The organism is Lactiplantibacillus sp. YT640, from assembly GCF_049745435.1.
GTDB classification, from domain to species: Bacteria; Bacillota; Bacilli; order Lactobacillales; family Lactobacillaceae; genus Lactiplantibacillus; species Lactiplantibacillus plantarum.
Genome location: NZ_JBMNVY010000004.1, coordinates 57,672 through 115,342, shown reverse-complemented (window position 1 = coordinate 115,342; position 57,671 = coordinate 57,672). Strand labels below are relative to the sequence as shown.

Sequence of the window (57,671 nt, the reverse complement as noted above, 5' to 3'; positions counted from 1 at the left end):
TTGTCAAGGACTTGCGTGTATTTACCAAACTCACTTTGTGACACGTAGGAAATATTATTTAATGAAGCGACCACGTTGATCGACATATCAGTCGCAACTAAAATTAACGCGACGATTTGATAAATGAGACGTCGTTCCTTAGGCAACGTTAAGAAAATCAATGTAATTGCTGCCAAGCCAATTGTAATTAAGAGATTAGCTTGGGTGACGTAGGTGACTTTCTTAATGTTCAAGTAAATGGTTGTAAACAAACCGACCAGCAATGCGAGCATCGTTAGCGCTTGCCACAGTTTGATCGTTATTTTGTCTGTCAGTGCTTGGGCACCAATCCAGACGACCCAGAAACAAAAGACAAAGGAGAAGCGGTAAGGGTACCAAACTGGAAATTGGCCCGCATGCCACAATAAATCAAGTGGTTCGTAACAAAATGATAAGATAAGCGTCGCGGTTACAATCAAGGCGCTCAACTTCACGGACCATTTGAACTGGCGCCGTAAGAAGAAGAGCACAAAGGCGAGAACTGCTAACCATGCCACGTAAAAGTTCGGTTGACCGGATGGCATCTGATCGAAGTTGAAAGTACCGGTGACGAACTTAGCTAACATCTTCCAGGGCGCGTATTCAAGTTTCCAATGAACCTTGGTCACATTATATTGAGCCTTACTTTGAATGAGCGCCCAGAAAGTTGGTAATAGCAACCATGCGGAGAATGCGACACCTAGCAGACCACCCCAAGCAAATTTGAGGGCGTGAGTTGCTAAGGTCTTCACGTTTTGCCAATACTTAGTTGCACCATACAACCAGTATAAACAACTGAATAAAATGACCATGTAGCCCATATAATAGTTGTCAATTAGCATGACGGCCAGCCAGCCAGCGAAGTAACGGACTTTACCAGTTGTAAACAAGCGTTCCAGTCCCAAAATGACCAATGGTAAAATGGCGACCGTGTCTAACCAGATCATGTTGAGCTGATTGGCGACCATCCAGCCCATCAGTGCATATGCGGTACTAAAAGTTGGCACCAACCAACCCTTTTGCGTCTGCGTTTTAGTTAGTAGCCAGGCGAAGGATAGCCCTGCGAAACCATACTTTAGTACAGTGACGATAAAAATGCCGGTAGTGATTGATTGACCAGGGAATAGTAAGTAGATTAAATTAAAGGGACTCATTAAGTAATAAGCCCAGACCCCAACCATCTCGCCACCAATCGTTTTGGAGAAGGAATAGAAGAAAGCACTCGGATCGTGCAGTAGGGTATGCCGGAAATAGGAAAACAAGTCAACGTATTGTTGGCCTAAATCGACCGTTAACAGACTGCTTGATCCAAAGGGAGCCATGTGCCGATAAATAAAATAACCGGTCATGATCAGTAAAGGTAACCAAAAGCTGATCCATAATGGCCATGTGCGCTTGTCAAAAAAACGACGGAGTTTCAAAAATTGCCACCTCAATCTCTAATAATTCACAGCCAAACAGAAAAATAATCAAAAAAACATTAAAATCCGTAATAACGGCTGAAATTTTTATGTCTATCGTTTAGAATAACATAAGTATGGTATTTATCTAGGATTGCTAGTATCATCTGGTAAATTTTTGCGAAATGTTTACCAAATTAAGAATGGGAGCGCCTGAGAATTGAAATTGTTTAAGAAAATTACGATAAATCGTGATCCCAACAAGTCGCATATTCCATTTCGGCTGAACTTCTTGTTTTTCATCGTCTTCTTGTTATTTGCTGCGTTGATTGCGCAGTTAGCTTACTTACAAGTTGACTACGGACAGAAGTTCCGAAGTACAGTGAATTCAGCCAATAATACGACGGCAACGGGAAACGTTCAACGGGGATCGATTTATGATTCAACCGGTCGGGTCTTAGTGGGAAACAAATCCCACCAAGCGATTCAATACACGAAGGGGCTGTCAGTTGCGTCGACTAAGATGTACGAAGTGGCGAATAAGTTAGGTGAGTACTTAACCATTCCAACGGATACATTAACGGATCGGAACTTGGCTGATTATTACTTAGCGGGGGCGGCTAATTTAAAGTCGGTTGCTAAGAAGGTTAAAACGTCTAGCGACGATGATGTTTTGTACGCACGGGAAGTCGCCTATGCGGAAAAACATATCATTAATAATTTAACGTCTACGCAAAAGAATGCGGCGGCGATTTATTATAAGATGAGTTCGGCGTACTCGCTGTCAACGGTCAATATCAAATCGACTGGTGTGACGAGTACGGAGCTTGCTGAAATCGGTGAGCACCAATCCGAAATGCCAGGAGTTAAGGTCGGAACGAGTTGGACTCGGAGTTATCCTAATGGGACTGACTTGAGTAGTGTGCTCGGGACAGTTACGACCGAAAAGCAAGGGTTACCGAGTGATAGCATTAAAACCTTGCTGGCAGAAGGCTATTCTCGTGATGATTCGGTTGGTCAAAGCCAATTGGAAAAGCAGTACGAAAATGTCCTTCGTGGAACCAAGTCACAGACTGAGGTCAAGACGCAGGATGGGGTCATTCAAAAGGAGATTAAGAAGTACGGTGGCCAGAAGGGTGACAACGTTCAGCTGACGATTAATTCGAAGTTCCAGAAAAAGGTTCAAAGTATCATTATGTCTGAAGCCAAAACGGTGGGGAGTAGTAATGCCTACTCGCCAGGAGCCTATGCTGTTGTAATGAACCCTAGCACTGGTGCCATTTATGCGTTAGCAGGTGCCAGCCGGAATCTATCCACTGGTAAAGTGACTGAAAATGCGTTGGGAACCATCAACCAATCCTTCGTTATGGGGTCGGTCGTTAAGGGTGCCACGGTCATGGGTGCCTTGCAAGATGGTGTGATTACACCCACGAATAGTACTTTGACCGATACGCCAATCAAGTTAGCCGGAACGGCCACCAAGTCGTCATGGTTTAACAAGAATGGTGGAACTAGTCTGAGTCTTAACGCTTCGACTGCCATGGAAGTTTCTTCTAACTCCTATATGATGCAATTAGCCATGAAGGAAGGTAACTTCAGCTATGCGTCTGGGAAAGCCTTGACGATGTCTAATTCGGTCTTCTCTAAACTTCGTGGTTATTTTAACGAGTTTGGCTTAGGTGTTAAGACCGGGATCGACTTGCCGGGTGAAGCCTCAGGTTACCAAGGTTCTTCGGCACAGAAGGATATTGGTAAAGCGTTAGACTTGTCCTACGGGAACTACGATGCTTACACGACTATTCAGCTGGCGCAATACATTGCGACAATGGCAAATGGTGGGCAACGCATTGCACCACACATCGTTTCCGCTATTACTGGGACTAAATCTAACGGGTCCCAAGGGGCTGTTAAGACTAATGTTAAGCCACGTGTCCTGAATACCATTGACGTCCCATCCTCATACTTTGATGTCGTACACCAAGGGTATTGGGATGTGGTCCATGGGAGTATGACGCAGCGGACGGGGAGTGCACTAGCTAGTTTATCACCAGCGGTTGCAGCTAAGTCTGGGACTGCCGAGACATTCCACGGAACGACATCTACTGAAACCTTAAGTTTGGTGACTTATGCGCCTTATAAGAACCCTAAAGTAGTGATAGCGGTTGCCTTTCCAGGAATTACTGCTACTAGTGGTGATTATAATATGGTCGTTGCTAAGCAAATTTATGCAGCGTTCTGGAAGTATTATAACAAGTAAAAAATCAGCTTTTTTCGTACCAGTATCTTAATTGATACTGGTATTTTTCAATCATTAATGGTATAGTAGTTCAAGTTAAGGGTTCCGGCCCTGTAATATGCGAATGAGTTTGGAGGGTCAACAACATGCGGGTACACATTACACTTGAATGTACAGAATGCCATGAACGCAACTACTTATCTTCAAAGAACCGCCGGAACAATCCGGACCGGGTTGAATTTAAGAAGTATTGTCCACGGGAACACAAAGTGACATTACATCGTGAAACAAAATAACAACGGGGACTCCTGTTGTTTTTTCTGTAACATTGTCATCAGACAATGGGTTTCTCATTTGTTGGCAACTGCCAAATTGATTTTTCAATTTGACATGTTAATGAATGAGATTTTTTTATACCAATTTTATTTTCGGGGGTGCCGTACGTGGAGAAAAAAGCATTTCGTAAGCAACAGCTTGGGCGATTAAGCCAAATGACGCCGGCTGACCGGCAACGGCAAAACCAGGCGTTACAGACCCAATTATTTGCAAGCCCAACATGGCAAACTGCCCAGGTCATTGCCATGACAATTAGTAGTGACATCGAAGTAGCGACGCGCCCACTTATTGAACAAGCTTGGGCGGAGGGCAAAATGGTGGTTATTCCAAAAACGCTGCCGCATCGTCAAATGGCTTTTTATCCTTACCAAGCGACTGATCGACTTGAGCGAACGACTTTTGGAATTCCAGAGCCCGTCACGGGTGAACCAGTCGCCAAGCAACAGATCGATCTGATCTTAGTTCCTGGTCTTGGGTACAGCCGTGACCGGCACGCCCGGATTGGATTTGGTGGTGGCTACTACGATCGTTACCTCGCTGATTATCCGGGTAAGAAGTTGACACTGGCTTATGACGAGATGGCTTTTGAACACGCTGAATGGCCGGTTGATCAATATGACGTCTTGTTAGACGAACTCTTGGTAGCAGGGGATGAACAACATGATGAGAATTAAACGCTGGTGGCAAACTGAACCGGCTATCACGCAGGTGCTACTTGGAATTACTGTGGCAGTCTTCTTAGTCGAGTGGCTGATGGGCGACGGCGCCATGCTGATTTTTAATTCACTAGGTGCTAAGAACAATCAAGCAATTGCGGCCGGCCAGTGGTGGCGATTGGTGACGCCGATGTTTTTACATATGGGACTTACCCATATTGCACTGAATGGTGTCGTTATTTATTTTATGGGCATGCAAATTGAAGCAATGTATGGTCATTGGCGGATGCTGGCAATTTATATTTTGGGTGGCATTAGTGGTAATATTATGAGTTTCGCGTTATCCAATAATCAGTCAGTAGGGGCCAGTACGGCGTGTTTCGCACTCTTTGGTGCCTTTTTGACGATTGGGGAATCGTTCTGGGAAAATCCAGTGATTCGCCAGCTCACGAACCAATTTTTACTACTAACCGTTTTGAATTTAGTATTCGATATGTTCTCGAATGGCATTGATATCTGGGGACATGTCGGGGGTCTAGTTGGTGGCTTTTTGTTAGGCTATCTGCTGGGTGTACCACGAATTGGCAAGATTGCGCCGCTGAAACGAATTGTGGCAACGGTTATTCTAGTCATTGGCTGGTTAGCTTTACTAAAAATGGGTTTTACAAATGCTAATTTAACTGTATAATTAATCGAGGATATGCACATGAAAACACTTTACGACGTCCAACAATTACTTAAAAAATTTGGCGTGTACGTGTACGTAGGCAAGCGAATTTGGGACATTGAGTTAATGGCCATTGAGATCGATCATCTCTATCAAGCTGGTGTCATTGACCCGAAGATGTATGCCCGCGTCAAGCTCGTATTGAGCCATGAGCACCGGATAGAAGCAGAACGCGCCCGTGAAGACGCGGCGCATGACTAATGGAGGGATTTAGCAACATGGAGCGTAAGTTAATCGGAGTCGACCTTGGTGGGACGACAACTAAGTTTGCCATTTTAACAGAAAATGGTGATATTCAACAAAAGTGGAGTATTGAAACCACGATTTTAGATGAAGGGGCCCACATTGTGCCTAACATCATCGATTCCATCAACCACCACATTGAGTTATATAAGATGGACCGTTCTCAATTTATCGGAATTGGAATGGGGACTCCCGGGACCGTTGATTTGGATAATGGTACGGTTATCGGTGCCTACAACTTAAACTGGAAGACCTTACAACCAGTTAAGGCTCAAATCGAAAAGGGAACTGGCATCAAATTTACGCTGGATAACGACGCTAACGTTGCTGCACTTGGCGAACGTTGGAAGGGCGCTGGCGAAAACGGTAGTGACGTTGTCTTTGTAACGCTTGGAACTGGTGTTGGTGGTGGGATCATCGCCGATGGCCGTTTACTCCATGGTATTGCCGGTGGTGCCGGTGAAATTGGTCACGTAACGGTTGAACCAAACGGCTACATGTGTACTTGTGGTAAGAAAGGTTGTTTGGAACAATACGCTTCTGCAACTGGTGTCGTTCACGTTGCTCGCGATATGGCAGAAGAATTCTCTGGTGCTTCTAAGTTGAAACAATTATTAGACAACGGTGAAGAAATTAGTTCAAAGATCACTTTCGATTTAGCTAAAGAAGGCGATGTCTTGGCTAAACGCGTTGTTGATCGGGTTTCTTATTACTTAGGCTTGGCATTAGCTAATGTCGGGAACACGATGAACCCATCTTCAATCATTATCGGTGGTGGGGTTTCAGCTGCTGGTGATTTCTTATTAGATCAAGTCATCAGTTACTTTAACCAATTCACATTCCCAACGATTCGCGACACGACTGCTTTGAAGTTAGCGGTCTTAGGTAACGACGCTGGTGTTATCGGAGCAGGTTCATTGGCCCAACGGTTTATTTAAGTTAAAATCAATCGTCAAGAAGCTTGGAAGTAATGTCCGAGCTTCTTTTTTATACTAAGCTCCAAAAACTGTGCTGATTAGGTTGTGGTTAAAAACTGAGCGCCAATTGCCGATGCTGATTTGGGCTCATGTCCTCAGACTATGCGCGATTTTAGTTTCATGTCGGTATGTTGTTGTAACGGCGTATGAACTGTTACGCGATTTGGCACAAGGGATACGAATCGACTAGCGTGAATTGAATTAGATGACAGAATTGATTGGAGAAGCAGGATGGTAAAGTTATTATTGTCTTCACGGGCGTTTAGCACTGTGGCCGTAACGGACGCCTTTTTCACTTTAGTGGCGCCGGTGGCTAAGAACAGTGCGAGAATTGTGATTATTGTCAATTCGGTCAGCACGGGTAAAAATCACCCCCAAATGGTGGCACTACAACAAACGGTTCAGCAGCTTGGATATGCGCACGTGCAGCTCCTAGATGTATTGACGGATGATTTGGCCGCATTGAATACGGCAACGGTCATTATTTTGAATGGTGGCTACGAGTTTTTACTGTTGAAGAATCTGCGTGAAACGCACGTGCTGGAACGACTGAGGACTCTCGCGCTGGCGGGCAAGCCAATCTACGGTATTAGCGCCGGGGCTATCTTGTTAGGCCCGGATTTAGACCTGTACGCCTATTTATACCCGGAGGACAACACCGAGCAACTGGCAAGCACAACAGCCATCAATGCGACGACGATCCGTATTTATCCGCATTATGATGTTCATTGTGAAGTAAAGCCGCAATTGCCGCAGTTGATCACTGACTGGGAACATAAGACGGGCGTTACGGTCAAACGGTTGACTAACAATCAGGGATTACTGGTGCATGGTAGTCAGATTCAGATGATCGATTCAGATTCATAAATGTGATACCGCGATGCTTGGTTTTGAATTAACAGCGTGGTTAAATGCGGGTCTCAGGCCCCCGACCGTTTTAATGGATTTCTTTAAACCGTGGGTGAGTACGGCCATAAAGCAATCAGTGGGACTTCAGGATTAGTCAGCAGTTTAATCGCGGCTTTTCCTGCTTACCCCTAGTAAAAGTAAGCGGTTTTGTGTAAAATAGATAAGTAGAAATTAGGAGGGATAACGTGGTTTTAGGTGCATTGAGCGGCATGGCGTATGTTAACATCGTGTTAGTTATCATAATCGCGGCCTACTTTATTTATGAGTTGTATAGTTACATTCGACGGCGTCAGGTGTCCACGATGTTGGACGAAGAAGCGTTTCAGGCGGGAATGCGTAAAGCACAAGTGATTGATTTGCGTGAAAAGAAAGAGTTTGACGCTGGTCATATTCTGGGGGCTCGGAATATTCCGTTCAACAGTTTGAAAGTTCGGATGAACGAACTTCGCAAGGATATGCCAATCTACGTTTACGATCAAACCCATACGTTAAGTACACGGGCCGTCGTCACATTAGCTAAGAATGGTTATTCACAGCTATACATTTTAAAACCCGGTTACGCACGTTGGGAAGGTAAGACGAAAAAAGCGAAGTATTAAAAAATGGCGGCTAGAACAACAACTTGTTCGGCCACCATTTTTTATTTAATTAACCGTTGTGAGCTGAGCGACTCTTGCGCATCGCCTTTTTCCGGTTTTCTTCGAATTTGTTTTCTTGGTCTTCGATTGGATCAACAACTTGCTTCTTAAATGATAAGACGGAGCCAATTACGGCACCAGCAGTTGCGACGACCCCAAACAAGAAGCCACGGGTAAATGATTTCATTAGTAAAACCTCCTAGCAATTGTTAGTTTTATTATGCTTGTTTTATGCGGAGATAGCAATCAATTCAATCTGATTTTTAAAAAAGTGGGGTGAAACGCAATGCTTACTCAAATTATTGCTCATCGTGGTAGCAAGGGGACCAGGCCGGAAAATACGTTACCAGCGTTTATTGCGGCTATCGAGGATGGTGCGGATGGCATTGAGACTGACGTACACTTGTCGCGAGACGGGCAACTGATTATTATGCATGATGAGCTCGTCGACCGCACGACTAACGGAACGGGTCGGATTGTGGATCACACGTTGGCCGAGTTAAAGCAATTGGACGCTGGTGTTAAGTATGCATCAGCCTATGCGGGAACGCGTATTCCGACTTTAGATGAAGTGGTTCAATTATTGATTCAATACAACTTTACTGGTATTTTTAATCTGGAAATCAAAACTAATAAGATTCATTATGAGGGGATCGAAGACTTGGTAGCGGATTATTTTAACCATCATCAAGTTCCGTTTACGCTAATTTATTCGAGCTTCTACGGAAAGTCGATCGAACGGTTGCATATTTTACAGCCCGAGGTCGAATCGGATAGCCTGTTCAAGACTAAGGTTCAAACTGCGAAGCGGCTTCATGCGCAACACATTGTTCTCGGTTATCATCCGGATATTCGTTGGGTGCGAGTTCACTGGCTCTTATTGCCAAAAGTGCAGTTGCGGCCATGGACGGTCAACACGGAACGCGATATGCGGTTCTGTTATCGTCATCGGTTTGCGGGACTGATTACCGACTACCCTGGATTAGCACGAAGAATTCGTAAGCAGGTACAAGGAGGTTAAACGAGTGACAACAGTAACTAAACATAAAGTATTACTAATCGCGGGACCAACAGCAGTCGGTAAGACGGCATTATCGCTAGCGCTGGCTAAACAGCTGAATGGTGAAATCATTTCAGGAGACTCAATGCAGGTCTATCGTCACTTGGATATTGGTACGGCTAAAATAATGCCGGAAGAGCAGGCGGGCATTCCCCACCATCTAATCGATATCAAAAATATTGATCAGCGTTTTACAGTCGCTGAATTTGTCAGTCGGACGACGGCGTTGATCATTGATATTAGTGCTCGGGGTAAACTGCCTATTATTGTGGGTGGAACTGGCTTTTACTTGCAGTCCTTGTTGGCGGGCTATCAGTTTGGACCAGCGGATAATGAACCTGATATGGTGTATCGTCAAGCTTGGTTTGATCGTGCCGCTGTCGAAGGTTCGGATGTGGCGTGGATGGCGTTGAAACAGCGTGATCCGCAGGCAGCCACCGCAATTGCGCCCGCTAACTTGGTACGGGTCGTACGGGCGTTGGAGTACGTGCATACAACTGGTCAGCTTTTTTCTGAGCAGGCGGATACGCACGGTGACACACTGGATGCTTATACCTTATGTCTGACCGCGGAGCGAGCGCTGCTGTATACTCGGATCAATCAACGTGTCGATCAAATGGTAGCGGCCGGATTGGAACAAGAGGCGCGGTGGCTATTTGACCAAGGTGGCGCCATGTTACCGGCTGGTAAGGGGATCGGGTATCACGAATGGTTCCCTTACTTTAATGGGGAGCAGACGCGTGACGAATCAATTGCTAAGATCAAACAGGACTCACGTCGTTATGCGAAGCGTCAGTTGACTTGGTTCCGTAACAAGATGTCGGTCGACTGGATCAATCTATTGGAACACCCTGAATTACGGGTCTCGATTGACCAACGGCTAGCTAGTTGGTTAAGCTAAATTATAAATTGGTATACCTATGATAAAACGTGTGATATTTTCTAACATGAATGATTGACATTCGATGATAACATTGCTAATATTAAGTCTGTATTAAAGAGGAGGGTCGTTATGAAGGAAAAGGAACTCCGTCGCTCGTTGGCCGTCTTGCCAATTGGTACGGTTATGAAGCTGACCAATTTGTCTGCGCGACAAATTCGCTACTATGAAGAGCAAGAATTGATTACGCCGGAACGAAATGCCGGTAATCGGCGAATGTTTTCGTTGAATGATGTTGATCGTTTGCTTGAAATCAAGGATTACTTAGCAGATGGCATCAATATGGCTGGAATCAAAGAAATATATGCGCTCCAAAAACAGCGAGCTGAGCAGAAGCAAGCTGACTTGGCTAAGCCGCTAACTGATCGCGATGTGCGCCGAATCCTTCATGATGAATTCCTGAATCTCGGAGGCTTGCAGTCCGACAAGGGCCCCAATTATCCGGCACACTAAGATGTTTGCATTCGTTAGTCAATCAATTTAAGGAGCGATTTTCATGGCAAAACAGTCCTACTCAAAAGACGATATCCGCCGCATCGTCAAAGAAGAAAACGTTAATTTTTTACGGTTAATGTTTACTGATCTATTCGGCACAATTAAGAACGTTGAAGTTCCAGTTTCACAACTCGACAAACTCTTGGATAACAAGTTGATGTTTGACGGTTCATCCATCGATGGGTTTGTTCGGATCGAAGAAAGTGACATGTACCTGTATCCTGACTTATCAACTTGGTTGATCATGCCTTGGAACACGGAACATGGTAAAATTGCACGGATTATCTGTGAAGTTTACACGTCTGACCGTAAGCCGTTCGAAGGGGATCCACGGAACAACTTAATTCGTGTCTTGAACGATATGCGCGAAGCAGGTTATACGTCATTTAACTGTGGGACTGAGCCTGAATTCTTCTTATTCAAGATGAATGAAAAGGGTGAACCAACGACCGAATTGAATGATAAGGGAAGTTACTTCGACTTATCACCAATGGACTTGGGTGAAAATTGCCGCCGGGACATTGCACTTGAACTTGAACGACTTGGTTTTAACGTTGAAGCCAGCCATCATGAAGTTGCACCTGGTCAACATGAAATTGACTTTAAGTACGCGGATGCTTTATCTGCAGCCGATCATATCCAAACGTTCAAATTGGTCGTTAAGACCATCGCACGGAAATACAATTTGTGGGCAACCTTTATGCCTAAGCCGTTAAACGGTGTCAATGGTTCTGGGATGCATGTGAACATGTCCTTGTTCCATGATCAAGGCAATGCCTTTTATGATGCTAATGATAAGAATGGCTTAGAGTTATCATCAGACGCTTATCACTTCTTAGGTGGTTTGATGAAGCATGCCCGGTCATACACTGCTGTCACTAACCCGACAGTCAACTCATACAAACGCTTGGTTCCTGGATATGAAGCGCCCGTTTACGTGGCCTGGTCAGCATCTAACCGGTCACCAATGATTCGGATTCCAAGTGCACGGGGCTTGTCAACGCGCCTTGAATTACGGAGTGTGGACGCTTCAACTAACCCATATTTGGCCTTTGCAGCGGTTCTTGAAGCTGGCTTGGACGGAATCAAGAACGGTATTGAACCACCAAAGAGTGTTGATCGTAATATCTATGTTATGGATGAAGATGAACGGGCTGCAGCTGGTATCGCTGACTTACCATCAACGTTACACAATGCGCTGAAAGAGTTCCAGACAGATCCGACGATGAAGAAGGCGTTAGGGCCACATATTTATCAGAGTTTCTTGGAAGCTAAACGGCTTGAATGGGCTTCATACCGTCAACAAGTTAGTGAATGGGAACGTGATCAGTACATGGAATTGTACTAAACCATTAATTGAGATAAAAATACGACGGTTAGGGCACCTTAAATGGCGAACTAGCCGTTTTTGTTATAAAATTGGTAAATTAGTGGTGTTAACCTTTATTAATGCACTAATTTTCGGTAACATTAGGAACAGCAATGCAATTCAGCAAGTTTTCAATTATTATTGATTGCAAGGAGATTATTATGGAAAAACAAAATCAGCCTGATCTTGAAAAACAAGATCAACCTACGCGCGCGCTTACGAAGCGACTTCAACAAAAGTTAGACTATGTAACTACGGTGCGCCAAGCAATTACGGCTGGTGACGACCGGTTGATCTACGAATTGATCGATGGTGACCACTATCACCAAGCCTTACTTAACGAGGAACCGGATCCAACCCGTAACGCCCAAGTGGATTTAATTACGGATGTCTATCCGGCAATCAGTCACTACTTGAGTACCAAGTTAATTGATTATTTGGCTCATGAGTACCCATTCTTTTATTATGAAGAAACCCAACTCGGCGAATTTCAGATTTACTTTGGTAACTGGTGGGATCGGCGCCGGTTTGGTAAATTGAACGTTTTGAAAGTCGCCTTTGAATTTAGTTCGGAAGAATACAATAAATTACAAAAGACGTTTGAACTGGCTCCCGCGCACAAACGTTTCAATACAGATCGTATTCAGCAGATCTCAGCTGGTAGCGATCAGCTACAGAAACTGATTGACGCGCAATCAGACCGTGATGCGCAAAAAGAAGAATTGCGGCAGCAACTAAAGGAAAATGGGCAACGTAACTCACTATTTGATTCTGGTCGGATCAAAGAAGAACGGCAGCAAATTATTGACCAGTTAACTAAGTTGGCCGATGAAGACGAACAAGCTAATAATGCCCATGCAACCATGAAGGATAACGAAGCTAAGATTTTAACGCTTTCTAAGGAAGATACGATTTTAGCTTATGAGAAACAAGCGATTGAAAACGCCTTTAAGAGTTTTGAGAATTTTAATGAGCGTAACCGTAGTCTTTATGTTGACTACTTGACCACGCTGATTGGGAAGGCGCAGGTAGCGGCTGATGGCGAATAATACGGACAAGCAGATGGACACGGCAACACTGAGCACTCACGGTAAGCTGAGTACGTTCAATGAGGGCTTAAAAAAAGGACTCGCTAATGGTGAAAAATTTACGGCCTTGATGGACCAACTGATTGATACAACTGACGGGGAGACACTGTTAGCAGCGGCACAACAGCTAGCAGACTTTAAACTGGATACGGCTTACGTGACGTTTCCCCATCAATATCAGAATGCCGATTATTATTTGATCTTCATGAGTCGGTTATTGGGCATGCATGGTGATGAACAAGCGGTGCTGAATTCTCAACGGCATACTGAAGCGCTGTATCACGTTTACGGGGCGCTAACGGATGATTACACCTTCTTGTATCAAGTGGTGAACAACGGCAACGGTGGTGCATATTATCGTGAACAAACAACTGGCGAAAACTTGTTTTATATTCATTTAGAACGGCGCTTGTTACGGTTTAATAGTTCGGCGTTTACGAATTTATTTATTAATAAATTATTGTTGAAGGGGACTGGGGTTGACCAAATTAATACGGTTCTCGCAACGCTAATTAAATTTGGACATTGCTTACAAGATGATTTTGGCTTTAACGTCGACTTTAATATTTTGGACGTTGCTAACGCGGCTAAATATGAACTTCGGTCGGCTAATTTAGATCGGGCAATCGTTGACAAATTGTTTGTCAGTGCGGCTAAGAATGAGCACATGTTGCGTAATTCACAGCAAGGACATGGTGCCCAAATTGAACTGCGGGCTGGTTTGACAGTTGATATCTTTGATGCAGCTGAAGCTGGCGGTAGTCAACAATGGGTCCTGACTGTTCATGATCCTGATCAAGCAGTTTCGTGGTTTGACGTGTTGTTACACTTTGGGTTCATGCGTGATTGGTACTTAGAAAATATCGATTCGCTAGAAATAAAAGCGGATCCATTAGTATTTGCTTAAGTAACGGGGGTATTAGATGTTAGAACTAACAACGTTATTACAACAGTCGATTCGTTTAGACCGCGATATTACGGCCCGTCAACAGATTCATTGGCGGCCACAAGAACGGTTGCAAAATGCGATGGTCTCACTGGACGTCGAATTGGCAGAAATGGCTAATACGTCGGAATGGTTCAAAGTTTGGAAGATTCATCGTGGCAAAGCGGATCCTGATAAGACACACCGCGCAACGCTGCTGAACGAATACGTAGATGCGATGGACTTCTTCTTCCTTGTCTCAGCGATTCAACAGTGGACGCATTTGATTCCAGTAACGCCTGAGCAATTGACTACGATTGCGTCTAAGCCGGCGACTGATTTGAATAAACAGTACTTGGCGATCAAGCACCTCCTCTATGATGCTTACTTTAACCATCGTCAGGAGAGCTACCAGCACGCTTGGCACGTTTTCTTGAAGATTGGGCTAGTTGATTTTGGTTTTACTCAGGACGAGATACAGACGGCGTTTACGGCCAAAAATCATGTCAATGAGCAACGACAAGCAAATAACTATTAAAAAAATAACCTAATTGCGCGATTTGATCACGTAACTAGGTTATTTTTAAGCCTCTGTCATTAATTGCGCGTCGTTATCGGCGTCTTGTGCAACTAAGTCATTAACTTGGTCGATCAATGTTTGTCGTTGATCAAGATCATCGTCGCATTCAAAGAAGGCCCCGAGTTCCTCAGCTAAAGTATCTTTGCCCGCATCCATATACCGAAAGTCATTGCTGGTGATCGTATAGTGCTGGTGATCTGGCATCCGGACGATGACACAACCAGTGGCTGACTTTCCCTTGGTGGCTTTGTCCGTAAACTCGACCGCGAGTACGTAGGGCCCGTCAGTTGAACGATCTTTGATGGCATGCGCGATATTTCCGGCAATTGCTTCAAGTTTCAATATGTTTCACCTCAAAACATATTATACGCACTATTAGGATGGGATGCGAGAATTGATTTAGTCCATCAGCTGCTCGGCCAGCCGCTTCTGTTCAGCGTAGAAAGCGTTAAAGGCGTGGTGGGCGTTGATGACTAGGTGGTAATGGTGCTGTGCGACTAATAAGTTATGATGAAATTCAAAGGTGTCACGCCCTTGCTGAATAAACGTTAAGTAATCGTTCAGATAAATGTTACTGGTTAAGCCATGGCGTAAAAGCATTGTTGATTCCCCCAGACAGTATTAGATACGTTGATTGTACTACACCAAGGTTGTGGTGGATTGGACGGTGTCTTGATTGTAAATTGGTATTATAAACGACGACTGTTACAATTTTGATATTTTCAGTTTGTCTTCCACCAAATTAATTGGATAGAATGCAATTTTTAGGTAATAGGGTGATATTGTCCAATGCGGCAAATGCTCTTTCACTCATACAAGCTGTGAACCTAATACTTTTGTTTTTTTATGTGGATGCTCAGTTTAGGTAGTTGTTGACCTTTTTAATATCTATGCCGTCAATTGGCTGATTTAATAAGCACGAATACGATTTGGCTGCCGAAATTTATTAGAAACCAAAAATAGAGAAGTTTGCTAAACGTTGGTTTAACAAGCTTCTCTATTTTAAAATGGCAGGTCCGAATCGATGGTATGTCACGAGTGAGACTTGAACTCACAACCCTCCGCTTAGAAGGCGGATGCTCTATCCAGTTGAGCTACCGTGNTTGCTAAACGTTGGTTTAACAAGCTTCTCTATTTTAAAATGGCAGGTCCGAATCGATGGTATGTCACGAGTGAGACTTGAACTCACAACCCTCCGCTTAGAAGGCGGATGCTCTATCCAGTTGAGCTACCGTGACAACAACAAGATTAATTATAGTTAAGAAACTGGAGAGTGTCAATTTTTATTTAATTTTTCACCGATGTGCAGCAGTTAAAAAAAGGCGTGAGTAAGCAGAATGATGTAAAAATGTAATATTTGTAATGAAAAATCACTAAATTACAGTAAGCACATTTTGCTGAGATAATTGGTCATTATGGTGAAAGTCAAAAATGAAGTTAGCCTGGTGAACGAGGAAATTGTTTTCATGAATACCAATTAATGCTTGAAGAACGACACAATATAAACGCTGTAATAGCGGTAACTAAGTCCGGTCATCATTAATTTAATTTTTGCAAGACGGGGTTGTTAAATGGCGACGGCGAAGAACCAATATCTCCTAAAATACTTAAGAAAAGATAAAGAAATTAACAAAACTGACTAAAATAGTTTATTTCGCTTGAAATGTTACTGTAACAAAATGATAATAATCATGTAACAAGGAAGGAGAATTCTTATGGGTTCAGTATTTGCAATCGTCGGGATCATCGCCATCGCTGGTGGCATTCAATATTATTCAAACTTTGTTGCCAAAGAAAATGCAAGCAGTAAGCATTTCACTGCTTCCCGTAATGACCGTTAGTCAACGGGAGTTCTTATCTTGCACATTGGCATTATACAATCAAGTAATTAAAAAAGAACTGCTCATTCAAGATGAGCAGTTCTTTTTTAATTACTTGATTTTTGGTGTTTTTTCGATGATGTCAGTCTTGCCGGCAGCCCAACGTTGGATAGCAGCAACTTCTTTTTCGCGACGAATGCGCTTTTGCTTCCCAGCAACTGGCCGACGTGATGCCCATGTGTTATATGGTTTTGCAACAACAGTCATAAGAGTATGTCCCTCCTTTGATTAGTCCAATAACGACTATATTAAACAAGAATAGTGTACATTGCAACCGAATTAACAGGAAAAGCCAGACTTTTCCCAAAAATTGCATTATTAGTATAACGGTTATTTCGGTCGGTTGTCAAGATAAAATCCTTTACAGCGTTTCTAAAGATCAATTTAGCTTTGAATTGATGCTAAGGCATGTAAGGACTAACCAGCTAGTATGATAGTGGCAGGTAGGTGAGCCCCATATCAATCATGTGTCAGTCGAATGAATGGGCCAGATAGATCACTGAGAACCATCTTAGACGTAATCTAACTATTTGTCCGGCTGATTATCATCTGTTAGACGCTCTTAGTAATTAATGTTATATTAATTATGAAATGAAAGTAGGGAGCAGATATGAGTCATGAAGTTGATCCGCGTGTCGATAAAACTCGGCGGCGCTTGCGACAAGCATTAATTACACTATTACAGACAGAAACAGTCGATAACATTTCCGTGCAAAAACTGACTAGTACGGCAGCAGTTACCCGCGGAACATTTTATCTCCACTATAAAGACAAGCCAGCATTTGTTGATCAGGCCCTAGATGACTTGGTAAGTGAATTGTTTGAAACGGCCATCGTGACGGTTTCAGTGGGTGATATTATGACCAATCCGGCTGACCCGTTACAGCGGGTGCATGTTTTTTCCTTATCAAAGGCACTCGGTTACATCAGTCAGCACGCGGAAGCCTTTGAGACGCTATTGTTAGATCAGCGCCAGTTAGCGGTCAATCAACGGATCAATCAGCAGATGACGACGTGGATGACGAAATTTCACCGTGATTTTCAGGATCAATTTGCTGATTTGGAAGTACCGGTCAGCATTCAAATCGCGTATTACGTTTCTGCGACAGTCGGCCTGATTACTGATTGGTTAGCTAATGATATGATCTACACGCCACATTACTTAACCAAGTGTATTAAAAAAATGCACCATTTGATGACGGTAGGGAGCATTAGTTTCACGGACTTTTTTGTGAAGTGAAATCAATCCTTGACTATTATGAAAAAATTTGATAATATTTTCCTGTTGTATTTGTGGACTTCTACAGCTACAACCGCACGGATTGAGTCTTAAGTTCAGCAATGGCACTTACATTCGGCGAGTCTAAGTGATTTATAATTTAAGGAGGTGCACAAACGTGTACGCAATTATTGTAACTGGTGGTAAACAATATAAAGTTGAAGCAGGCCAAGCAATTTACGTTGAAAAACTTGACGCTGCTGCTGGCGACAAGGTTACTTTTGATCAAGTAGTCTTTGTTGGTGGTGACACAACTAAGGTTGGAACGCCGACTGTTGATGGTGCGACGGTTGAAGGTACTGTTGAAAAGCAAGGCCGTGACCGTAAAGTGGTTACTTTCAAGTACAAGGCCAAGAAGGGCCAACATACTAAGAAGGGTCATCGCCAACCATACACTAAGGTAACGATCGACACAATTAATGCATAATTAAGAAAGTAGGCATTCTTTATGATTCAGGCAACCATTTCTCGTAATGCGACCGGTCAAGTGACCGCTTTTAAGTTGACGGGACATGCTGATTCAGGTGCTTATGGACAAGACATCGTTTGTGCAGCGGTTTCGGTGTTAGCAATTAGTACAATCAATGGGATTGAACAAGTTGCCCGCTTGCAACCCGTAGTACAAAGTGATGAAACCAATGGTGGGCTATTAATTGCAGATTTCACTAAGCTGGACTTGGCGAACACACAATTACAAACCTTACTTGAAAGTTTCACACTTGGTTTGAACGATGTGGCCACGAATTACGGAGATTACATCCGAGTTCGTGAACAAACACGATAACCACATTCGGAGGTGGACTTTACTATGTTAATGAACTTGCAATTCTTCTCTCACCATAAAGGTGGCGGTTCAACTGCCAACGGTCGGGATTCAGCTGGTCGGCGTTTAGGCGCTAAGCGGGCTGACGGCCAAACTGTTAAGAATGGTAACATTCTTTATCGTCAACGCGGAACCCATATTTACCCAGGTGTAAACGTTGGCCGTGGTGGCGACGATACATTATTTGCAATGGCTGACGGTGTCGTTCGTTTTGAACGCAAAGGTCGCGACAAGCGCCAAGTATCTGTTTACCCAGCAAAATAATTTTTGAAGAGCCTCTGCAGGGAGGCTCTTTTTTTGTGAAGCAATCTAGGGATACCTGCGACTATTATTGGTTCACGGGCCGCTTAGCCGTAAACGTAATTGATTGACGAATGGCCTTCAATAAATCATTACCTTCAGTTTTTGGAAAGTTTGGTATAATGAAGCGTGAGGTAATGATGGGAGTGACGAAATAATGAGTCGAGTTGAACGGTTACAAAATAAGTTTGATCAGTTAAAAATTGATGCGTTTTTAGTTTCAGATGGAGCTAATCTTCAATATTTAACAGGAATGGCTGATATGGCCGGCGATGGTTATCTGCTAGTACTGGCACAGGAAGCCTATCTGATTACGGATGCCCGTTATCAGACAGCTTTTGCCGGTCACTATGATGACCAGCACCTAGTCATTACACGTGATTATCTGGGGGCCGTTTGTGATATTATTGCCAAAACCGGTACTGGGGTCATGGGCTTCGAGGCCGAGATTCCATATACAGCCTACAGTTACTTAGATGAGAACTTGGTCAGTGATTTGGTTGCGTTACCAGACGTGGTCGATGAGTTGCGCATCACCAAGAGTGTTGATGAGATTGACCGGCTACGAGCGAGTGCACGTTTGGCGGATGCTGGTTTCGAATACGTAACGAGTATCGTGCGACCAGGCATGCGTGAAATCGACGTTAGCAACCTGTTAGACGCGTTTATGCGGACGCACGGTGCAAGTGGGCCGTCGTTCACGACAATCGTACTTGGTGGTGCACGAGCGGCTTTGCCACATGGGACGGCTTCTAAAGCACTCTTGACGGCCGGGCAACTTGTTACTCTTGATTTTGGTTACTTTTTGGACGGGTACACGTCAGATATGACACGGACGTTTGCTTTAGGTACTCCGGATGATAAGTTGGTTACGGCCTACCAGGCGGTGCAGGCCGCTCAACAGGCTGTGATCGATCAGGTCCAAGCAGGAGCAGCCACTGCTCAACTGGATGCAGTTGGCCGCGATTTGCTGACAAAAGCGGGCTATGGTGACGCCTTCAATCATGGTATGGGTCACGGCATTGGTCTTGCCATTCATGAAGGCCCGTTGATCTCAAAAAACACGACTGGCACCTTAGTTGCAAACAGTGTGATTACTGTTGAACCCGGGGTATATTTCCCAGATTTAGGCGGAATGCGGATCGAAGATGATGTCTTAGTGACTGCTGAGGGCCATGAACGACTGACGACTGCAACTCGTGATTTACTGATTTTATAGTTAAGACAGTTGCCACAGCGGCTCGGTCTTGTTATAGTTATAAAGATATATTTGAGGAGGATTTTTAAAAATGATTTCAACTGCAGATTTTAAAAATGGTTTGACGATTGAAGTAGACAATGCAATTTGGCGCATCGTGGAATTCCAGCACGTTAAGCCTGGTAAGGGTGGCGCGTTTGTTCGTTCAAAGCTTAAGAACTTACGGACAGGAGCCGTTCAAGACAAGACTTTCCGTGCCGGTGCGCGGATGGAACAAGCGCCAATTGAAAAGAGTACGATGCAATACCTTTATGCCGATGGTGACAGCTATGTCTTCATGAATACGGAAACTTATGAACAAATTGAAATTCCTGGCGACCACATTCAAGACGAATTGAAGTTCTTGAAGGAAAACATGGAAGTTCAAGTAACGCTTTATAAGGGTGAAGTGTTGGGAATCGATTTGCCAAACACGGTTACTTTGGAAGTTGCTGAAACTGAACCAGGGATTAAGGGTGATACCGCTTCCGGTGGCTCCAAGCCAGCTACGTTGGAAACTGGTGCAATTATTCAGGTACCATTCTTCGTTAAGGCCGGTGACAAGCTGATCGTTAACACCGTTGACTCCACGTACGTTTCACGGGCTTAATTTTTAGAAAAACTAATACCGGCAAACATGGAATTGGAGGAATGTCAAAATGGCTGACAGTAGCAATATTACGTTACAAAGCAAAGAACCCAGCTTAGGACAAATTCAAATTGCACCAGAAGTGCTTGAAATAATCGTTGGTATCGCGGTAAGTCAAATTGATGGCGTTAACCGGATGCAAGGGACGATTTCTTCCAGTGTAAATGAGTTGTTCGGTCGCAAGAAGAATCTTGGTAAGGGTGTCAAGTTAACAATCGTCGATGATCAGATTAGTGTTGATGTGTTCGCATACTTGGACTATGGTGTTTCGGTACCAAAAGTCGCTTTAGCGATTCAAGATAAGGTCAAGCAACAAATCTTATTTATGACCGACCTCGCCTTAAGTGAAGTCAATGTCCACATCACTGGTATCGTGACTGAGAAGACTGAAAGTGCCATTGATCCAAACAACTTGTTTGGTGATGAAGATACCCAGACCGATGAAAATGAAGATGGTGAAGAATCGTGAGTTTAACGCGTCATGAAATCCGGGAAAAAGCATTTCAAGCTTTATTCGCGTTGAATGCTAACCCAGACGCTGATGAAAATCAGTTGTTCCAACAGTTACTCAACCCTGAAGAAGCGGATGCAGTTGAAATTCCCGCATATTTAAGTACGTTAGTAACTGGTGTTCGTGAACATCAAGTTGAATTAGACGCTCAAATTCAGCCTTATTTAAGTCAGAAGTGGTCGTTGGACCGACTGGCTAAGACCGATTTGATTATCTTACGCATCGCGTTCTTTGAATTGCAATTTGTTGACGACGTTCCAACTAAGGTCGCGGTTAATGAAGCAATTGAATTGACAAAGGCGTTCAGTGATGACCGCTCTCGGAAATTCGTTAGCGGGGTGCTTGGTAAAGTGGTTAAAAACCAAGCCAATTAGTCTAAAACCGAACAATCTTATGTTCTACCGTAAAAGTCTGGCGATTTGCCAGACTTTTTTTAATAACTTATTAGTAAACCGGTCATAAATCATTGTGGTGAATATGCTAAAATAAGACCAGACAGAGAAAGAGGAGTGTGGCACTTGTGACGAAGATTATTGATGGTAAGGCAGTAGCTAAGAAAGTTAACGCGCAGACGGCAACGGCAGTAGCGGAATTGGCTGCTCAGGGAATTCAACCAGGGATTGCTGTAATTATTGTTGGGGACGATGCAGCCAGTCAAATCTATGTTCGAAATAAGAATCGTAAAGCCACTAAGTTGGGGATGCACTCCGTGGTGCGGCAGTTGCCAGCGACTACTAGTCAGGACGAACTGTTAGCCATTATTGCGGCATACAATGCGGATGACAGCATTCATGGCATCTTGGTGCAGTCGCCACTACCAGCCCAAATTAATGAACCATTGATCACGATGGCCATTGATCCTAAAAAGGACGTCGATGGTTTTCACCCGACGAACGTTGGTAAGTTGATCACCAATTTTCCAGGTAATTATCCTGTAGCAAATACGCCTCGCGGTATTATGACGATGTTGGCTGACTATGGGGTTGATCCGGCTGGTAAAACGGCGGTTGTTATTGGTCGGAGTACCATTGTTGGTAAGCCGATGGCCGCTTTGTTAACAAATGCTAACGCAACTGTAACGATTGCACATAGTAAAACAGCTGACCTAAAGGCGGTCGCCCGGACGGCGGATATCTTGGTGGTTGCAACGGGGATTGCACACCTGATCACTGGTGCTGATATCAAACCAGGCGCGACGGTCATTGATGTTGGCATGGATCGTGATGAAAATGGTAAACTAGTGGGTGACGTCGATTTTGATTCTGCTCAAGGCATCGCAGGGTTGATTACGCCCGTTCCTGGTGGTGTGGGTCCAATGACGATTGCCACCTTGATGCAGACAACGGTGGAACTTGCAAAGTGGAGTGATGTAAGTGAGTGAAAGTCAACAATATTTGACAGTGACAGCTTTAACTCAGTATTTAAAACGTAAATTCGAGGTTGATCCGTATTTAGGTAAAGTGTACCTAACGGGGGAAGTTTCTAATTATCGTCCCCGGCCTAATACGCATCAATATTTCAGTTTGAAAGATGACCATGCCAAGATTTCAGCCATTATGTTCAAGTCGGCGTTTGCCAAGGTCAAATTTCAGCCTGAAGAAGGTATGAAGGTTCTGGTCGTGGGCCGGATTGGTCTGTATGAGCCCAGTGGTAGTTACCAGATTTATGTGGAACGCATGGAACCAGACGGCGTGGGTGCGTTGTATCAAGCCTACGAACAACTTAAAAAGAAATTAGCGGCTGAGGGCTTGTTTAGTGCACCCAAAAAGCCGCTTCCGCGCTTTCCAAAGCGAATTGCAGTGGTCACTAGTCGTAGTGGCGCAGTGATTCGCGATATTATCACGACTACTCGGCGCCGTTTTCCGATTGCGCAGATCGTTTTGTTTCCATCTCAAGTTCAAGGTGATGCGGCTGCGGCCGAAATTAGTCGGCAGATCGAACGTGCCAATGCGCAAGGTGATTTTGATACATTAATTATTGGGCGTGGTGGTGGTTCAATCGAAGATCTGTGGCCATTCAACGAAGAAGTGGTTGCGCGTGCAATCGCACAGAGTCAACTGCCAGTTATTTCATCCGTGGGGCATGAAACGGATACGACAATTGCTGACTTGGTCGCAGATGTGCGGGCGGCCACCCCAACTGCGGCTGCCGAATTAGCGGTACCAGTATATAACGATGTTTTATTACAATTAAAGCAAGACCAGACCCGCGTGTTCAATGCATTTCAGAATTTCGTTCAACGCGATCGACAACGACTTAATAAATTACAAACGTCGTACGTGTTTACTCAGCCGAACCGCTTGTACGAAGGGTATTTGCAGAAGTTAGACTTCTTAAATGAGCGACTTAAACAGGCTGGTCAAAATAACTTTAATCTGGCAAGCCAGCACTACCAGCGTGTTTTTCAACAATTACGACAGCAAACGCCGATTCACCAAGTTCGCCAGGCACAAACGCAACTGCTTAACTTGCAGCAACGGCTGAATCGGGGTACCCAGTTAGTCGTGCGGCAAAAACGGCAACAACTGACGCAGACCGTCCAATCGTTGGATCTACTTAGTCCGCTTAAAATCATGACGCGTGGTTACGCCTTTGTGACGGCGGATGAACAGGTGGTTCACGGGGTCAAACAATTGCAGCCAGAACAAACGGTTGCAATTCACATGGCTGATGGTGAGGCTCAGGCACAGATTACGAAGATTGATGGAGGAAAATAATGGCTGAACAACCAACTTTTGAACAGAATTTATCACAATTAGAGACGATCGTTAATCAATTAGAACAAGGCGATGTCCCTTTAGAACAAGCCTTGGATCAATTTCAAAAGGGCGTGGCACTTAGCAAGCAGTTGCAAGCAACCCTTGAAGGTGCTGAAAAGACGCTCACTAAGATGATGAATGAAAATGGCGACGAAGTTCCATTTGAGCAAGCTGACGCCAATGAATAAGCAATTATTAACTGAATTTGAATCCAAGTGGCGTCCTCAGATTAATCAGTATTTAGATGAGCAGCTTCAAGCGTGTTCTGACCAATCAACCCTGACTGACGCCATGCGTTATTCGGTACTAGCAGGTGGCAAACGGTTACGGCCGTTATTGACGTTAGCCATTTTAGATACTTTTGATATCACAACGACGGCTGCAAACTTGCGGGCAAGTGTGGCCGTTGAGTTGATGCATACTTATTCGCTAATTCACGATGATTTACCGGCGATGGATAATGATCAGCTACGACGTGGCGAACCGACTAACCATGTTAAGTTTGGGGAAGACGTTGCCATTCTTGCAGGGGATGCTTTACAACCGTTGACTTTCGAATGGATTGCGGATAGTGGGTTACCGGCATCGATCGTCGCTAATCAAACCTTAGCATTAGCGCAGGCCACCGGACCTCGCGGGATGGTGGCTGGTCAAGTTGCTGATGTCCTTGGAGCGGGACAACATCTGGCTTTGCCAGCCTTACAACAGCTGCATCGCGAGAAGACGGGGGCGTTAATTCACTACGCTGTCCAGGCAGGGTTGATTCAAGCTCAAGTGCAACCAACCGTGCAGGAATTGCTATTACAATATGCTGATGCCTATGGATTGGCGTTTCAAATTTACGATGATATTTTAGACGTGACGAGTACGCCTGCTCAGTTAGGAAAAGCTACGCATAAGGATGCCGATGAGCATAAGAATACGTATCCAGGTTTGCTGGGGCTTGCAGGCGCACGAACAGCGTTAGAACAAGCGGTAACAGCTGCTCAAACGGCGTTAGTAAAAGCTAGTACTGCTAGTCAACGAGGCATGGGCTTGCTTGCAGCTTTTCTAACGTATTTTACAGATTAAGGACTTAAATTTAGATGGAAAAAGAACGAGTTGACGTATTATTAGTACAACAAGGATTATTTGATACCCGCGAAAAGGCTAAGCGTGCCGTAATGGCCGGTGAAATCTTAGGTGTCAACGAAGAACGCTTAGATAAGCCGGGCATGAAGATCCCAGTGGCAACTGAATTACATTTGAAAGGCAAACCGATGCCCTACGTTTCACGTGGCGGTCTCAAACTTGAAAAAGCACTCAAAAGTTTTGAAATTGACGTGACCGACAAAACGGTCCTAGATATTGGCTCGTCGACTGGTGGTTTTACCGACGTGGTTTTACAAAATGGGGCAAAAATGAGTTACGCCTTGGATGTCGGTAGTAATCAGTTGGTCTGGAAGTTACGCCAAGATCCGCGCGTGGTTGTGATGGAACATACTAACTTTCGGTATAGTAAACTGGCAGATTTCACGCAGGGGCAACCTAACTTCGCGTCCATCGACGTTTCATTTATTTCACTACACTTAATTTTGCCCCCATTACACGCGATTATTGAAAACGGTGGTTCAGTCGTTGCTCTAATCAAGCCACAATTTGAGGCTGGCCGTGAGAATGTCGGCAAACACGGAATTGTCCGTGATCCTGCTGTTCATCAGGCGGTGTTGACAGATATCGTGGAATTTGCGCAAGCGAATGGTTATAACGTTCTAGGGCTTGATTATTCACCAATCAAGGGTGGTGAAGGTAATATTGAGTTTCTAATTCATTTACAAGCTACCGATGAAACACCACGGATTGCGCCGACTGTGTCGATTGAAAAAACTCAGGCGGCCGCTTATGAACAATTAAATCAAGCTTAAAATTGAAATCCGGACTTTCATATTTATGCATTTTGGCTTATGATGTGTTTAAATAAGTATGAATAGCTACCGGGGGTGATCGGGTGAAGAAGCAAGAGCGCCAACGCTACATTAAACGATTATTGAGTTCGAACGAAATTGAACGTCAAGAAGACTTTGTCAAGCTGTTACGTGCTGAAGATATTGACGTGACACAGGCAACCATTTCGCGCGATATTAAAGATATGCAGCTGGTCAAGGTTCCCTCGGCAACGGGCGGTTACCACTATAGTATGCCAGTTCAGAAACAAATGGATACGGAGAAAAAGCTCAAGCGGACACTGAAAGATGCTTATGTCTCGTATGCGACTCAGGATAAATTTGTCCTCATCAAGGTGTTGCCGGGTAACGGACCAGCACTAGCAACGTTGATTGAAGCAATGCATTATGACGAAATTTTTGGAACGCTAGGCGATGATGCTCATGTTCTGATTATTTGCAAGTCGTTAGCGATGACTTTAGAGCTACAACAAAAAATTCAACGCTTACTGAGTGATCACTAATTAGTAAGCTATCTTCGACCTGCTCACATGTGTGTCAGGTCGCTTTTTTTCAAAATTAACTAACGGATGCTGGTAACCAATTGCTTTTAAGGAGGGCTTGCAGTGTTACAAGAATTATCAATTACGAACTTTGCAATTATCGAACACTTAGACATTGCTTTTGAAGCCGGCATGACGGTTTTAACTGGTGAGACCGGTGCTGGTAAGTCAATTATTATTGATGCAGTCGGTTTATTAGCGGGTGGCCGCGGCTCGGCAGAGTTTATTCGGACCGGTGCTGATAAAGCCGTTTTGCAAGGCATGTTTATTTTGCCGGCTGACGGCGTGACGGCCCAATTGTTGGACGAAGCGGGGATCGAACATGCGGATAATACCGTCATTCTACAGCGCGAGATTACTAAAAGTGGCCGTAATACATGTCGCATCAATGGTATGCTGGTCAATACGACGACTTTGAAACAGATTGGTGAAACAATTGTTGATATTCATGGTCAGAATGAACATCAAGAGTTGATGCAACCTGAAAAACACCTGGGATTGCTGGACGAGTTTGCCACCGCTAAAATTCGTAAATTGAAGCAGCGTTACCAGCAACAGTATGATCGTTATCAGCAGTTAAACCGTGAACTGCGGCAAAAGAATGCGAATGAAAAAGAGTGGGCTCAACGCTTAGATATGCTGAACTTTCAAGTGGACGAAATCGCAGCAGCACAAGTCAAAGTGGGTGAAGAGGCCAGTTTGACTGCGGAACGTGACCGCTTGGATAATTACCAAATGATCAATCAAGCGCTTCAACAGAGTTACACATTGTTAGCTGCAGGTGAGGAGACGACTGGTGCGGTTGATATGGTCGGTACGGCGATGAATGCACTAGAACCGATTGCTAATTTGGACCCCGCCTTTAATGAGATTACCGTGAATGTCAAGAATGCCTTTTATGGGCTGCAGGACGCGGCCGGTCAGATTTCTAATCAGCTCGATTTGCAAGAATTCGACGAGGGTCGCTTGGATGAAATCGAACAGCGGCTGGACGTTTTGGCCCAGTTAAAACGTAAGTATGGGGACTCTGAACAACAAATCTTAGATTATTACCAAAAAATCGCGGCTGAGTTAGCCAAGATGACTGACTCTGAAGAAAATAGTGAAGATCTGGCCCAGCGGGTCGCCGATCTGAAACAACAACTACTTACGACAGGCGAAGCGTTGTCCGATAAACGGCGGGCTGCGGCGAAAGTGTTACAACGACAGATTCATCAAGAACTCAAAGATTTGTATATGGATAAGGCAATCTTTGAAGTACGATTCAAACCGACTAAGGGTCAGATCTATCGGAGTGGTCTGGACAGTGTTGAATTTTATATTCAGACTAATCCTGGTGAGCGCATGCGCCCATTGGCTAAAATTGCGTCTGGTGGGGAACTCTCACGGATGATGCTGGCTTTGAAAACCATTTTTTCTGAATCACAGGGAATTACCAGTATCATTTTTGACGAAGTTGATACGGGCGTTAGCGGTCGGGTTGCTCAAGCGATTGCTGAGAAAATCAACGGCATTGCACACTTTTCACAAGTGCTCTGTATTACCCATTTGCCACAGGTTGCGGCGATGAGTGATCACCACTACTTCATTGCCAAGAAGATTACTGGTAAACGCACGAAAACGAGTGTGACTAAGCTGGATAATGCGGCCCGGGTTCAAGAACTGGCACGCATGTTGGCGGGAACTAAAGTCACTAAGTTATCGCTTGAGCATGCGGAAGAGTTATTGCGACTGGCCGATGAGGAAAAAGACGATTAGGCTTAATTGATCGGTACCACAAGGGACGGACAACTATGGTCGGTCCTTTTTTGATGGTGTTAATTAGTGACGATAGTGTCGAGTGAGGTTTCGGTATTATTGCCAAGGCGACGATAATTCTTTACAATATAAAACGCAAATAGACGAAATATGGGTCAACGGACACGTTTTAATGAACTGTCGGGCTGGTTGGTAGTGGGTGGCTAATCTGAAGCTCCGACTACCAAAATATACCGTTAAAACGATAAAATGTTCAGTTTACATGTCATGACGTTTGCATTTTGCTTTCGTTATAAGTTATGCTTAATTACAGTACAGTTTATTCGGCAACGAAATAAACTGAGTAAATGATTGGAGTGATGAGGTTGTTTCTGACAATGGAACATTTGAATAAAACGTATCCTGGTGGCAAAGTAGCCGTTGAAGATTTTAATTTGGAAATCGAAAAAGGTGAATTTGTTTGTTTCATCGGGACGTCTGGTTCAGGTAAAACGACCACGATGCGGATGATTAATCGGATGTTAAGTCAGACTTCCGGTACCATTAAACTTAATGGTAAGGATATTAGCCAGATTGACCCGGTTAAATTACGGCGACAAATCGGTTATGTGATTCAAAATATTGGGCTAATGCCCCATATGACGATTCGAGACAATATCACTTTGGTACCACGATTGCTAAAGTGGCCCCAAGATAAAATGAATGAACGTGCTAAGAAGATGATCAAACTGGTGGAATTGCCAGAAGATTACTTGGATCGGTACCCGTCGGAGCTTTCCGGTGGGCAACAACAACGGATCGGGGTTGTTCGGGCGTTAGCAGCAGACCAAGATTTAGTATTGATGGATGAACCATTTGGGGCGTTAGACCCGATTACCCGTGAATCTTTGCAAGATCTCGTTAAGGATTTGCAGGAACGCTTAGGTAAGACGTTCGTCTTTGTAACCCATGATATGGATGAGGCGTTAAAATTAGCGACCCGAATCGTAATCATGGATGGTGGCGACATTATGCAAGTGGATACGCCAGACGGTATCTTACGTCATCCAGCTAATGAATTCGTTGAGAACTTAATTGGTAAGGATCGTTTGATTCAAGCACGGCCAAGTATTACCACTGTTGGGCAAGTGATGTTGAAAGACCCAATTGCCACCACACCAGGAAAGTCATTGACGGTCGCATTACGACAAATGCATGATAAACGCGTTGACTCGTTGTTAGTCACCGATGAAGCCGGCATCTTGAAGGGTGTGATCGGCATTGAAGACGTTGATTACAACTTTAACTCGGCTACTAGTGTGGGCGACATTATGAAGACTGATTTGTTCTATGTTCAGTCAAATTCATTGATTCGGGATACGGTCGAACGTATTTTGAAACGCGGCTTGAAGAACATTCCAGTCGTAGATGAACAACATCGCCTGGTCGGAATTGTAACGCGGGCCACCCTGGTCGATATTGTTTATGATGCTCTCTGGGGTGATGAAGACGAAGATGAAGCTGAAAATAATATTCATCATGGGGAGGACGATGCGCCCGCTGAAGGCGGTGAACAGGCATGATAACTTTCCTACAAAACTACGGCATGCAGCTGCTGGTTAAGACGTGGCAACACTTGTATATTTCAGCGTTTTCATTGTTCTTAGGCATTATCGTAGCGGTTCCGATTGGAATTCTGCTTACGCGGGTGAAGCCGATTGCGAATGTGGTCATGTCAATCGCTAGTATGTTACAAACGATCCCAGCGATGGCGTTGTTGGCATTGATGATCCCGTTTTTCGGGATTGGTGCAATTCCAGCTATCATTGCGCTGTTCATCTATTCTTTATTACCGATTCTCCGCAATACCTATCTTGGACTGGAAGACGTTGATCCGGCCTTGATCGATGCGGCTAAGGGAATGGGAATGACCGGTTGGCAGTCAATTGTTAAAGTTGAGTTACCGATGGCAGCCCCAGTTATTATGGCTGGTATTCGATTATCCGCAACGTACGTTATTGCCTGGGCCGCGTTAGCATCATACATTGGTGCCGGTGGCCTTGGGGACTTTATCTTTAATGGGTTAAACCTCTATCGAACTGACTTGATTTTAGGCGGTTCGATTCCAGTGATTATCTTAGCCCTCATCGTTGATTGGCTGTTGGGTAAACTAGAAGCAGCGGTTACCCCAAGAACCACACAAGCGTAAGGGGGATTAAAGATGAAGAAAATTAAAAAGTGGTTGTTAGGTGTTTTCGCAACGGTCGCCAGTGCGTTATTATTGGCCGGCTGTGGCTTTCCGGGTTTGTCAGGAACTTCATCCGATACGATCCGGATTGCGTCACAAAACACGACTGAACAACAGATCATGGCGTACATGATTCAAGATATGATTAAGCATTATTCTAATTTGAATACGACGATCATTAACAATTTAGGTTCTGGGACGGTTAGTTTCAATGCTTTGAAGAATGATCAGGCTGATATTTCAGCGATTCGTTACACTGGGACGGACTTAACGACGATTCTGGGTGAAAAGATGGATCGGAGTAATATCAAGTCGATTGACCAAAAAGTTCGCTCACAGTTCAACAGCAAGTATCAAATGACCTATTTCCCAAGTTATGGGTTCGCAGATACCTATGCTTTTATGGTGACGAAAGCGACGGCCAAAAAATACCATCTAAATACGGTTAGTGATATGAAAAAAGTAGCCTCGAAGCTGACGGTCGGTTTGGATCAAATCTGGACTGAACGAAAAGGTGACGGCTATCCTGCCTTTAAGAAGTTGTATGGCTTTCAATTTGGGAAGACTTATCCAATGCAAATTGGTTTAGTTTATGATGCCTTGGAATCAGGTAAAATGGATGCCATCCTCGGATACTCGACTGATGGTCGGATTGGTAGTTATGATCTGAAGATTTTAAAGGATGATAAGAATTTCTTCCCACCATACAATGCGAGTGCGGTTGCAATGAACAAGATCTTGAAAGCTCATCCGAAGTTGAAGCCAATCTTGAATCGATTAAACGGTAAAATCAGCTTAAAGACGATGCAAAACTTGAACTATCAAGTTGATAATAACTTAGTGGAACCGGAAGTTGTGGCTAAACAGTTCCTTGAAAAACATAATTACTTTGAAGGGAGTGACAAATAATGGCTCAGATGAACTTACTGCAACAGTTGATATATTATTACCAACAAAACGGTGTGTACGTGTTAAGCCAGTTCTCACGTCACTTCTTGATTTCAATTTATGGCGTGCTGTTTGCGGCAATTGTTGGGATTCCAATTGGCATTTTCATTGCCCATCATAGTCGGTTGAGTGCGACAGTGATCGCGATTGCCAATGTGATTCAAACGATTCCGTCACTAGCGATGTTATCAATCATCATGATTGGCTTGGGCTTAGGTGTGAACACGGTAATCGTCACGGTCTTTTTATACGCATTGCTACCGATTATCAAGAATACCTATACTGGAATGCAAAATGTGAGTGCTAGTATTTTGGATTCCGGTAAGGGGATGGGGATGACACGTTGGCAATTGTTACGAATGGTGGAGTTGCCACTGTCACTTTCCGTCATTATGGCTGGACTTCGGAACGCATTAGTGTTGGCTATCGGGATTACGGCCATTGGGACTTTCGTTGGTGCCGGCGGTTTAGGGGATATCATTATTCGAGGAACCAATGCTACGAATGGTGGTGCCATTATCTTGGCCGGGGCGTTACCAACAGCCTTAATGGCAATCATTGCTGATACGGTCTTGGCTTGGATTGAAAAGCGTGCTGATCCAACTCAAAAATAACGTCAGTGAGCGACAAGTAAAAGAAGCAATATAAAAATTAAGTTACTAAAAAAGATTGATTTACAGGTACTCCGTACTCACTCATTCAGGGAAGTCAGTGGAGCTGTAACATCAATCTTTTTGATTTGCATCAAAAACACCATGAGAATACGCAAGGTTGTATTGAACATGATTTCATCTTTTGATGCAAGTATTAATGATTAAACTAAACGCGTTTGATATAACGGATGGCGTCCGGGTCGACCAAGTGGGTCAGGTGTAACTGCCGATTAACTAGAACCAACTGACCACTAGCGAGGGTTTTTAACACTCCGTGAATATTATATGGTCGGGACTCAGTGAGCTGAGGCTGCATCTGGAGCATGATTTGATAGTGTTCCGTGTGCGCTTGAGCTAAGAACAAATCCCGCTGGAAAGCCGGCATCATTGGCAGTAACGGCGCAACGACGGTCGGGGCAGCAGTAAAGTCATCCATAAATTGGCGATAGGAAGCGTGTAAGTTCTTGGAAATTAGTTTCAAATTAGATTGTTGATTTTGCATATTAGCCACCTCGAACATTTGTTTGTGTTTCCATTATACGAACAGGCGTTCTAAAAAGCAAGCCTAAAATTTGAGAAAATTCACGAATAAAAATGAAAAAAAGCTGTGTAACCTTGATAATACTTGCAATATAGGGTTAAAAAGTGCAAAATAAACTTTAAAACATATTTTAATTAAGGGGAATTTGTGATCATGGCGAAACAAGGCATGTTAATCGTCTTATCAGGTCCTTCGGGTGTCGGTAAAGGTACCGTCCGCAAGGAAATCTTTGACTCAGATGATAACGATTTTCAATATTCAGTCTCGATGACGACGCGGCAAATGCGTCCGGGCGAAGTAGATGGCAAGGACTACTATTTTGTGTCCAAAGAAGAGTTCGAGGATGAAATTAAGAGCGGCGGTATGCTTGAATATGCCAAGTATGTTGACAATTACTATGGGACGCCCTTAAAATATATTAAGCAGTCGTTGGCGGCTGGCAAAGACGTTTTCTTAGAAATTGAAGTTAACGGGGCCATGCAAGTCCGCGAAAAAATGCCTGATGGCGTCTTCATTTTCTTGACGCCGCCGGATTTGATAGAATTGAAGCACCGCATCATTGGTCGTGGGACTGATGATATGAGTGTGATCAACAAGCGGATGGCAAAAGCGGTTGATGAAATCAAGATGATGCGTAATTATGATTATGCGGTTATCAATGATGAAGTCCCGCTAGCTGCTGAACGAATCAAGGCTATTATTCGTAGTGAACGGTTTAGTGTTAAACGGGTCATGCCCGAGTATGAAGAAATGTTAGGAGATGCGGAATCATGATCTTATATCCATCAGTTGATGACTTATTGAAGCAAGTTAATTCGCGTTACTCATTGATTATGTTAGCTAGCAAGCGGGCCCATGAATTGGACGCTGGTGCAGCACCAATGCTTAGCGAATACAAATCGGTTAAAACGATTGGTCGGGCCATGGAAGAAATTGCGGCCGGTGACTTAATGATCGATCCAGATGAAACTGACAAAGATTAGTAACAAAACGGTGTGCTGAGCCAGCTGGGGCTTGGCACTTTTTTTATGAAGAATGACGCGGACGTTCAGCTTCACGTTACTGTCGATTCTTGATACAATTGTTTTATTAAAGTGTAAAAATCTCGCTGGCACGGTTGCGAGATTTTTCAAAGGACGTGAAGAAGTGAGTATATGGACAAAACGCCATGTAACGGTAGTCGTTAGTGGTGGGATTGCGAGTTATAAAGCGTTAGTATTGATTCGTAGTTTGATGAAACAGGGCGCCGTCGTGCGAGTTGCGATGACAACCCATGCGGCAAAGTTTATCACGCCATTGACCTTTCAAACTTTAACGCAGCAGCCAGTGGTCATTGATGAATTCACAACGACTGACCCGCATCACGTCGTCCACGTCGCGTTAGCTGACTGGACTGAAGTGATGATTCTCGTTCCGGCTACCGCCAACTTGATTGCTAAGGTGGCTAATGGTCTAGCCGATGATGCCGCAACGACGACAATTTTAGCGACGACCGCACCCAAGTTTGTGGTGCCAGCAATGAATTCACATATGTACGCTAATCCAGCAACTCAGCGCAATTTGAAGCAACTGACGACGGATGGGTTACACGTCTTAACTCCTGCTACGGGTATGTTGGCGGAAGGCTACAGTGGTCAAGGACGCTTGCCGGAACCAGCGGTGATTTTGGCCTGGTTGACAGATCAACTGATTCAGTTGACACCTGATTTGCCATTAGCAGGACGGCGAGTTGTCGTCACTGCCGGCGGAACCCGAGAAGCCTTAGATCCGGTACGATTTATCACGAATCGTTCATCGGGGAAGATGGGCTACGCAGTTGCTCAAGTCGCACGGGAGTTAGGTGCAACTGTGACACTGATCAGCGCCACGACTCATTTAGCAGCGCCTAGTGGTGTTAAGGTCGTGACGGTTGATTCGGCTCAATCCTTATTGACGGCAGTCAGTGATATTTTTGATGATACGGATATCTTGGTCATGGCGGCGGCCGTATCTGATTATCGGCCGGCTGAATTAGCTGATCAGAAGATTAAAAAGCCAGCTGACCATGCTGACTTAACGTTACGATTGACAGAAACACCGGATATTTTAAAAACGTTAGCGGCCCGGAAGCACCAACAGTATGTGATTGGTTTTGCAGCTGAAACGCAATCATTGCTGGCTAATGCCAATCGTAAGTTAACTAGTAAAAAATTAGATTTAATTGTTGCTAACGATGTTTCCAAACCGGGAGTTGGGTTCAATGGTGATACTAATCAGGTCACACTGTTGCGGCCTGAGCAACAACCAGTTACGACGGAATTGACAACGAAAACTGCAATTGCCAAACAGATCTTGATGACGGCAATTGCGGATGGTGCAGGAACACAGGCATGATTAAGTAGAGAGGAAGAGTTGTGTGGCACAAATTGCCCAAGTATTAGTCGATGTGCCCACTATGCAGACAAATCGACCTTATAGTTATCGAATTCCAACCGCCTGGCAATCACAAGTGCAACCCGGCATGCGCGTCGTGGTGCCATTCGGCCGTGGTAAACGGCGGGTGCAGGGGTTTGTGTTAGCTCTTGATGACGTTACTAACTTTGATGGTGAGCTGAAACCAATCGACGCGGTCGTTGACCTAGCACCGGTTCTGAATACTGAAGCCTTAGCACTGACCAAGTGGTTGGCTGCCAGCACGTTTTCATTTCAGATTACCTGTGCACAGACCCTGCTGCCGGCGGTCATGCGTGCAAAGTATGAAAAACAGTTGCGAACAACAGCAACAACGCCCGCGACGATTCGAACGACGCTGTTTGGGGACCAATCGATGGTGCCGTTTGATGACGTCGCCACGACGCCGGCAATCGTCAGCCAGTTATTACGGCTGCAGGCGGCTGGGCAAGTCGATGTGTACTACCAAGTTAAAAATCAAGCACGGCGTAAAACGCAAACGGCGGTGAAAGCGGCCTTAACTAACGAAGCGCTACAGGCTGCAGTGGACCAGGTACGCGCCGGGGCTACACAACAATTGGCGGTGCTCCAGGGGTTGCTCACTTTAAATGGTGAACAGCTCTCGCAAAAGGCGTTTTGTACTCGTTTTGATGTCACGGACGGTGCCATTCGTACAGCAGTACAGAAAGGCTGGCTTAAAAAAGTGGCCGTCGAGGTTTATCGTGATCCCTACGCAACTAGTGATATTAAGACTACCAAGGCGTTACAATTGAATGATGAACAGCAAGTGGCCGTCGATCAGATTACGCAAGCCGTTGACCAAGCCGCAACCACCACGTTCTTGTTAGAGGGTGTGACGGGGAGCGGTAAGACTGAGGTGTACTTGCAATCGATGGCGGCCGCATTGGCACAAGGAAAAACGGCGTTGATGTTAGTGCCGGAGATTTCACTGACACCCCAAATGGTTCAACGCGTGAAGGGTCGCTTTGGTAAAGCTGTTGCCGTTTTGCACAGTGGATTGTCCAGTGGTGAGAAGTATGATGAGTGGCGGCGAATCCAACGAGGTGAGGCTCAGGTGGTGGTTGGCGCACGCTCAGCGGTGTTTGCCCCGCTAAAAAATCTTGGCTTAATCGTGATGGATGAAGAACATGAGAGCACGTATAAGCAGGATGATGCCCCGCGTTATCATGCTCGGCAAGTGGCTTTATGGCGTAGTCGTTACCATAACTGTCCAGTCGTACTGGGTTCGGCGACCCCATCGTTAGAAACGCGCGCCCGCGCAGAAAAGGGCGTTTATCAGCGCTTACTGCTTGCGGATCGGGTCAATCGACGGCCCCTTCCTAAGGTTTCAATTATTGATATGAAAAAGGAAATGCAACAACACGCTGAAAGCAATTTCTCAGCGCCACTGTTAGTTGCCTTGCAGGATCGGCTTGAACGTCATGAGCAGAGTGTTCTAATGCTCAATCGGCGGGGCTATTCATCGTTTGTGTTGTGCCGAGATTGTGGTTTTGTCTTGAAGTGTCCTAATTGTGATATTTCACTCACGCTACACATGGATACGCACACGATGAAGTGCCATTACTGCGGTCACGAAGAAGCCATTCCGCGGAATTGTCCGAACTGTCATAGTCGTCAGATCCGTTATTATGGGACGGGAACTGAAAAAGTCGAAGAAGAATTGCAAGACTTGCTTCCGGACGCTAACATTATTCGGATGGACAATGATACGACCCGTAAAAAGGGCGCCCATGCCAAGCTTTTAGCACAGTTTGGGAGTGGTGAAGCTGATATTTTGATTGGTACCCAGATGATTGCGAAGGGACTGGATTTTCCTAACGTGACCTTGGTCGGTGTCTTGAATGCTGATACGGCCCTAGGATTGCCAGATTTTCGCGCCAGTGAACGGACCTTCCAACTATTAACCCAGGTGAGTGGTCGAGCTGGACGGGCGGAAAAGAGTGGTCACGTGTATATCCAGACATTTAATCCGGATCATTATGCGATTCGGTTTGCACAACACCACGATTACGAAGGCTTTTTCAAGTATGAGATGCAGATGCGGCACCGGGGTGGCTATCCGCCGTACTACTTTACGGTTCAAATTACAGCGAGTGACTTAGATGAAGGGGTAGCGGCCAAGCGCATGTATCAGTTATTGCAATGGTTACGCCCGCGGTTGGCACCGTCAACGATTCTATTAGGTCCAACGCCCAAGCCAATCGCACGAGTCAATCGCCGTTATTATTATCAAATCGTGATTAAATATAAACAAGAACCCAATTTAGCTCAGACGCTGACAACGCTACTGCATGAGACGCAGGCGCAACAACGACAAGGGCTACAGATTGGCATTGACGTAGAACCCTTACATTTCATGTAATGGGATTAGGAGGAAGTTTGACAATGACATCAATCGTTTTTATGGGAACGCCTGCGTTTGCGGCACCGATTCTCAAAAGTTTAATTAAAGAACAATACCAGGTACTAGGCGTTGTGACCCAGCCAGACCGAAAAGTTGGTCGCAAACACGTCTTAACAGCTTCGCCAGTCAAAGAAGTCGCGGTTGCCCATGATATTCCCGTCTTCCAACCGGAAAAGATTAGTGGTAGTCCTGAAATGCAACAGATTATTGACTTGCAGCCCGATTTAATTGTGACGGCCGCTTTTGGACAGTTTTTACCAACAAAATTGTTGAAAGCTGCCAAAATTGGTGCCGTTAATGTCCATGGCTCGTTGTTGCCTAAGTATCGTGGTGGTGCGCCTGTTCAATATTCAATTATCAACGGTGAGTCTGAAACTGGAATTACTATCATTTACATGGTTAAAAAGATGGATGCGGGCGATATGCTGGCTCAGCGTGCGATTCCAATTGAAAAAAACGATGACACCGGGACGATGTTTGATAAGTTGAGCTTAGTTGGTCGCGACTTGTTACTGGAAACATTGCCCAAGTTGATTGCTGGCGAAATTACGGCGGTGCCACAGGATGAATCCCAAGTGACCTTTGCACCGAACATTCAGCCAGAACAAGAGGTCTTAGACTTCTTTACAAAAACGGCCGTTGAAATTGATAATCAAGTTCGGGGTATGCGGCCAGCACCAATCGCCTATGCGGTCTTGGATGGGAAGCGCACGAAGTTCTGGGATGTGACCCCGTTAGCTGACGAAGTGGTCACGCAAGCTCCTGGACAAGTGGTTCGCAAGACGAAACATGAGCTTGTGATTGCAGCTGCTAACCACACAGCGATTGCAATCAATCTGTTGCAGCCAGCTGGTAAACCGAAGATGACAATTACAGACTATTTAAATGGTGCGGCAGATAAGTTCGCTACCGGAGAGCAGGTTATTAATAAATGAGTACAGTTGGTAATACCCCCCGCTGGTTAGCGGTCGCCGCCTTAGCGAAGATTAAGAACGGTGCATATTCAAATTTGCAATTAAACCAGTTAATCAATGATCATCAGATGGATCGGCGTGACATTAATCTGCTGACAAATATGGTTTACGGTGTCATTCAACATCGGTTGACTCTCGAATACTGGTTGACCCCGTTTGTTCGACATCCGCACCAGATTGACCCCTGGGTACGGGAACTCTTATTGAGCGCATTGTATCAATGGCAGTATCTGGATAAGATTCCACAACGGGCCGTTTTCAACGAAACGATTGAAATTGCTAAGGTCAAAGGTCACCCTGGCATTCGGCGGTTTGTAACCGGCGTCTTACATCAAATGGATCGCTCAGGATTACCGAGTTTTGATGCGATTAAGGATCCTGATGAACGGTTGAGTGTGACTTATAGCATGCCAATATGGTTGATTCAAGAATTGCGGCGTCAATTAGGTGCTGAAAAGATGGAGCGAATCTTATCATCATTGAACCAACCAGCTAAGCAAGCCTTACGTGTCAACCCGGCCCTGTCGACGGTTGAAGATGTGACAACGGTGCTGATTAATGATGGTTTGACAATTACGCCGAGTGAAATCTCACCGTTAGGGCTGATTGCAACGGATGGTCAGGCTATTAATACTGAAGCGATGCGGTATGGCATGTTTACAGTTCAAGATGAAAGTGCACAATTAGTTGTGCCAGCACTCAATCTGCAGCCGAGTGATCGAGTCTTGGATGCTTGTGCGGCCCCCGGGGGCAAGACGACCCAGATTGCGGCTAGTTTAGATGCTGAGCAGGGTGGCACAGTCGTTGCCCTTGATATTCATGCTAATAAAGTGAAACTGATCGGCCAAAATGCGGCGCGCATGCACGTTGCTGATCGCGTTGAAGCCACCGAACTCGATGCTCGTAAAGTTGAGACGCAGTTTAATGCTGAAAGTTTTGATCGAATTTTAGTCGATGCTCCGTGTTCGGGACTGGGATTGATGCGCCGGAAGCCTGAGATTCGCTATGAGAAACAGTTGCAGGATAGTTTGAACTTGCAACGAATTCAACTGGCAATTTTGACAGCAGTCGCCCCAACCTTGAAAAAAGGTGGTATCATGACGTATAGTACGTGCACGATTTTGCAACAGGAAAATCAGGATGTGATTACCAAATTCTTAGCGGATCACCCAGATTTTGAGTTGCAAACAACGCCAACTGAACGAGACTTGAAAACTGATCGAACGGAAAAGACTTTGTCGATTTATCCCGATGATTATTTATCCGACGGCTTTTTCATTGCTTGTTTGCGAAAAAAATAATGGTGGAGTGGTAAACAATGGATTTTGCATACCGGTCGGATATTGGCCAACAACGTGAAGAAAATGAGGACTATGTCGGCTTTTTTCAAAATAAAGCGGGCATCAATTTTGCAATTGTTGCGGACGGTATTGGTGGCCACCAGGGGGGCGATGTCGCTTCCGAGATGGCAGTCTCGCACATGGGTTTTCGGTTTGAAAATACAACATTCAAGGAACCCAATGATGCCGTCAAGTGGCTAGCAAGTGAAGTTCAAGATGAAAATCAGCATATTATTGAAAAGGCCCGTGAATTTTCAGATCTAAACGGCATGGGTACGACAATGGTCGCCGCTTTGCTTTTTGATCAAAAGTTTTTGATGGCTAACATTGGTGATAGTCGGGGCTATCTTTTTCGCGATGGGCAACTCCACCAACTGACGGAGGATCATTCTTTAGTCAATGAGTTGGTCAAGCGAGGAGAGATTTCAGCCGAACAGGCCCGACAACATCCGCAGAAAAATATTATTACGCGGACACTAGGCATCTCACCAGATGCGGATATCGATACGAACCTTTACCAGATACAACCTGGGGACCAATTGTTATTATGTTCAGATGGGCTGACGAATATGGTGACTGACCAACAGCTTGCGACGGTTTTGGCAACGACGCAGACTTCGACCCAGAAGTGTGAGACGTTGATCAAATTAGCCAATGCAGCTGGTGGTAAGGACAACATTACGGCGCTGCTGATGGCGCTTGATGGTGAGGTGGCCAGTAAATGACACCCAACTATACCCTTAGCGGACGATATCGGATCGTTCGGTCCTTAGGTGAAGGTGGGATGGCCAACGTTTACTTGGCACATGACTTAATATTAGATCGTGATGTTGCGGTCAAACTGCTCCGGTTAGACTTACGTGATGATCCTAAGACCATCAAGCGATTCCAACGTGAGGCACTGGCAACGACGGAACTTGTTCACCCCCACATTGTCAGTTTGTACGATATTGGCGAAGAAAATGGCATGCAATACTTGGTCATGGAATACGTCAAAGGGATGGATCTTAAAAATTATATTAAAGAGAACTTTCCGTTACCGTTACAGCAAGTAATCGACATCATGGAGCAGATATTAAGTGCCGTGGCAACGGCCCACGCGCATAATATTATTCATCGGGATTTAAAACCACAAAATATTTTAATTGATGAGCAGGGCAATGCTAAAATCACTGATTTCGGTATTGCGGTTGCGTTATCTGAACATACCATGACGCAGACTAACACGATTTTAGGTTCGGTCCATTATTTGTCACCGGAACAGGCCCGCGGTAGCATGGCGACAAAACAATCGGATATCTATTCGTTAGGGATTATTTTATATGAGATGTTAACAGGCTCAGTTCCTTTCAAGGGTGAGACGGCAGTTTCCATTGCGTTAAAGCATTTTCAAAATGCAATGCCATCCGTGCGAGAGTTTGATGCGGATATTCCGCAGGCACTTGAAAACGTCGTCTTGCAGGCGACAACGAAAGATCCACGGGAACGTTATGCTACGGTCGAGGACATGGCCACTGACTTATTGACGGTGCTTGCTAGTAGCCGTGCGGGCGAAAAGCGCTTTGTACCGCAAGATGTCGGTAATGATGAGACTAAGATCATGCCCAGTGCGGATATTCAAGCAGCAATTGCGGCCAATCAAGACGGTAAGACCCAGGTCGTGGCGCATAAAAGCAAGCAACCAACACTCCAGCGCCCGGCTGAAACGACTGAGAGTCAGACAGATGCTGATGAAGAACCGTTACCAACACGTTCTTGGTCCAAACGACATCCGTTGCGGCGTCGGCTCCTCTTTTGGGGCGGTATTATTTTGTTATTAGTCGTGGCCGTGATCGTCGGTTTGGAATTAAGTCGGCCACAGATGACGACGGTGCCGAAAGTAACGGGCTTAAGTCAGCGTGCCGCAACTAAGGTCCTCAAAAAACACCATCTCACGGTCGGAACTGTTCAACATGCTAAAAGTAATCAGGTAGCCAAAAATCAGGTGATCAAATCAACGCCCAGTGTTAAGACGCGGGTCCAAGAACGTGCTCGCATTAATTTGGTTATCAGCAACGGTGCCAAGGTTATGAGCTTTGGTAATTATGTCAATGATAATTACCATGATGTTCGACAGACGCTTAAATCGGCGGGGTTCAAAGTTAAGGAAACTTACAGTACGTCGTCGGTTGCAGCAGGACAAATCATCAGTCAGGATGTTGTCGCTGGTAGTCGCGTGATGCCGACAGATACGACGGTGACGTTTACGGTCAGCGCTGGTAGCCGCTACGTCGAGCTAAAAGATTTAACTGGTGAGAGCAAGAGCGATATTCTGGACTATGCTGAGGCAAATGATCTTAATGTTAACTTTAAGCAGGGCTACTCTTCGGAACAGAAGGCAGGTTATTCCTATGATCAAGATCCAGATGGCGGTGGCAATGTCCGGACTGGGTCGACTATTACGGTGACCATGTCAAGGGGCAGTGATAATAACGTGACGACACCACAGAATTTTTATGTTAAACTAACGGTGCCATACAAAGCGTTATCGGCCACCACTGCCCAGGCCAACGATGTTAAGATTTATTTGTATGATGATACCCATATGATTGAGACCGTTTATCGCGATATTGCAATCATGCGGTCGACTAAGATTAGTTTACCGTTTCAGCTGACCGGTAATACGAAGGGGCATTACCGAATCGTGCGTAACGGGGTTACGATCATGGAAAAGAAGAATATTACAAGCAAAAATGCAACAAAATAAAGATAAGTCATGCGCAATGCATGACTTTTTTGGTACAATAGAGAAAAGTGGACCGTACCAAATAATATAAAAGGTGGTGCTAATTTGAAAATTGGACAAATTCGGCAATCGCTAAGCGGCTTTTATGACGTTTATGCTGATGGCCAAATGTATCGGACCCGTGCACGCGGGAATTTCCGGAAGCGGCGCATTACGCCACTTGTCGGCGACAATGTGGAGTTTGATGCGGCGACCCCACAAGAGGGCTACGTGTTAAATATTCTTGATCGACAGACCCAGTTGGTACGGCCGCCAGTGGCTAATGTTGATTTAGGTATCGTGGTAACCGCTACAACGGAACAAGAATTTTCAACGAATTTATTGGATCGACAACTGGTAGCTTTGGCAGTGGCAGGTATTGAACCATTACTCTACTTTGCGAAGACTGATTTACTAACCGATGAGGTGTACCAACAACGATTAACATTAGCGGACGCTTATCGGCAGATTGGTTACCAGGTCATCTGCGAACGAACCGCATTTTCACCGGCCGCCTTAGCCGCAGTTAAAACGGCTCTGGCTGGTCATGTGGCGGTTGTCATGGGCCAAACTGGTGCTGGTAAGTCAACACTGCTAAATCATTTACAACCAGGGCTGGCGTTAGCGACTGGTGAAATCTCGCAGGCGCTGAATCGTGGGAAACATACGACCCGTAAAGTCAGCTTGATCCCGATTGCGGATGGGTTGGTCGCTGATACGCCGGGTTTCTCATCCTATGAAGTTTTCGATATTGCCGCTAACGAGTTGACCCATTATTTTCCAGAGTTTGTGCGACTTAGCGCTGATTGCAAATACCGAGGCTGTGTGCATATTAACGAACCGCAATGTGCGGTTAAACAGGCATTGGCAGCTGGGGAGCTGTTAGCGAGTCGCTATGATAATTATTTACAATTCTATGAAACCATTAAAAATAAAAAAGTAATCTATAATAAGAAAAAGTGAGTGAGACTAATGATTAAAGTTGCCCCTTCAATTTTAAGTGCAGATTTTGCGAACCTTCAACGTGACGTTCAGATGGCTGAAAATGCCGGTGCCGATGCGTTGCATATTGACGTGATGGATGGTCAGTTTGTCCCCAACTTGTCATTCGGAATGAGTACTGTGGCGGATTTACGGCCAGTAACGTCATTAATGTTAGATTGTCATTTAATGATTATGGACCCAGAGCGGTTTGTTGGGCAGTTTGCAAAGGCCGGTGCAGATTTGATTGGTGTGCACGTTGAAAGTACCCGTCACATTTATCACGCCTTACAATTAATCAAAGATGCTGGTGTGAAAGCCGAAGTGGTCGTGAACCCCGGAACACCACTCGGCATGATTAGTGAATTATTGCCACTAGTGGATCAAGTTTTGATTATGACCGTCAATCCTGGCTTTGGTGGTCAACATTTTCTGGACCAGATGGTTGCTAAAATTGCGGCGTTGAACGAATTGAAGCAACAACACGGTTATCAATTTGAGATTGAAGTTGATGGTGGAATCAACGACCAGACCGTCAAGGCGTGCTATGACGCTGGTGCTACGGTCGCTGTTGCTGGTTCGTATGTCTATGACAGTGCGGACCCAGCGCAACGTATTCAAGATTTGAAGGTGGCGACCAATTAATGGCAACCATCGTAAACTTACTGGTTGGCGGACCGACTGCTAATTATCCAGCAGATTTAACGACGATTCCAGGACCATGGGTCGGCGCTGACCGTGGCGCGTTGCGTTTGGTGAAACGTGGTATCCAGCCCGTGATGGTCGTAGGTGATTTTGATTCAATTGATGCGGCTGAACTCCAGACTGTCAAAGATGCGTTGGTGGGCGCTATCGTTGTCAAACCCGACCAAGACCATACGGATACACAATTGGCGATTAAATCCATTTTCGAGCAGTTGCAACCGGATGAAGTGCATCTATATGGTGCCACGGGTGGTCGGTTAGACCATTTACTGGCCAATATGTGGTTAGTACTTGATCCGGTATTTCGTCAGTGGGCTCCGCAGATCAAACTGATTGATAAGCAAAATTCGGTTCGGTTCTTTCTACCAGGGGACTACCAGATCACGAAGGAAGCGGATAAACGCTATTTGGCGTTTGTACCGCTGATGCCGATGCATCTCACGTTACCCGATGAAAAGTATCAGTTGGACGCTGCTTATAATGCGTACCCGATTTCATGGGCCAGTAACGAATTCAGTGGCAATACTGGTCACTTTAGCTTTGATGCGGGGGTTCTAGCTGTTATTCAAAGTCGTGATGACAGCATGGCAGATGCGTAGGGTACCCCAAGGTTTCAGCTAAAATAAGACCGGTCGGTGAGTCATAAACTCATCAACCGGTCTTTTAATATGCAGTAACGACGTATCATCGGGGAGCTTGTTGGTGAAACGTGCTGATGTTTAGGTCGGTGGTCGTTAGTAGACCTAACCGGAAAGCTTATGTTGAAGCAGAACTTTTTGGTCAGACCCAGCTGGTTGTTTCCGACGATGGTACGGCAAGCATCCTCAATGATTCAGGTCATCATAATGGGCTGGTCAAGGCTGAATTATAAACTTTATAAAAAGTTGACGAGAAATTAGTAATTTTAGACAACAAAAAACGCCAGCCACAAAAAATGTGCTGGCGATTTGCTGCGCTAAACGCGCGTAACTTTACCTGATTTCAAAGTCCGAGCTGAAACCCAAACCTTCTTTGGTTTACCATCAACTAAAATGCGAACTTTTTGCAAGTTAGCTTTCCAGCTGCGGCGGCTGTGGTTTAAAGCGTGAGAACGCGTGTTACCAAAGTGCGTCCGTTTGCCTGTAACGTAGTCTTTTGCCATGTTGATCTGCCTCCTTCGGTAATTCATTGATAAAAGGTCGTCTTTATCATTCACTAGAATAATTTATCATAGATTAATAAAGGTTGCAATACATTTCTATCAAGTAATTTTACTTTACTGCTAAATTCCCAGTTTCCGGGCTTCTGTTAAGCAGTCGCTTAATTTTTCTTTCAAGAGTGGTTGTGCTATGATAAACTATCGTAAATGAACGCGTTAAAACAAGGAGGCTATTTTCATGGCTGTCAAAATCAAAACGCAATTTGGAACCATTGATATTGATAATGATGTTATCGCGACGGTCGTCGGTGGCGCCGCAACGGATAACTACGGGGTTGTCGGTATGGCGAGTCGGAACCAGATTCGTGATAATGTTAATGAAATTTTACGCCGCGAAAACTATGCGCGCGGTGTGGTTGTTCGCCAAGAGGATAATGGGGTGGCTATTGATGTCAACATTATCGTCAGTTATGGGACCAAAATTTCAGAAGTCTCACGCAATGTCCAAGCCAAGGTCAAATATAACTTACAAAACATGCTTGGCGTTACGGCCAATTCGGTCAACGTCATTGTCCAAGGTGTCCGGGTAATGAACGACTAAATTGATGTTGGTGGAAGCCAAGGAGGAATTTTGAAATTGAAAATCACCACGATTACTAATCTTGAATTTGGCAAAATGGTGCAGGCTGCTTCACAAAAGCTGAACCAACGTGCTGAATTTATTAATTCTTTGAACGTCTTTCCGGTACCAGATGGTGATACCGGGACTAATATGAGCTTATCGATGGCCAGCGGTGCCAAATATGAACGTGAAGAAACCAGTACAAAAGTAGGCGACCTAGCGTCAGCCTTAGCCAAGGGACTCTTGATGGGGGCCCGTGGTAATTCTGGTGTGATTCTATCACAAATTTTTCGGGGCTTTTCTAAAGCCGTAGCGGATAAGGAGAGCTTAACCGCTAACGATTTAGCAGCCGCCCTCGCAGCCGGTGCTCAGACCGCCTACAAGGCCGTTATGAAGCCGACTGAAGGAACTATCCTCACTGTCATCCGCAAAGCTGCTGGTGCCGGTAAGGAAGCTGTTAAAACGACCGATGATATTTGTGAAGTTATGGATGCCGTCGTTACGGCTGCTGAAGCTGCATTGAAGTCCACGCCGGACTTGTTACCCGTTTTAAAACAAGTTGGGGTTGTTGATTCCGGTGGTCAGGGGCTGACCTTCGTGCTGGAAGCCTTTAGTGACTCATTAAGCGGCAAGGTCGACGAATCACAGGACTATGTTCCGGACGATGCTGAAATGGATTCGATGATTGATGCTGCCCACCATCAAAGTGTGCAGGGGCAATTAGACCCGAATGATATCAAGTATGGCTACTGTACCGAAATTATGGTGCGAATCGGCGATGGTAAGTTAGTTGATCACAAGTTCGACTATGACACTTTCTATGAGTACTTAGCAAGATTGGGCGATTCATTACTTGTCATCAACGATGATGAAATCGTTAAGGTGCACGTTCATACGGAACATCCTGGCGATGTCATGACGTGGGGCCAACGTTTTGGGGCGTTGATCAAAGTTAAAGTTGATAATATGCGTCTACAACAAGAAACCATCATGGAACATGATAAGGAAGACGAAGCGCAAGCCGCTGCTGAGCCCGCCTTACCTTCACAACCACAAGTTGACATGCATGGTTATGCGATCATCTCTGTGTCATCGGGTGATGGGATCGGCAAGCTATTTAAGGGCTTGGGTGTCACCGACATCATTGCTGGTGGTCAAACAATGAATCCAAGTACCGCGGATATCGTCAAAGCTGTTAATGACAGTGGTGCCCAACAAGCATTAGTATTGCCAAACAACAAAAACATCTTTTTGGCAGCTGAACAAGCTGCGGAAGTTGCCGATGTCCCAGTTAAAATTATCCACAGTCAGACGATTTCGCAAGGCATGACTGCAATGTTGGCATTCAATGCTGAAGCTGATTTAGACGATAATCAGGCCGCGATGGAAGAAACCTTGAGTACGGTTGTTAGTGGTCAAGTCACACATGCTGTTCGCGACACGACGATTGATGGCCTTGAAATCAAGAAAGATGATTACATGGGCTTAGTTGATGGCAAAATCGTAATTACGAATCCAGATCGCGATACCGCTGCTTTGGATATGGTCAAAGCCATGCTCGACGAAGATAGCGAACTCGTAACGATTATTTACGGCAAGGATGCAACTAAAACTGACGCTGATCATTTGGCAGCTAAGGTGCAAGAGTTGGATGATGAATTAGAAATTGAAATTCATGAAGGTGATCAACCAGTTTACCCATTCCTTGTGTCAGTTGAATAGGACTAACCGTTAAAAATAGGGCTTAGCAGTGATGCTGGGGCCTGTTTTTGTACGGACGGATACTTCCCGCGGGATTGAAACGTTTTTTTGGTATAATTAATATTGGTAAAGGCAATTATTTTAGAAAGGGCGGTGGTCAGGCATGGGACAACAGTTGAGTGACGCGGTTGCAACTTTAAGTGGTGTCGGCCCAGCCCGCCAAAAAGGTTTAGCGGAGCTTGGGATTAATACGATTGCAGATCTATTGACCTATTATCCCTTTCGCTATGAAGATCTACAGGTCAAAGACGTCAATGAAATCGCCGATCAAGAAAAGGTGACACTAAAGGGTACTGTGGCTTCTGAACCTGTGCTAGCACGGTTTGGCCGTAAGAAGAATCGCCTGAATTTTCGCTTGTTAATCGACCATGACGTCTATATGGTGACTTTTTTTAATCAACCATACTTGATGAAACAGATTGAGACTGGCCAAGATTTAGCCGTTTATGGCAAGTGGGACGCCACGCGCAGTAGCTTGACGGGAATGAAGATCATCAATCCCAATAATGCGGATTCAGCGTTTGGTTCGATTTATCCGGCCAGCAAGACGGTCAAGCAGGGGACGATTCAGAAGATGATCAAACAAGCATATGAGTTATATGCCCCAGTCATTACGGACATTGTGCCTGCTAACTTACGTGCTAAATACCGACTGTTACCGCGGCGCCAAATGATTCATGATATGCACTTCCCAGCTAGTCAAGCCGATTCAACGGCCGCTCGACGCTCAGCGACCTACGAGGAGTTCTTGTTGTTTCAAATGCAAATGCAAGTTCTGAAGCAAACGGACGCGACGACGAACGGTATTGCGATCGCTTATGACAATGACCGACTAAAGGCGTTTATTAAAACACTGCCATTTGAATTGACCCACGCCCAAAAACGTGTCGTCAATGAAATTTGTTTGGATTTGAAGTCACCGAAGCATATGAATCGGTTGCTTCAAGGTGACGTGGGGTCCGGGAAAACGATTGTGGCTGCCATTGTCATGTATGCGGCGATTACCGCTGGTTATCAGGCCGCGTTGATGGCGCCAACCGAAATTTTGGCTGAACAACACGCAAATAACTTGGCCCAGGTCTTTGCCGACACGGATGTCAACGTTGCGCTGTTAACGGGTGCGACCAAGCCAGCTGCCCGCAAGACATTGTTAGCAGCGCTGGCTGCTGGTGAGATCAACTTATTGATTGGCACGCACGCCCTGATCCAGGACGGGGTGACTTATGCTAATTTGGGATTAGTTATTACCGATGAGCAACATCGCTTTGGGGTTAACCAACGGGCCGCCTTTCGTCAAAAAGGCGGGCAACCTGATGCACTAGCCATGACGGCAACACCAATTCCAAGGACATTGGCGATTACGGCGTATGGTGAAATGGACGTTTCTGAAATTGATGAATTACCGGCTGGTCGGCAACCGATTCAAACCACTTGGGTACGGAGCAACCAAGCTAATTCGGCGCTAAGCTTTGTTCATCAACAGATTGACAATGGATCGCAAGCCTATGTGGTGACACCATTGATTGAGGAATCCGAGACGCTGGATGTTAAAAACGCCGAGGCTCTGTCAGCTAATTTACAAGAGTATTTTGGGGCGAGTGTTAAAGTTGGACTGTTGCACGGTCGAATGAAACCTGAGGAAAAAGACGCGGTCATGGCGGCTTTTAAGGCGGGAGACATTCAGTTACTTGTTTCCACGACCGTGATTGAAGTGGGTGTTGACGTCAAGAATGCCACAATCATGATGATTTATGATGCTGACCGTTTTGGCTTGGCGCAACTACATCAATTACGCGGACGCGTCGGTCGTGGGACCAAGGCTTCATACTGTATTTTGGTGGCTGATCCCAAGAACCAGCAAGGGATTGAGCGGATGCAGATCATGACGCAGACAACAAATGGTTTTGTTTTGGCACAAAAAGACTTAGAATTACGAGGAGCCGGTGATGTGCTGGGGGTCAAGCAATCGGGAATGCCGGAATTTAAAGTGGGTGATCCGATTGCGGATTTGACCGTGCTACAAGTTGCCCAGCAAGATGCCCACGCAATCGTGCAGCAACCGGATTGGCAAAGTCAACCGGATAATCGGGCACTAGCCGCCTATTTGAGCCAGAAGTTGGCTGCGGTGGGGACGCTCGATTAATAACCTAAATACAGTACTGTGATGAGAGGAATGGTGACACAATGATTAAAATTGCGATTGATGCCATGGGTGGCGATTACGCCCCTAACGCTGTGATCGAGGGGGTCGAGCAGGCTCGTGATTTGTTTGAGGATACGGTCTTTTTATTATATGGTCAACGCGACGTGATTAACGCGCAACTGAAGAACCGTGATCGGATTCAAATCATCAATGCTGATGAAGTTATTACGATGGAGGATGAACCCGTACGTGCCGTTCGCCGTAAGAAGCATTCATCAATCGTAATGGCGGCTCAGGCCGTGAAGGATGGTCAGGCGGACGCCTTCTTTTCTGCCGGTAATTCGGGGGCCGTTCTGGCAGCCGGGTTATTTATCGTGGGCCGGATCAAGGGCATCGACCGACCGGGATTAGTGACGGTATTGCCAGTGGTACGCAATGCTAACCAATCGAACTTTGTGATGATGGATATTGGTGCTAATGCTGATAGTAAGCCACTGAACTTGCAACAATACGGTGTGTTAGGGACGTACTATGCAGAACGGATGATGCAAGCTAAGCATCCACGGGTCGCCCTACTCAATAACGGGACGGAAGATGACAAGGGAAATAAGGTCCATAAGGCAGCGTTTGAACTCTTGTCACAGACTGACGGTATCAATTTTGTCGGTAATGTTGAATCCCGGGACTTGTTGAACGGGGTTGCTGATGTCGTCGTAACGGATGGTTTTACGGGTAACGCCGTTTTGAAGAGCATTGAAGGTACGGCGCGTTCCATGCTCGGTTTAGTGAAAGATGCCGTCTATAACACCGGTATCAGTGGCAAGTTAGGCGGCCTATTGCTTAAGAATGGGTTTAATGAAATCCGGTCTCAAATGGACTATTCTCAGTACGGTGGCGCGGTCTTACTAGGATTGAAGGCGCCGGTCGTTAAGACGCACGGTTCCAGCAAAGCGCCAACAATCGTGAATACTATCCGTCAAATTCGCCAGATGGTCAGTACGGATATCGTCCCAGGAGTTGCGGAATATTTTGCTAATCAACAAGCTAATCAGCAAGCAAGTGTAGACATTCCTGCTGAAAACGATTAGAATACTTTAGTGAATTCAAGTTAGTGAGGGATCTTTACATGACGAAAGAAGAAATTTTCGATAAAATTGCGGATATCATTGCTGATCGGTTCGAAGTTGATAAAGCAACGATTACCAACGAAATGAACTTGCAAACCGATTTGGATGCTGATTCCATCGATTTTGTTGAGTTTGTACTGGAATTAGAAGACACCTTTGGTAGCGAAATCTCAGACGAAGATGCCGAAAAATTGTCAACGGTCGGCGAAGTCGTCGATTACGTGGCAGCGCACCAAGCAAAATAAGTTAATTGACCAAGCAAAAACAGGTAGCCAACATGGTTACCTGTTTTTACTTGTCTGACTACGAAAGTACCGATATCATTGTTATTGACCACTAAATCATAGTATAATGTTATGATATGCAATGTGTGACCTGTTGACTGACTGATTATCAGATGAATCCTTACTTAAGCGGACCTTTAACTTGTGTTTCTATTTTGTTAGCTTCTGATCATCCACGGTCGACTGCCACGGCTGGGTGAGACTGAACATTGCGTGTAAGAGTAGCACTAAATACATGTCGGAAGCACTCGAACGGCAGATGAATGACCACCTTAAATAATGATTCATGCTAAGTTAGGCACCACCAGTAACAGATTGTGATAACTGGCTGATCCAATGGGGTTAGTCGATAGAATGATAACGAAAGGAAGTTTCAAATGATTACAGAATTAGCTGCAATGTTGAAGGAACGGTTTGGCATTGTGTTTAACGATCCCGATTTATTGGCGGAGGCGTTTACACAAGCCTCGTATGTCAATGAACATCAGGATCAACAGTTGAAGTATTACGAACGGGTCGAATTTTTGGGGGATGCCGTCTTGGAGTTAGTGGTGTCCGAATATTTATACAAACGTTATAAAGACATGCCCCAAGGTAAGTTGACTCGTTTACGGGCCGCCATGGTTTGTGAAGAAAGTTTTGCAAGCTTTGCCCGTGAATGTGACTTTCCTCAGTACATCCGGTTAGGCAAGGGCGAACAAAAAGCGCATGCTTGGGAACGAGATTCACTTTTATGTGATATTTTTGAATCATTTGTCGGGGCATTGTACCTGGATCAAGGACGGGAACCTGTTTTGAAGTTCGTTCATCAAGTAATTTTTCCTAAGCTGGATGAGGGTCGTTTTGATGGCGTTTTTGATTATAAGACGACCTTGCAAGAATACTTGCAACGGGATGGCGATGTCGCAATCGACTATCAATTAATTGAACAAGATGGTCCAGCCAATGAGCGGTCTTATGAGATTGCCGTACTTGCCGATGGTCAAAAAATCGGTGAGGGCTGGGGGCATTCCAAGAAGGAAGCCGAACAGAGCGCTGCTCGGCAAGCTTATTCACAATTACAGCAAAAGTAACCATTAATAATTACAGGAAGTTTGTGTCGAATGCAACTTAAATCATTAGAAATCAGCGGATTTAAATCATTTGCTGATAAAACCAAAATTGATTTTCAAGCCGGAATGACGGGAATTGTCGGCCCAAACGGTAGTGGTAAGAGTAACATTATTGAAGCTATTCGCTGGGTCCTCGGAGAACAGGCCGTCAAAAGTTTACGCGGCACTAAGATGACCGACGTCATTTTTGCCGGCTCGGCTAATCGAAAACCGTTGAATATGGCTAAAGTCACGATCACGTTTGATAACAGTGACCACTTTTTACCTTTGGATTACGCAGAAGTTAGTATTACGCGGAAACTCTTTCGTAACGGTGACAGCGATTATTTAATTAATAATCAGAGTTGCCGGTTGAAAGATATTACGAATTTGATGATTGATACTGGTCTGGGAAAAGACTCATTTTCAGTGATTTCTCAAGGTCGTGTTGAGGCGGTCTTTAATGCGAAACCAGAAGAGCGCCGCAGCATTATCGAAGATGTCGCTGGGGTCTTAAAGTACAAAAAGGATAAGTTCACGACGGAGAATAAATTAGCGGAAACGACGGATTATTTAGACCGCGTGAACGATATCATTGCTGAATTGAATCAGCAAAAGGGGCCGTTGGAAGAACAAGCGAGTCTTGCCCGGGATTATCAAGATCAAAAACAAAAATTTGATTATTTGGACCGTTCGCGGCTCGTTAAGAAGTTGACGATTGCTCGTGATCAACTGCAAGGTGTCAATGAAAAGTTAGCTAGTGCCAAGGCGTTAGTGGCTAAGTATCAGCAACAAGTTGATGCTGGGGCAACCAAGCTAGCTAATTTAAAAACCCAGCAGACAGCTCAATTAAAGCAAAAAGATGAGCTGGTAGCACAAAATCTTGAGCTGATTAAGACCATCGAAAACACGCAAGGACAACAAGGGGTTGACGCTGAACGGCGGCAAAACCAACAGTCTGAGCAGGAACGGCTGACGGCCAGTTTGACCGCAACTGAGCAACAGATTGCGACGCAAACCGAGCAACAAACCCAATTAGAACAAACATTATCTGAGCAGCAAGCCCAAGTTAAGGCAGTCAAAGCGCAAGTTGCCGAGTTAACGACGGCAACGAGTGCGGCCGGCCGTCAGCAGTTGGCTGATGAGCTGGAAAAATTACGCAATGCTTATATTGATGAAAAACAAGTTCAGGCTGAACTGAATAACGAAGCGAAGAACCTCGTTAAGCAACATCAACAGTCTGGCAGTCAGAGCACAGCGTTAGCAGAACGGCTAGCTCAGGCTCAGGCTAACTTGAAACGGGTGCAGACGACCGTGGACGTGCACAATCGTGAGCAACGTGATTTAGAAAATCAAGTCAGTCAGCAGCAGGCCACGCTAACAGCCCAACAAGCCCAAGTAAAAACGAATGCAGAGCGGATCGACGAGCAACAGCAACGTTGGTTAGACGCGGCTGGCTTGATGCAGCGTGAAAAGTCACGGCTAGAGGCGTTGCAAGCTGTTCAGGAACGCTATACGAACTTTTATGCGGGCGTTCGAATGGTCTTACAACATCGCCAACAGTTTAGTGGCGTTGCCGGGGCCGTTTCAGAACTCCTGACCGTTCCTGATCAGTATACTAAGGCGGTCGAAGTTGCACTGGGCGGACAGTTGCAAAATGTTGTTTGTGACACACAACAGACGGCTAAAACTGTTGTTAATTTCTTAAAACAAAATCACGCCGGTCGGGCAACCTTTTTGCCTATCGAGCGGATCACGGCTCGTCAACTTCCCGTTAACACTGAGCGCGATTTATCACAACAACCTGGTGTGTTGGGCGTGGCTAGCGAGTTGGTCGATTGTGAATCACGATTGACGGCAATCAAACGTTACTTGTTAGGAACAACGGCGATTGTGGACACGCTAGACCACGCGATGGCAATTTCACGGAGCAGACGTTTTCGGTGCAAATTGGTAACCATTGATGGTGAAACGATTGCGGCCAGTGGGGCCATCACCGGTGGTGCGACTCGCCATGATGATAATGGGCTACTCCAACAGCAACAATCCGCGGAAAAAATTGCAGCTAACGTTGCCCAGATGCAGTCTGAATTAGTAACCTATGAACAAGGGCTAGCAGACCTTAAAAAAGCTAACCAAGACTTGACGGTTCAGGTTGAAACGACCCGCCAACAACTAAGTGAACTTAAGGATCGCCTTAGTCAGACACAGGCCCAGTTACAGGCGGCACAGAGCGAGCAAACGCAGCTAAGTCGTCAAGTTAAGGCTTTAACTTATGAGCAGCAACAGACGCAAGCTGATGATAGCTATGAAGACTTAGTGGCTCGTAATCAGCAAGCGCAAGCGGCTAATGCGGCTAAGCTTAAAGACTATCAGGACCAAATGAAAACAGTCCAACAACAGCAAACGGATTACGAAAGTTATCAACAGACTCAAACGACGAAATTACAAGCCCAGCGTGAACAACTGATCACGTTGCAGGAACACGTGAAACAAACGCAACGACAATTAGAACAATGTCAGGCGACCTTGGCGCAAAATGAAGAGACGAAAAAGCAAATTCAAGCGGATTTAGCAGCAATTAAAACAACGTTAGCGAGCCAGCAAATGTCGGTCGCAGAACGCGATACGGTCTTGAAAACAGCTAAGGCTAAACAGGCTGCGGTTGAAGAACAACGGAAAACGTGTGAACAACAGCTAGCAACGCTTAATGATCAGGTTGAAGAATTATCGACCCAGCAAGTTCGGTTGCAACAACTCGCAGCGGCCGCAACGGATGATTACCGTCGCTTGGAATTAAGCCAAACAAAATTGACTGGCGAAGTCGACCACGCCACGGCTGATCTGGCTGAAAAGTACCAGTTGACAGTTGCCGCGGCACAAGCTGACGTCAGTGACTTAGCGTTACCTGCGATTACGGAACAGTTGAAACTGCTTAAACGAGGCTTGGATGAGATTGGAACGGTAAACCTCGGCGCAATTGACGAATTCGAGCGGGTCAAGGAACGCTTTGACTTTCTCAATAACCAAGCTTCCGATTTAACTGAAGCCAAGGAACACTTACTGCAAACAATGGCTGATTTGGATACGACCGTTGCCACCCGCTTTAAAACGGCATTTGATCAAGTCGCTAGCGAATTTAGTACGATTTTTGAACAGATGTTTGGCGGCGGTAAGGCTGAATTGATCTTGACCGACCCAGAACATTTATTGACCAGTGGGGTTGATATCATGGCCCAGCCACCGGGCAAAAAATTTCAGCGATTAAGTTTACTTTCTGGTGGGGAACGGGCGTTAACGGCTATTACGTTATTATTTGCCATTTTAGCAGTGCGCCCCGTGCCATTCAGTATCTTAGATGAAGCCGAAGCTGCGTTAGACGATGCCAACGTGGATCGGTTCAGTCAGTATTTGAATGATTTTCAAACGGGAACGCAGTTTGTGATCATTACTCATCGAAAAGGAACAATGATGCACGCTGACGTACTTTATGGGGTAACCATGGAAGAGTCAGGTGTCTCCAAGATGGTCTCAGTCTCCTTGGCAGATTTAAAAGATGAACAAAAATAATTAAAGGAAGTGTTGAAGATGGGACTATTTAGTCGGTTAAAAAAAGCGTTTAGTTTACCAGAATCAGATGACGCTCAAACAACGTCAGCTGCCAGTGAAGCACCTGCAACGACGAGTCAAGCTAACGCACCGGTCAGTGACGACCGGGCCCCTTCGTCACAACAGTTAGCTCGCTCGGAGGGCGCAACAACTGAATCAACTGCGACACCGGTGTCCAGTACAGCCGTAAGCGAAGCGACAAGCACTGCGGACGAACCAGCGACAGTAAAATCGGCAGCTACTAGTGAAGCCCCGGCCGATAGCACGGCGGCAGTGAGTGCACAGTCTGGTTCACAAGCACCAATGCAATCGGCGACGGTGTCGGAAGCGCCACTCACAGCCAGTGCAATGGTTGCCCAGTCACTAGCTGCATTAAGTGCGAGTGCGGCACAAGTTAGTCAAGCGGCCGCGAGCGACGTGGCGTTAGCGACTAAGTCTGATGCGGTAGTTGAAGGCAACGCTATGTCAGAATCAGTAGCTAGTACGGCGCCAGCAGTCAAGTCATCAGCGCCAACAGCGACTGAATCCGCCGCACCGACTGTTAATGCGGCGGCTGATTCGGAATCGGCTGAGCCGGAGCCAACTGAGGCAGAACGTTATGATGAAGGACTGAAAAAGTCGCGGAAAACGTTTGGTGATCGTATCAATGCCTTCTTGGCTAATTTCCGCCATGTCGACGAAGCGTTCTTCGATGATTTGGAAGATACGCTGATCGAATCTGATGTGGGTTATGAGACCGCGATGCGAATTAGTGACGAGCTACGTGACGAAGTTAAATTAAAGAACGCGAAGAGCAAGAAAGAAATTTCAAGCGTCATCGTCGAAAAGCTCGTTGATATGTACGGTGAAGCTGGTGAAGGCGAGGATAACTCGATTCACATGGCTAAGAGTGGTCCAACCGTTATTTTATTTGTCGGGGTCAATGGTGCTGGTAAGACCACTACAATCGGTAAGATGGCGAACATGTACAAGCAGCAAGGCAAGAAGGTCTTGTTGGCGGCTTGTGATACGTTTAGAGCTGGTGCAATCCAGCAGTTGCAAGTCTGGGGGCAACGAGACGGGGTTGACGTGGTCGCTAAGGCCGAAAAAAGTGATCCAGCGGCCGTTTGCTTTGACGCGGTTAAGAAGGCTAAGGCCGAAGATTATGACGTGCTCTTTGTGGACACTGCTGGTCGGCTTCAAAACAAAGTCAACTTGATGAATGAATTGGAAAAGATCAAGCGGGTCATCACCCGTGAAATCCCTGATGCACCACACGAGGTCTTACTGGTGCTGGATGCCACGACTGGGCAAAACGCGCTGAACCAAGCCAAGTTGTTTAAACAGTCGACGGATGTCAGTGGGATTGTGTTAACTAAACTTGATGGTACGGCACGTGGTGGGATCGTCTTAGCTATTCGTAATGAATTGCATCTTGCTGTAAAGTACGTTGGTTTAGGTGAAAAGGTGACTGATTTACGACCATTCAATGCCAATGACTTTGTCTACGGGTTATTTAAAGATATTATCACGGGTTAAATCAGTTGATGATGGTCTTAAATTGAAAGCCAGTTAACGAAATGGTAATTGTTCTCAGCACGAGGACGATTACCATTTATTTTTACCACAAATAGCGACTGATAGTTGACGA

General features: G+C 45.3%; 62 protein-coding genes, 2 tRNA genes and 1 other annotated feature (1 of these 65 only partly in view). Of the genes, 55 read left to right on the top strand and 9 right to left on the bottom strand.

Annotation, left to right across the window (positions count from 1 at the left end):
* Positions 1 to 1,439, bottom strand: the 5' portion of a protein-coding gene (locus ACOV1R_RS04620; protein WP_054519028.1) for a YfhO family protein. It extends 1,207 nt beyond the left edge of the window; only the first 1,439 of its 2,646 coding nucleotides appear in the window; its start codon is at positions 1,437 to 1,439; its stop codon lies off the left edge, out of view.
* A 199-nt stretch (positions 1,440 to 1,638) separates the two neighbouring features.
* Between ACOV1R_RS04620 and ACOV1R_RS04615 the strand changes: the two genes are divergently transcribed.
* From ACOV1R_RS04615 to ACOV1R_RS04580, 8 genes are all read left to right on the top strand, one after another.
* Entirely contained in the window at positions 1,639 to 3,675 is a 2,037-nt protein-coding gene (locus tag ACOV1R_RS04615) for a peptidoglycan D,D-transpeptidase FtsI family protein (protein WP_003640321.1), read from the top strand.
* A 125-nt stretch (positions 3,676 to 3,800) separates the two neighbouring features.
* Positions 3,801 to 3,950: a 50S ribosomal protein L33 gene (gene rpmG, locus ACOV1R_RS04610; RefSeq protein WP_003638573.1), complete on the top strand. Its 150-nt coding sequence runs from the start codon at positions 3,801 to 3,803 to the stop codon at positions 3,948 to 3,950.
* A 147-nt stretch (positions 3,951 to 4,097) separates the two neighbouring features.
* Positions 4,098 to 4,664, top strand: a complete 567-nt coding sequence (locus ACOV1R_RS04605; RefSeq protein WP_003645173.1) for a 5-formyltetrahydrofolate cyclo-ligase — start codon at positions 4,098 to 4,100, stop codon at positions 4,662 to 4,664.
* Positions 4,651 to 5,334 carry a rhomboid family intramembrane serine protease gene (locus tag ACOV1R_RS04600; protein WP_003645172.1) on the top strand — a complete coding sequence of 228 codons (684 nt, stop codon included), beginning with the start codon at positions 4,651 to 4,653 and terminating at the stop codon, positions 5,332 to 5,334. Before ACOV1R_RS04605 ends, ACOV1R_RS04600 begins: the two co-directional genes overlap by 14 nt.
* An 18-nt stretch (positions 5,335 to 5,352) precedes the next feature.
* The gene (locus ACOV1R_RS04595) at positions 5,353 to 5,574 is read left to right on the top strand and encodes a YqgQ family protein (RefSeq protein WP_003644303.1); all 222 of its coding nucleotides are present in this window, start codon (positions 5,353 to 5,355) and stop codon (positions 5,572 to 5,574) included.
* A gap of 17 nt (positions 5,575 to 5,591) precedes the next feature.
* On the top strand, positions 5,592 to 6,554 hold the full coding sequence (locus ACOV1R_RS04590; RefSeq protein ID WP_003644304.1) for an ROK family glucokinase: 963 nt from the start codon (positions 5,592 to 5,594) through the stop codon (positions 6,552 to 6,554).
* Positions 6,555 to 6,824: 270 nt separating this feature from the next.
* Complete coding sequence (locus tag ACOV1R_RS04585) at positions 6,825 to 7,460, top strand: Type 1 glutamine amidotransferase-like domain-containing protein (RefSeq protein ID WP_003645171.1); 636 nt, start codon at positions 6,825 to 6,827, stop codon at positions 7,458 to 7,460.
* A 227-nt stretch (positions 7,461 to 7,687) separates the two neighbouring features.
* The gene (locus ACOV1R_RS04580; protein ID WP_003640328.1) at positions 7,688 to 8,101 is read left to right on the top strand and encodes a rhodanese-like domain-containing protein; all 414 of its coding nucleotides are present in this window, start codon (positions 7,688 to 7,690) and stop codon (positions 8,099 to 8,101) included.
* A gap of 49 nt (positions 8,102 to 8,150) precedes the next feature.
* On the opposite strand, the gene ACOV1R_RS04575 is transcribed toward ACOV1R_RS04580, so the two are convergent.
* Complete coding sequence (locus ACOV1R_RS04575) at positions 8,151 to 8,327, bottom strand: DUF3042 family protein (protein ID WP_003640329.1); 177 nt, start codon at positions 8,325 to 8,327, stop codon at positions 8,151 to 8,153.
* Positions 8,328 to 8,426: 99 nt separating this feature from the next.
* Between ACOV1R_RS04575 and ACOV1R_RS04570 the strand changes: the two genes are divergently transcribed.
* The 7 genes from ACOV1R_RS04570 (at position 8,427) to ACOV1R_RS04540 (ending at position 14,555) form a co-directional block, all read left to right on the top strand.
* Positions 8,427 to 9,161: a glycerophosphodiester phosphodiesterase gene (locus ACOV1R_RS04570; RefSeq protein WP_003640330.1), complete on the top strand. Its 735-nt coding sequence runs from the start codon at positions 8,427 to 8,429 to the stop codon at positions 9,159 to 9,161.
* Between the two features lie 4 nt (positions 9,162 to 9,165).
* The gene (miaA, locus tag ACOV1R_RS04565) at positions 9,166 to 10,101 is read left to right on the top strand and encodes a tRNA (adenosine(37)-N6)-dimethylallyltransferase MiaA (RefSeq protein ID WP_003645170.1); all 936 of its coding nucleotides are present in this window, start codon (positions 9,166 to 9,168) and stop codon (positions 10,099 to 10,101) included.
* A 111-nt stretch (positions 10,102 to 10,212) separates the two neighbouring features.
* Complete coding sequence (locus ACOV1R_RS04560; RefSeq protein ID WP_003644308.1) at positions 10,213 to 10,593, top strand: MerR family transcriptional regulator; 381 nt, start codon at positions 10,213 to 10,215, stop codon at positions 10,591 to 10,593.
* Between the two features lie 43 nt (positions 10,594 to 10,636).
* The gene (glnA, locus tag ACOV1R_RS04555; RefSeq protein ID WP_003640333.1) at positions 10,637 to 11,983 is read left to right on the top strand and encodes a type I glutamate--ammonia ligase; all 1,347 of its coding nucleotides are present in this window, start codon (positions 10,637 to 10,639) and stop codon (positions 11,981 to 11,983) included.
* A gap of 134 nt (positions 11,984 to 12,117) precedes the next feature.
* Positions 12,118 to 13,053 (top strand): hypothetical protein, encoded by a 936-nt coding sequence (locus ACOV1R_RS04550; RefSeq protein WP_003640334.1) that lies wholly within the window; start codon positions 12,118 to 12,120, stop codon positions 13,051 to 13,053.
* Positions 13,043 to 13,999: a hypothetical protein gene (locus ACOV1R_RS04545; RefSeq protein ID WP_003640335.1), complete on the top strand. Its 957-nt coding sequence runs from the start codon at positions 13,043 to 13,045 to the stop codon at positions 13,997 to 13,999. Before ACOV1R_RS04550 ends, ACOV1R_RS04545 begins: the two co-directional genes overlap by 11 nt.
* 16 nt (positions 14,000 to 14,015) lie before the next feature.
* A complete protein-coding gene (locus tag ACOV1R_RS04540; protein WP_021357443.1) occupies positions 14,016 to 14,555 on the top strand; it encodes a dUTP diphosphatase in 540 nt (179 codons plus the stop codon).
* A 45-nt stretch (positions 14,556 to 14,600) separates the two neighbouring features.
* Here the strand turns inward: ACOV1R_RS04540 and ACOV1R_RS04535 are convergent, their stop codons facing one another.
* The 4 genes from ACOV1R_RS04535 to ACOV1R_RS04520 form a co-directional block, all read right to left on the bottom strand.
* Positions 14,601 to 14,939: a hypothetical protein gene (locus ACOV1R_RS04535; RefSeq protein ID WP_003645167.1), complete on the bottom strand. Its 339-nt coding sequence runs from the start codon at positions 14,937 to 14,939 to the stop codon at positions 14,601 to 14,603.
* A 57-nt stretch (positions 14,940 to 14,996) separates the two neighbouring features.
* A complete protein-coding gene (locus tag ACOV1R_RS04530) occupies positions 14,997 to 15,197 on the bottom strand; it encodes a hypothetical protein (RefSeq protein WP_003640338.1) in 201 nt (66 codons plus the stop codon).
* A gap of 433 nt (positions 15,198 to 15,630) precedes the next feature.
* Positions 15,631 to 15,701, bottom strand: a tRNA-Arg gene (locus ACOV1R_RS04525).
* Between the two features lie 60 nt (positions 15,702 to 15,761).
* A tRNA-Arg gene (locus tag ACOV1R_RS04520) sits at positions 15,762 to 15,835 on the bottom strand.
* Positions 15,836 to 16,312: 477 nt separating this feature from the next.
* On the opposite strand from ACOV1R_RS04520, the gene ACOV1R_RS04515 reads away from it, so the two are divergent.
* On the top strand, positions 16,313 to 16,438 hold the full coding sequence (locus ACOV1R_RS04515) for a hypothetical protein (RefSeq protein ID WP_015380266.1): 126 nt from the start codon (positions 16,313 to 16,315) through the stop codon (positions 16,436 to 16,438).
* A 90-nt stretch (positions 16,439 to 16,528) separates the two neighbouring features.
* Here ACOV1R_RS04515 and ACOV1R_RS04510 read toward each other — a convergent pair whose 3' ends face one another.
* The gene (locus ACOV1R_RS04510) at positions 16,529 to 16,684 is read right to left on the bottom strand and encodes a hypothetical protein (protein WP_217203115.1); all 156 of its coding nucleotides are present in this window, start codon (positions 16,682 to 16,684) and stop codon (positions 16,529 to 16,531) included.
* Positions 16,685 to 17,087: 403 nt separating this feature from the next.
* Between ACOV1R_RS04510 and ACOV1R_RS04505 the strand changes: the two genes are divergently transcribed.
* From ACOV1R_RS04505 to ACOV1R_RS04415, 19 genes are all read left to right on the top strand, one after another.
* Positions 17,088 to 17,717: a TetR/AcrR family transcriptional regulator gene (locus tag ACOV1R_RS04505; protein WP_003645165.1), complete on the top strand. Its 630-nt coding sequence runs from the start codon at positions 17,088 to 17,090 to the stop codon at positions 17,715 to 17,717.
* Positions 17,718 to 17,778: 61 nt separating this feature from the next.
* Positions 17,779 to 17,852, top strand: a sequence feature (ribosomal protein L21 leader region).
* Between the two features lie 22 nt (positions 17,853 to 17,874).
* The gene (gene rplU, locus ACOV1R_RS04500) at positions 17,875 to 18,183 is read left to right on the top strand and encodes a 50S ribosomal protein L21 (RefSeq protein ID WP_003640343.1); all 309 of its coding nucleotides are present in this window, start codon (positions 17,875 to 17,877) and stop codon (positions 18,181 to 18,183) included.
* Between the two features lie 21 nt (positions 18,184 to 18,204).
* Positions 18,205 to 18,540, top strand: a complete 336-nt coding sequence (locus tag ACOV1R_RS04495) for a ribosomal-processing cysteine protease Prp (protein WP_003640344.1) — start codon at positions 18,205 to 18,207, stop codon at positions 18,538 to 18,540.
* A gap of 24 nt (positions 18,541 to 18,564) precedes the next feature.
* Positions 18,565 to 18,843: a 50S ribosomal protein L27 gene (gene rpmA / locus ACOV1R_RS04490; RefSeq protein ID WP_003638594.1), complete on the top strand. Its 279-nt coding sequence runs from the start codon at positions 18,565 to 18,567 to the stop codon at positions 18,841 to 18,843.
* A 193-nt stretch (positions 18,844 to 19,036) separates the two neighbouring features.
* Positions 19,037 to 20,098 carry a M24 family metallopeptidase gene (locus tag ACOV1R_RS04485; RefSeq protein ID WP_003645164.1) on the top strand — a complete coding sequence of 354 codons (1,062 nt, stop codon included), beginning with the start codon at positions 19,037 to 19,039 and terminating at the stop codon, positions 20,096 to 20,098.
* A 70-nt stretch (positions 20,099 to 20,168) separates the two neighbouring features.
* A complete protein-coding gene (efp, locus tag ACOV1R_RS04480; protein ID WP_003640346.1) occupies positions 20,169 to 20,726 on the top strand; it encodes an elongation factor P in 558 nt (185 codons plus the stop codon).
* A 49-nt stretch (positions 20,727 to 20,775) separates the two neighbouring features.
* Positions 20,776 to 21,234 (top strand): Asp23/Gls24 family envelope stress response protein, encoded by a 459-nt coding sequence (locus ACOV1R_RS04475; RefSeq protein WP_003640347.1) that lies wholly within the window; start codon positions 20,776 to 20,778, stop codon positions 21,232 to 21,234.
* Positions 21,231 to 21,650, top strand: a complete 420-nt coding sequence (gene nusB / locus ACOV1R_RS04470; RefSeq protein ID WP_003645163.1) for a transcription antitermination factor NusB — start codon at positions 21,231 to 21,233, stop codon at positions 21,648 to 21,650. Before ACOV1R_RS04475 ends, nusB begins: the two co-directional genes overlap by 4 nt.
* A gap of 146 nt (positions 21,651 to 21,796) precedes the next feature.
* Positions 21,797 to 22,657: a bifunctional 5,10-methylenetetrahydrofolate dehydrogenase/5,10-methenyltetrahydrofolate cyclohydrolase gene (locus ACOV1R_RS04465; RefSeq protein WP_003645162.1), complete on the top strand. Its 861-nt coding sequence runs from the start codon at positions 21,797 to 21,799 to the stop codon at positions 22,655 to 22,657.
* Positions 22,650 to 23,993, top strand: coding sequence for an exodeoxyribonuclease VII large subunit (gene xseA / locus ACOV1R_RS04460; RefSeq protein ID WP_003645161.1), 1,344 nt, complete (start codon positions 22,650 to 22,652; stop codon positions 23,991 to 23,993). Before ACOV1R_RS04465 ends, xseA begins: the two co-directional genes overlap by 8 nt.
* On the top strand, positions 23,993 to 24,223 hold the full coding sequence (locus ACOV1R_RS04455; protein WP_003640351.1) for an exodeoxyribonuclease VII small subunit: 231 nt from the start codon (positions 23,993 to 23,995) through the stop codon (positions 24,221 to 24,223). The genes xseA and ACOV1R_RS04455 overlap by 1 nt, the downstream gene beginning before the upstream one ends.
* A complete protein-coding gene (locus tag ACOV1R_RS04450; RefSeq protein ID WP_015380269.1) occupies positions 24,216 to 25,106 on the top strand; it encodes a polyprenyl synthetase family protein in 891 nt (296 codons plus the stop codon). Before ACOV1R_RS04455 ends, ACOV1R_RS04450 begins: the two co-directional genes overlap by 8 nt.
* 14 nt (positions 25,107 to 25,120) lie before the next feature.
* Positions 25,121 to 25,939, top strand: a complete 819-nt coding sequence (locus ACOV1R_RS04445; RefSeq protein WP_003640353.1) for a TlyA family rRNA (cytidine-2'-O)-methyltransferase — start codon at positions 25,121 to 25,123, stop codon at positions 25,937 to 25,939.
* 83 nt (positions 25,940 to 26,022) lie between these two features.
* Entirely contained in the window at positions 26,023 to 26,481 is a 459-nt protein-coding gene (locus ACOV1R_RS04440) for an arginine repressor (RefSeq protein WP_003640354.1), read from the top strand.
* A 102-nt stretch (positions 26,482 to 26,583) separates the two neighbouring features.
* Positions 26,584 to 28,278, top strand: coding sequence for a DNA repair protein RecN (gene recN, locus ACOV1R_RS04435; protein WP_003645158.1), 1,695 nt, complete (start codon positions 26,584 to 26,586; stop codon positions 28,276 to 28,278).
* A 377-nt stretch (positions 28,279 to 28,655) separates the two neighbouring features.
* Entirely contained in the window at positions 28,656 to 29,840 is a 1,185-nt protein-coding gene (locus tag ACOV1R_RS04430; RefSeq protein WP_003645157.1) for a betaine/proline/choline family ABC transporter ATP-binding protein, read from the top strand.
* Complete coding sequence (locus tag ACOV1R_RS04425) at positions 29,837 to 30,466, top strand: ABC transporter permease (RefSeq protein ID WP_003644316.1); 630 nt, start codon at positions 29,837 to 29,839, stop codon at positions 30,464 to 30,466. The genes ACOV1R_RS04430 and ACOV1R_RS04425 overlap by 4 nt, the downstream gene beginning before the upstream one ends.
* Positions 30,467 to 30,478: 12 nt before the next feature.
* The gene (locus tag ACOV1R_RS04420) at positions 30,479 to 31,414 is read left to right on the top strand and encodes an osmoprotectant ABC transporter substrate-binding protein (RefSeq protein WP_128485042.1); all 936 of its coding nucleotides are present in this window, start codon (positions 30,479 to 30,481) and stop codon (positions 31,412 to 31,414) included.
* Positions 31,414 to 32,067, top strand: coding sequence for an ABC transporter permease (locus tag ACOV1R_RS04415; RefSeq protein WP_003640359.1), 654 nt, complete (start codon positions 31,414 to 31,416; stop codon positions 32,065 to 32,067). The genes ACOV1R_RS04420 and ACOV1R_RS04415 overlap by 1 nt, the downstream gene beginning before the upstream one ends.
* A gap of 205 nt (positions 32,068 to 32,272) precedes the next feature.
* Here the strand turns inward: ACOV1R_RS04415 and ACOV1R_RS04410 are convergent, their stop codons facing one another.
* On the bottom strand, positions 32,273 to 32,608 hold the full coding sequence (locus ACOV1R_RS04410; protein ID WP_003645156.1) for a hypothetical protein: 336 nt from the start codon (positions 32,606 to 32,608) through the stop codon (positions 32,273 to 32,275).
* Between the two features lie 192 nt (positions 32,609 to 32,800).
* On the opposite strand from ACOV1R_RS04410, the gene gmk reads away from it, so the two are divergent.
* The 12 genes from gmk (at position 32,801) to ACOV1R_RS04350 (ending at position 45,137) form a co-directional block, all read left to right on the top strand.
* Positions 32,801 to 33,421, top strand: a complete 621-nt coding sequence (gene gmk, locus ACOV1R_RS04405) for a guanylate kinase (protein ID WP_054519030.1) — start codon at positions 32,801 to 32,803, stop codon at positions 33,419 to 33,421.
* Positions 33,418 to 33,630 (top strand): DNA-directed RNA polymerase subunit omega, encoded by a 213-nt coding sequence (gene rpoZ / locus ACOV1R_RS04400; RefSeq protein ID WP_003640362.1) that lies wholly within the window; start codon positions 33,418 to 33,420, stop codon positions 33,628 to 33,630. Before gmk ends, rpoZ begins: the two co-directional genes overlap by 4 nt.
* 52 nt (positions 33,631 to 33,682) lie before the next feature.
* Positions 33,683 to 35,020 carry a bifunctional phosphopantothenoylcysteine decarboxylase/phosphopantothenate--cysteine ligase CoaBC gene (gene coaBC, locus ACOV1R_RS04395; protein WP_003640363.1) on the top strand — a complete coding sequence of 446 codons (1,338 nt, stop codon included), beginning with the start codon at positions 33,683 to 33,685 and terminating at the stop codon, positions 35,018 to 35,020.
* A gap of 22 nt (positions 35,021 to 35,042) precedes the next feature.
* Positions 35,043 to 37,460 (top strand): primosomal protein N', encoded by a 2,418-nt coding sequence (gene priA / locus ACOV1R_RS04390; protein ID WP_016511359.1) that lies wholly within the window; start codon positions 35,043 to 35,045, stop codon positions 37,458 to 37,460.
* 23 nt (positions 37,461 to 37,483) lie between these two features.
* Entirely contained in the window at positions 37,484 to 38,437 is a 954-nt protein-coding gene (gene fmt, locus ACOV1R_RS04385; RefSeq protein WP_003645154.1) for a methionyl-tRNA formyltransferase, read from the top strand.
* A complete protein-coding gene (gene rsmB, locus ACOV1R_RS04380) occupies positions 38,434 to 39,777 on the top strand; it encodes a 16S rRNA (cytosine(967)-C(5))-methyltransferase RsmB (RefSeq protein ID WP_003645153.1) in 1,344 nt (447 codons plus the stop codon). Before fmt ends, rsmB begins: the two co-directional genes overlap by 4 nt.
* Positions 39,778 to 39,794: 17 nt before the next feature.
* Positions 39,795 to 40,541 carry a Stp1/IreP family PP2C-type Ser/Thr phosphatase gene (locus ACOV1R_RS04375; protein WP_003640367.1) on the top strand — a complete coding sequence of 249 codons (747 nt, stop codon included), beginning with the start codon at positions 39,795 to 39,797 and terminating at the stop codon, positions 40,539 to 40,541.
* The gene (gene pknB / locus ACOV1R_RS04370) at positions 40,538 to 42,562 is read left to right on the top strand and encodes a Stk1 family PASTA domain-containing Ser/Thr kinase (RefSeq protein ID WP_003645152.1); all 2,025 of its coding nucleotides are present in this window, start codon (positions 40,538 to 40,540) and stop codon (positions 42,560 to 42,562) included. The genes ACOV1R_RS04375 and pknB overlap by 4 nt, the downstream gene beginning before the upstream one ends.
* An 84-nt stretch (positions 42,563 to 42,646) precedes the next feature.
* Positions 42,647 to 43,543, top strand: coding sequence for a ribosome small subunit-dependent GTPase A (gene rsgA, locus ACOV1R_RS04365; RefSeq protein ID WP_003644320.1), 897 nt, complete (start codon positions 42,647 to 42,649; stop codon positions 43,541 to 43,543).
* Positions 43,544 to 43,552: 9 nt separating this feature from the next.
* Entirely contained in the window at positions 43,553 to 44,206 is a 654-nt protein-coding gene (gene rpe, locus ACOV1R_RS04360; RefSeq protein WP_003645151.1) for a ribulose-phosphate 3-epimerase, read from the top strand.
* Positions 44,206 to 44,865 (top strand): thiamine diphosphokinase, encoded by a 660-nt coding sequence (locus tag ACOV1R_RS04355; protein WP_003645150.1) that lies wholly within the window; start codon positions 44,206 to 44,208, stop codon positions 44,863 to 44,865. Before rpe ends, ACOV1R_RS04355 begins: the two co-directional genes overlap by 1 nt.
* 128 nt (positions 44,866 to 44,993) lie before the next feature.
* Positions 44,994 to 45,137: a hypothetical protein gene (locus ACOV1R_RS04350; RefSeq protein ID WP_162483679.1), complete on the top strand. Its 144-nt coding sequence runs from the start codon at positions 44,994 to 44,996 to the stop codon at positions 45,135 to 45,137.
* A gap of 84 nt (positions 45,138 to 45,221) precedes the next feature.
* Here ACOV1R_RS04350 and rpmB read toward each other — a convergent pair whose 3' ends face one another.
* A complete protein-coding gene (gene rpmB / locus ACOV1R_RS04345; RefSeq protein WP_003638622.1) occupies positions 45,222 to 45,407 on the bottom strand; it encodes a 50S ribosomal protein L28 in 186 nt (61 codons plus the stop codon).
* 235 nt (positions 45,408 to 45,642) lie between these two features.
* Between rpmB and ACOV1R_RS04340 the strand changes: the two genes are divergently transcribed.
* The 8 genes from ACOV1R_RS04340 (at position 45,643) to ftsY (ending at position 57,559) form a co-directional block, all read left to right on the top strand.
* Entirely contained in the window at positions 45,643 to 46,005 is a 363-nt protein-coding gene (locus ACOV1R_RS04340) for an Asp23/Gls24 family envelope stress response protein (RefSeq protein WP_003638623.1), read from the top strand.
* A gap of 36 nt (positions 46,006 to 46,041) precedes the next feature.
* Entirely contained in the window at positions 46,042 to 47,748 is a 1,707-nt protein-coding gene (locus ACOV1R_RS04335) for a DAK2 domain-containing protein (protein ID WP_015380275.1), read from the top strand.
* Positions 47,749 to 47,890: 142 nt separating this feature from the next.
* Positions 47,891 to 49,930: an ATP-dependent DNA helicase RecG gene (gene recG, locus ACOV1R_RS04330; protein WP_003645148.1), complete on the top strand. Its 2,040-nt coding sequence runs from the start codon at positions 47,891 to 47,893 to the stop codon at positions 49,928 to 49,930.
* Positions 49,931 to 49,971: 41 nt separating this feature from the next.
* Positions 49,972 to 51,018: a phosphate acyltransferase PlsX gene (gene plsX, locus ACOV1R_RS04325; RefSeq protein WP_003644323.1), complete on the top strand. Its 1,047-nt coding sequence runs from the start codon at positions 49,972 to 49,974 to the stop codon at positions 51,016 to 51,018.
* Between the two features lie 38 nt (positions 51,019 to 51,056).
* The gene (gene acpP, locus ACOV1R_RS04320) at positions 51,057 to 51,302 is read left to right on the top strand and encodes an acyl carrier protein (protein WP_003640376.1); all 246 of its coding nucleotides are present in this window, start codon (positions 51,057 to 51,059) and stop codon (positions 51,300 to 51,302) included.
* A 416-nt stretch (positions 51,303 to 51,718) separates the two neighbouring features.
* Positions 51,719 to 52,414 carry a ribonuclease III gene (rnc, locus tag ACOV1R_RS04315; protein WP_003640377.1) on the top strand — a complete coding sequence of 232 codons (696 nt, stop codon included), beginning with the start codon at positions 51,719 to 51,721 and terminating at the stop codon, positions 52,412 to 52,414.
* 30 nt (positions 52,415 to 52,444) lie between these two features.
* Complete coding sequence (smc, locus tag ACOV1R_RS04310; protein ID WP_217203113.1) at positions 52,445 to 56,002, top strand: chromosome segregation protein SMC; 3,558 nt, start codon at positions 52,445 to 52,447, stop codon at positions 56,000 to 56,002.
* An 18-nt stretch (positions 56,003 to 56,020) separates the two neighbouring features.
* Complete coding sequence (gene ftsY, locus ACOV1R_RS04305; RefSeq protein ID WP_003645146.1) at positions 56,021 to 57,559, top strand: signal recognition particle-docking protein FtsY; 1,539 nt, start codon at positions 56,021 to 56,023, stop codon at positions 57,557 to 57,559.
* Positions 57,560 to 57,671: the final 112 nt, after the last annotated feature.

Coding starts and splice junctions, on each gene's coding strand:
- pknB (WP_003645152.1), top strand. CDS start 40,538: ATGACACCCAACTATACCCTTAGCGGACGATATCGGATCGTTCGGTCC.
- rpmG (WP_003638573.1), top strand. CDS start 3,801: ATGCGGGTACACATTACACTTGAATGTACAGAATGCCATGAACGCAAC.
- acpP (WP_003640376.1), top strand. CDS start 51,057: ATGACGAAAGAAGAAATTTTCGATAAAATTGCGGATATCATTGCTGAT.
- ACOV1R_RS04425 (WP_003644316.1), top strand. CDS start 29,837: ATGATAACTTTCCTACAAAACTACGGCATGCAGCTGCTGGTTAAGACG.
- ACOV1R_RS04430 (WP_003645157.1), top strand. CDS start 28,656: ATGGAACATTTGAATAAAACGTATCCTGGTGGCAAAGTAGCCGTTGAA.
- glnA (WP_003640333.1), top strand. CDS start 10,637: ATGGCAAAACAGTCCTACTCAAAAGACGATATCCGCCGCATCGTCAAA.
- ACOV1R_RS04355 (WP_003645150.1), top strand. CDS start 44,206: ATGGCAACCATCGTAAACTTACTGGTTGGCGGACCGACTGCTAATTAT.
- ACOV1R_RS04410 (WP_003645156.1), bottom strand. CDS start 32,608: ATGCAAAATCAACAATCTAATTTGAAACTAATTTCCAAGAACTTACAC.
- ACOV1R_RS04375 (WP_003640367.1), top strand. CDS start 39,795: ATGGATTTTGCATACCGGTCGGATATTGGCCAACAACGTGAAGAAAAT.
- ACOV1R_RS04560 (WP_003644308.1), top strand. CDS start 10,213: ATGAAGGAAAAGGAACTCCGTCGCTCGTTGGCCGTCTTGCCAATTGGT.
- ACOV1R_RS04590 (WP_003644304.1), top strand. CDS start 5,592: ATGGAGCGTAAGTTAATCGGAGTCGACCTTGGTGGGACGACAACTAAG.
- ACOV1R_RS04585 (WP_003645171.1), top strand. CDS start 6,825: ATGGTAAAGTTATTATTGTCTTCACGGGCGTTTAGCACTGTGGCCGTA.
- ftsY (WP_003645146.1), top strand. CDS start 56,021: ATGGGACTATTTAGTCGGTTAAAAAAAGCGTTTAGTTTACCAGAATCA.
- rsmB (WP_003645153.1), top strand. CDS start 38,434: ATGAGTACAGTTGGTAATACCCCCCGCTGGTTAGCGGTCGCCGCCTTA.
- ACOV1R_RS04530 (WP_003640338.1), bottom strand. CDS start 15,197: ATGCTTTTACGCCATGGCTTAACCAGTAACATTTATCTGAACGATTAC.
- ACOV1R_RS04445 (WP_003640353.1), top strand. CDS start 25,121: ATGGAAAAAGAACGAGTTGACGTATTATTAGTACAACAAGGATTATTT.
- coaBC (WP_003640363.1), top strand. CDS start 33,683: ATGACGCGGACGTTCAGCTTCACGTTACTGTCGATTCTTGATACAATT.
- ACOV1R_RS04420 (WP_128485042.1), top strand. CDS start 30,479: ATGAAGAAAATTAAAAAGTGGTTGTTAGGTGTTTTCGCAACGGTCGCC.
- ACOV1R_RS04570 (WP_003640330.1), top strand. CDS start 8,427: ATGCTTACTCAAATTATTGCTCATCGTGGTAGCAAGGGGACCAGGCCG.
- rpmB (WP_003638622.1), bottom strand. CDS start 45,407: ATGGCAAAAGACTACGTTACAGGCAAACGGACGCACTTTGGTAACACG.
- ACOV1R_RS04485 (WP_003645164.1), top strand. CDS start 19,037: ATGAGTCGAGTTGAACGGTTACAAAATAAGTTTGATCAGTTAAAAATT.
- efp (WP_003640346.1), top strand. CDS start 20,169: ATGATTTCAACTGCAGATTTTAAAAATGGTTTGACGATTGAAGTAGAC.
- ACOV1R_RS04505 (WP_003645165.1), top strand. CDS start 17,088: ATGAGTCATGAAGTTGATCCGCGTGTCGATAAAACTCGGCGGCGCTTG.
- ACOV1R_RS04600 (WP_003645172.1), top strand. CDS start 4,651: ATGATGAGAATTAAACGCTGGTGGCAAACTGAACCGGCTATCACGCAG.
- recG (WP_003645148.1), top strand. CDS start 47,891: ATGGGACAACAGTTGAGTGACGCGGTTGCAACTTTAAGTGGTGTCGGC.
- ACOV1R_RS04545 (WP_003640335.1), top strand. CDS start 13,043: ATGGCGAATAATACGGACAAGCAGATGGACACGGCAACACTGAGCACT.
- ACOV1R_RS04455 (WP_003640351.1), top strand. CDS start 23,993: ATGGCTGAACAACCAACTTTTGAACAGAATTTATCACAATTAGAGACG.
- ACOV1R_RS04515 (WP_015380266.1), top strand. CDS start 16,313: ATGGGTTCAGTATTTGCAATCGTCGGGATCATCGCCATCGCTGGTGGC.
- ACOV1R_RS04550 (WP_003640334.1), top strand. CDS start 12,118: ATGCAATTCAGCAAGTTTTCAATTATTATTGATTGCAAGGAGATTATT.
- ACOV1R_RS04340 (WP_003638623.1), top strand. CDS start 45,643: ATGGCTGTCAAAATCAAAACGCAATTTGGAACCATTGATATTGATAAT.
- rpe (WP_003645151.1), top strand. CDS start 43,553: ATGATTAAAGTTGCCCCTTCAATTTTAAGTGCAGATTTTGCGAACCTT.
- ACOV1R_RS04495 (WP_003640344.1), top strand. CDS start 18,205: ATGATTCAGGCAACCATTTCTCGTAATGCGACCGGTCAAGTGACCGCT.
- rpoZ (WP_003640362.1), top strand. CDS start 33,418: ATGATCTTATATCCATCAGTTGATGACTTATTGAAGCAAGTTAATTCG.
- ACOV1R_RS04415 (WP_003640359.1), top strand. CDS start 31,414: ATGGCTCAGATGAACTTACTGCAACAGTTGATATATTATTACCAACAA.
- smc (WP_217203113.1), top strand. CDS start 52,445: ATGCAACTTAAATCATTAGAAATCAGCGGATTTAAATCATTTGCTGAT.
- ACOV1R_RS04575 (WP_003640329.1), bottom strand. CDS start 8,327: ATGAAATCATTTACCCGTGGCTTCTTGTTTGGGGTCGTCGCAACTGCT.
- rpmA (WP_003638594.1), top strand. CDS start 18,565: ATGTTAATGAACTTGCAATTCTTCTCTCACCATAAAGGTGGCGGTTCA.
- plsX (WP_003644323.1), top strand. CDS start 49,972: ATGATTAAAATTGCGATTGATGCCATGGGTGGCGATTACGCCCCTAAC.
- ACOV1R_RS04450 (WP_015380269.1), top strand. CDS start 24,216: ATGAATAAGCAATTATTAACTGAATTTGAATCCAAGTGGCGTCCTCAG.
- rnc (WP_003640377.1), top strand. CDS start 51,719: ATGATTACAGAATTAGCTGCAATGTTGAAGGAACGGTTTGGCATTGTG.
- ACOV1R_RS04510 (WP_217203115.1), bottom strand. CDS start 16,684: ATGACTGTTGTTGCAAAACCATATAACACATGGGCATCACGTCGGCCA.
- fmt (WP_003645154.1), top strand. CDS start 37,484: ATGACATCAATCGTTTTTATGGGAACGCCTGCGTTTGCGGCACCGATT.
- ACOV1R_RS04475 (WP_003640347.1), top strand. CDS start 20,776: ATGGCTGACAGTAGCAATATTACGTTACAAAGCAAAGAACCCAGCTTA.
- ACOV1R_RS04540 (WP_021357443.1), top strand. CDS start 14,016: ATGTTAGAACTAACAACGTTATTACAACAGTCGATTCGTTTAGACCGC.
- gmk (WP_054519030.1), top strand. CDS start 32,801: ATGGCGAAACAAGGCATGTTAATCGTCTTATCAGGTCCTTCGGGTGTC.
- ACOV1R_RS04595 (WP_003644303.1), top strand. CDS start 5,353: ATGAAAACACTTTACGACGTCCAACAATTACTTAAAAAATTTGGCGTG.